A 57,671-nucleotide genomic window follows, 5' to 3' on the forward strand; every position below is an offset into this window, starting at 1 on the left:
GCAGAGGCGGTGGGTTCAGGCTGCGCTTCAGTCGCCGCGGCGGGCGCCTCTCCGGTTTCCGCCGGCTGGGTCACCTCAACGTCCGGCTCTGCCGTGGGGGAAGTTTCCGTGCCTTCTGCCGCAGGAGTTTCAGCGGCCTCTGCCTCAGGTTCCTGCTGCCCGGCATCCGGCGCGGGCTCTGCATCCTCCGTCGCAGGGGCCTGTACGTCCTCGTCCGGCGTGGCGTCGGCGGCTGCATCCTGCTCTGCCGCTTCACCGGTTTCATCCGCTGTCATGTCATCCGGGGTGACGGGACCATCGCCGGCCGGCGCGGCTTGCTCTTCCGCGGCCACCGACCCCTGGATCTCGGCCAGCTGACTGTCTTTCAGCTCGATCAGGCGCTGGAGGGTCTCGACCTGATCCTGCAGATCCTCAAGCCGGCTGTTCAGCTCTTCGTTCTCACGCTGGACGCGATCCAGCTCCTCCAGTGCCACGGCTCGCCCGGCATCAGCGGTTCCGCCCTGGCGACCATCACCGCCGGCGGAGCCTTCGGTCCGGGTGGCTTCGCCGTCCTGGGGAACCACCAGACGAAGTTCATCGGAGGCGCCCGCAGGCGCTGTACCTGTATCACCGGTGTCGGCCACGGCCTGATCGGTGGCATCCACTTCACGGGCGGGCTGGGCAAAGGCCCTGTTCTGTGCCGCGACCTCTCGGGTTGCCTGAGCCTGGGATCTGGCGCGGATGTCTTCCATGTCCGGGACCCGCAGTACCTCGCCCCGCTTCAGGCGGTTGATGTTGCCGTCAATGAATGCGTCCGGGTTGAGGTCCTGCAGTGCCAGCATGACCTGATTCATGGAAACGCTGCTGTCCGGGCGCACCCGCTGGGCAATGGTCCAGAGGGTGTCCGACGATGTGGTCGGTCCCAGGGTGCGGCCCTGGCCAGCATCCCTGGACACGGTTTCCGGGGGCTGCTGCTGACGGCCCTGGGGCTGGGCAGTGCGGCGCTCGGTACGGGCGGCCTGCACAGGCTCCTCGACGCCGGAATCCTCGGCGTAAACCGGGGGATCGATCAACAGCGAATATTCCCGCATCACCCGACCGCTGGGCCAGGTCACTTCCACCAGGAAATTCAGGTAGGGCTCGCGCACCGGCTCGCTGCTGGTCACCGAAATCACCAGTTCGCCGTTGGCGTCAGTGGTGACATTGAAATTAAGACGGGAAAGGAAAAAATCACGATTGAGGCCGACACGCTCGTAGGCGCGCTCGGAGGCCAGGTTGACGATGATCTCGTCCGGGCTGATGCCCTGGGCCCTGCGTACATCGATTTCTGCATTCAGTGGTTGGTTGAGATAGGACTGCAGCTCTATCTCTCCAAGGCCCAATGCCTGTGCGACACCGGAACCAAGCCCTCCCGCCAGAGCCAGGGCAACCGCAAGCTTGCGTACCTTCATGCTTTTTCCTTACCAGTCTCCGTTATTCGTTACCGCTATTGAATACAGAATCGGACGAGGTTGGATGACTTTCGCTTTATTAATGTTGGATTGCGGCAAGTATTATTGATAAAGCCTTTTTTATCAATCAATCAGCCTTAACCGTTGCACCACTTCCTGATGTGTGTCACGGAAACAGTTGTGACAGCGATGTAACCCGCCTTGTATTGAGTGCTAAAAATAACAGGGGCGACGACTGAAATCAGCCGTCGCCCCTGGTGTCTTACCGGAAACTGTACACAGTTGGCATTGCCGGCCTCCGGTAGCGACAGTTTTTTAACGTTCCTGCAGAATACGCAGCATGCGGCGCAGAGGCTCCGCCGCGCCCCACAGCAACTGGTCGCCCACGGTGAACGCGGAGATATACTCCGGACCCATGGCCAGCTTGCGGATACGGCCGACGGGGATGCTCAGTGTTCCGGTCACTTTGGCCGGAGTGAGCTCACGGATAGTAGCTTCCCTCTCGTTGGGTATCACCTTCACCCAGTCATTGGCGCCGGCAAGAATGGATTCGATCTCCCCAACGGAAAGGTCCTTCTTGAGCTTGATGGTCAATGCCTGGCTGTGGGAGCGCATGGCACCAATCCGTACACAGATGCCATCAATGGGAATGGGATTGTCGCTGCGACCCAGAATCTTGTTGGTCTCGACACCCGCTTTCCATTCCTCCTTGCTCATGCCGTTATCGAGCTGCTTGTCGATAAACGGAATCAGGCTGCCCGCCAGCGGTACCTGGAAGTGCTCCACCGGGAAGGTTCCGGAACGCATGCCTTCGGTAACCTTGCGGTCAATCTCAAGGATTGCGGAGGCAGGGTTGTCCAGCTCCGCCTTGACAATGCCGCTGAGCTCGCCCATCTGACTGAGCAGCTCACGCATGTTCTGTGCGCCAGAACCTGACGCCGCCTGATAGGTCATGGGCGAAACCCACTCGATCAGATCCTGCTCCAGCAGGCCGCCGAGCGCCAGCATCATCAGGCTGACAGTGCAGTTGCCGCCGATATAGTCCTTGACGCCATCGTCCAGCGCCGCATCGATTACGTTACGGTTGACCGGGTCCAGTACGATTACCGAGTGGTCGGCCATCCGCAGAGTCGAGGCAGCGTCAATCCAGTAGCCGTCCCAGCCCGCATCCCGAAGTTTCTGGTAGACAGCACCGGTGTAATCGCCGCCCTGGCAGGTCAGCACCACATCCAGGGTCTTCAGGGTGTCGATGTCAAAAGCATCCTGAAGTGCCGGAACGCCGTCCTTGCCCACGTCCGGTGCCGGCTTGCCGGTCTGTGAAGTGGAAAAAAACACCGGCTCGATGTCGGCAAAATCATTTTCGTCCAGCATGCGCTGCATGAGGACCGAGCCCACCATGCCACGCCAGCCTACTAGTCCAACTCGCTTCATGTTGACGGAATACCCATTTAATGCCCGCCCGCTACCGTTATCGCTGCTAGGGACAGGATGGATGATCCCGCGGCAGCCGCATCCTGCTGCCGTCGGGTCGAATGTACTGGCCGCAGGGTTCGCGGCTACAGGGCGGCAAGCACCGCTTCACCCATTTCACGGGTGGATACCTGCCTGGCCCCCTCGGACATGATGTCCGCCGTGCGCAGGCCCTGGTCCAGCACCTTGCTGACCGCTGCTTCAATGGCCTTGGCTGCTTCTTCCTCACCAAGACTATACCGTAGCATCATTGCGCCACTGAGGATGGTGGCCAGCGGATTGGCGATGCCCTGACCGGCGATGTCCGGCGCCGAACCATGACAGGGCTCATACATGCCCTGTTTTTCGGAGTTAAGCGACGCGGACGGAAGCATGCCAATAGAGCCGGTGAGCATCGCCGCTTCGTCCGAAAGGATATCACCAAACATGTTGCCGGTCACAATCACGTCGAATTGCTTGGGGGCACGGACCAGCTGCATGGCAGCGTTGTCCACGTACATGTGGGACAGCTCCACGTCCGGATACTCTCCCGCCAGCTCGTCCATGATTTCCCGCCACAGGACCGTCACCTCCAGTACGTTGGCCTTGTCCACGGAACACAGCCTGCCCTTGCGCTGCCGGGCCGCCTCGAAGGCGACACGACCGATGCGGCGGATCTCTGATTCACTGTACACGTAGGTATTGAAACCCTGCCGCTCTCCCCCTTCCAGTTCCCGGATGCCCCGGGGCTGGCCGAAATAGATACCGCCGGTCAGTTCCCTCACGATCATGATGTCGAGACCGGACACCACCTCCGGCTTGAGTGAGGAAGCCGAGGCCAGCTGGGGGTACAGGATGGCCGGACGCAGGTTGGCGAACAGTTCCAGGTTCGACCGTAACCCCAGCAGGCCTTTCTCCGGTCGCTTCGCCATTTCCAGCTTGTCCCATTTGGGACCACCGACGGCGCCCAGCAGGATGGCATCCACCTTCCTGGCACGCTCCAGGGTCTCATTCGGCAGCGGCTCCCCCGTCTCATCGATGGCGGCGCCACCCACCAGGCCAGACTCGAACGAGAGGCCCAACTCGAAACTGTCGTTGATCCTGTGCAGGACTTTTTCCGCTTCCGCGACGATTTCCGGACCAATACCATCACCGGGCAACATCAATACCGTTCTGGACATAGACTTTTCCTGTTTCGCTTAAAGGGTTTGTTGGTTACCGGCCCGCATTGAAGAGCCAGGGAGCGGTTTCCCGTCGCTGCTCTTCGTAGGCCCGGATCTGTTCGGCATCCTCAAGCGTGACGCCGATATCATCCAGGCCATTGAGAAGGCAGTGACGGCGGAAATCATCCACTTCAAAGTCGAAGGACTCACCGGACGGGGTGGTGACTCTCTTAGCCTCCAGATCCACATCCAGTTGATAACCTTCGTTGGCGTAGGTTTCCTGGAACAGCTTCTCAACCACTTCTTCAGAAAGAACAATGGGTAACAAACCATTCTTGAAGCAGTTATTGTAAAAAATGTCGGCGAAGCTCGGAGCGATAATCACCCGGAAACCGAAATCGTCCAGGGCCCACGGGGCGTGCTCACGGCTGGAGCCGCAGCCGAAGTTGCGACGGGCCAGCAACACGCTGGCGTTTCGGTACCGGGGCTGATTCAGCAGGAAGTCGGGATTCAGGGGTCGGTTGGCGCAGTCCTGGTCCGGCTTGCCCTCGTCGAGGTAACGCAGTTCGTCGAACAGGTTGGGACCGAACCCGGTCCGCTTGATGGACTTGAGAAACTGTTTGGGAATGATCATGTCCGTATCCACATTGGACCGGTCCATGGGGGCAACGATGCCCTTGTGCTGTTGCAATGCTCTCATGGTCTGTCTCCTGTGGATCAGTTCATCATGTCACGGACATCGACGAAATGTCCGTTGATGGCCGCCGCGGCGGCCATGGCCGGGCTCACGAGGTGGGTACGTCCGCCGAAGCCCTGGCGGCCCTCGAAGTTCCGGTTGGAGGTGGAGGCACAGTGCTCGCCCTGGCCCAGTTTATCGGCATTCATGGCCAGGCACATGGAACAGCCCGGGTCGCGCCACTCCAGACCGGCCTCGATGAAGATTTTGTCCAGACCCTCCTGTTCGGCCTGTGCCTTGACGAGGCCGGAACCGGGAACGACCATGGCCTGCTTCAGGGTGGGAGAAACCTTACGGCCCTTGACCACCTTGGCCGCCTCTCTCAGGTCCTCGATCCGGCTGTTGGTGCAGGAACCGATGAATACGCGATCGAGTTTGATGTCCGAGATTTTCATGTTGGGCTGCAGGCCCATGTATTTCAGGGCGCGAACGATCCCCTCCCGCTTGATGGGATCCTCTTCCCGATCCGGGTCCGGTACATTGCCCTCGACACCCACAACCATTTCCGGAGACGTTCCCCAGCTGACCTGCGGCTGGATTTCGCTACCGTCCAGCTCCACCACTTTGTCAAAGACGGCGTCGGCATCACTGTGGAGGGTGCGCCAGTATTCAACGGCGGCATCCCACTGTTCTTCCGAGGGCGCGAACGGGCGGCCCCTGACGTAGTCGATGGTGGTGTCGTCGACACTGACCATGCCCACCCGGGCGCCGGCCTCGATCGCCATGTTGCAGATGGTCATGCGGGCTTCCATGCTCAGGTCATGGATGGCCTCGCCGCCGAACTCGATGGCATAGCCGGTACCGCCCGCGGTGCCGATCTTTCCGATGATGGCCAGGACCACGTCCTTGCCGGTGACGCCGGCGCCGAGTTTGCCGTCGACCTTGACCAGCATGTTTTTCATTTTCTGCTGGACGAGGCACTGTGTGGCCAGCACATGTTCCACTTCAGAGGTGCCGATGCCGTGGGCTAGGCAGCCGAAGGCGCCGTGGGTGGAGGTATGGGAGTCGCCGCAGACGATGCTCATGCCCGGCAGGGTCGCGCCCTGCTCCGGCCCGATGACATGGACGATGCCCTGGCGCTGGTCCTTGATCTTGAATTCGAGGATGCCAAACTCGTCGCAGTTCCTGTCGAGGGTTTCCACCTGGATCCGGGACACTGGATCAACGATGCCCTCCACGCCCCGCTCCCGGTCGGTTGTGGGCACGTTGTGGTCCGGGGTGGCAATGTTGGCGTCGATGCGCCACGGTTTGCGGCCGGCCAGGCGCAGGCCCTCGAAGGCCTGTGGCGAGGTGACTTCGTGGAGCAGGTGCCGGTCGATGTAGATCAGTGCGGAGCCGTCGTCCCGCTGTTTGACCAGGTGGTCGTCCCACAGTTTGTCGTATAAGGTCTTGCCCGCCATGATGGTGCCTCTCTCTCGATTTATTCGGGTCTTCGATGTTGGCTGCTATGGGGTGGATTCTACTCCTCGGCGTCCCATAACCTCAATTCATGTTTTTTATTCAACACATTCCCATAAGGAATGATAGAGTCAGCATGAAAGAGTGATGCCGGGACCGGGATGCGGTATTTTTTTCCCACACCCTGGCCTCCGTACTGTTTGCCGGCCTCGGATGGACTGTCTCGAAAATGGATTCCAACGCTCTAAAAGCTTTCGTTACCATCATTGACCAGGGCTCATTCTCGGAAGCGGCCGAGACGCTTCACCTGACCCAACCTGCCATCAGTAAGCGACTGGCTGCCCTGGAAAATCAGCTGGGCACTCCCCTGCTGGAACGCAGCCATCGCCAGATCCGCCTGACAGACGCCGGCGCCCGGCTGTTGCCCCATGCCCGCCGGATTCTGGATGAGGTCCACAATGCCCGTCTCTCCCTGCAGGATCGGGACGGCGTAGTGTCCGGGCAGCTGTCGCTGATTGCCAGCCACCACATCGGGCTGCACCACCTGCCCGGCTGGCTGCAGCGGCTGAGCCAGGGATACCCGGAGGTTTCGCTGACGTTGCAGTTCATGGACTCCGAAGGGGCATACGATCAGATGCGCAAGCGGACGGCGGAGCTGGCATTCGTGACCCTCAGCGAGAGCATGGATCAGTCTTTCGAGGTGCACGCACGGTGGCGGGACGAGATGGCCTTCGTGGTATCACCGGATCATCCACTTGCTTCCATGGAGAGCCCGGATCTGAGGGCGCTGTCGGGGTACGACGCGCTGTTGCCAGAGGCGGGAACGGCCACCTACCGGTCCATCAGCCGTCTGTTTCTGGACGCGGATCTGCCCCTGAACCTGCCCATGCCCACCAATTACCTGGAGACCCTGAAGGTGATGACCGGCGTTGGTCTGGGCTGGAGTGTGTTGCCGGTGAGTATGGTGGATGACACGCTCAGGGTGCTGCCTTTGTCCCATCGGGTCAGCCGGTACCTGGGGGCTATTGGCTTGCGGGGCCGGACTCTGAGTCCCCAGGCCCGGGCGTTGCTGGGCATCGCCGGGGAAATCAGGTAGCGTTCTCCTCCGGGGGTGGCCGCAGCCATCGCCAGGTGATGAAGATGGCGAATACCATGGCCGCGGCGCCGCCCCAGAAGGCAGCCGAGGTATCGAAACCGTCCACCAGGAACCCCGACAGCCATGCGCCGACCGCGCCGCCGGCGCCGAATGTGAGACCGCTGTACAGTGCCTGGCCCTGGCCATGATGGTGCTCGCCAAAGAAACCCTGGACGTACTGCACCGAGATGACATGCAGCGCCCCATAGGAAGCCGCGTGAAGCAGTTGGGCGAAGATCAGCACCGGTACCACGTCAGTTACTTCGGCAATCAGGACCCAGCGCAACATGGTCAGCGTGAGCGCGCCGATCGCGATCTGTCGCACGGAGAAGTACCGGGTCAGGTGGTGCATCACGAGGAACAGTCCGATTTCCGCCACGACCCCCAGGGACCACAGCAGTCCGATAGGTAACTTGCCATAGCCGTGCTGCTCCAGGTGGATACTGAAGAAGGTGTAGTAGGCGCCGTGGGAGACCTGGAGCAGGAAGTTCATGAAGAAGAAGGCGATCACCGCCGGATGGCTGATGATGGCCTTCAGGCTACCCTTGGGCGCCGGCTCCTTGCGCTCGCCCCTTTCGGAGGGGACCAGGAACGCGGAAACCGCGATACCGGCGAACACTGGCAGCAGCAGCCAGGGCAGCAGCAGGATCGGTACCAGTTCCAGCACACCGCCGATGATGGCCACGCCACCGATAAAGCCCACCGAGCCCCACATCCGGACCCGGCCATATTTTTCTTTCTTTGAGCCCAGAACCCGAAGGGTGATCACTTCATAGAGAGGAAGAATCGCATTCCAGAAGAAGGTGAATGTCAGCATCACCAGGAGCAGGCCGTAAAAGCCGGGTTCCAGGAACACGCCGGCGAAGCAGATGGATCCGGCCACGGCGCCGAAGCGCACCAGGCGAACCCGCAAGCCACTGCGGTCGCCCAACCAGCCCCAGACGCTGGGAGCGATGATCTTGGTCAGCTGGATGGTCGCCATCAGCGTGGCAATCTGCAGGTAGCTGAACCCGCGCTCCACCAGGTACAGCGACCAGTAGGGCAGCAATGCCCCCAGGAGCGCGAAAAACCAAAAGTAGAGGTTGGAGAGTCGCCAGTAAATGGTTACACCTGCCCGATATCCGGCGTGGAAACCGCCACATCTCCGTTCTGGCCCCGATGGCGCAGGTAATGATCCATCAGCACGATGGCCATCATCGCCTCAGCGATCGGTGTTGCGCGGATGCCCACACAGGGGTCGTGGCGGCCCGTGGTGATCACTTCGACAGGGTTGCCGTCCACGTCGATGCTCCGGCCCGGCAGACGAAGGCTGGAGGTGGGCTTCAGGGCAATGCTCGCCACAATCGGCTGGCCCGAGGAAATGCCCCCCAGCACGCCCCCTGCATGATTCGACAGGAAGCCCTCCGGGGTCATTTCGTCCCGGTGTTCGGTGCCTTTCTGGGTGATGGCGTCAAACCCCGCCCCGATCTCCACCCCTTTGACGGCGTTGATGCTCATCAGGGCGTGGGCCAGGTCCGCGTCGAGCCGGTCGAAAATCGGCTCGCCCAACCCTGGGGGAACCCCTTCGGCCACCACGTTGATGCGGGCACCGATGGAGTTTCCCTCCTTGCGGAGGGCGTCCATGTAGGCTTCCATCTCAGGCACCTTGTCGGCGTCCGGGCAGAAGAACGGATTCTGGTCCACCTGGCTCCAGTCCAGTTTCTCGGCCCTTATAGGCCCCAGTTGCGACAGGTAACCGCGAACGCGAATGCCCAGACGCTGCTCCAGGTATTTTCTGGCCACCGATCCCGCAGCCACCCGCATGGCGGTTTCCCGGGCGGAGGACCGACCACCGCCGCGATAATCACGAACGCCGTATTTATGCTGGTAGGTGTAGTCGGCATGAGCCGGGCGGAACTGTTGCGAGATCTTGGAGTAGTCCTTGGAGCGCTGGTCGGTGTTCTCAATGACCAGGCCGATCGGCGTGCCCGTGGTTTTGCCTTCGAAAACCCCGGAGAGGATGCGCACCTCGTCCGCCTCCCTCCGCTGGGTGGTGTGCCGGGATGTACCTGGCTTGCGTCGGTCCAGATCCTTCTGCAGGTCTGCCTCACTCAGCTCCAGGCCCGGAGGACAACCATCAATGATGCAACCCAGTGCAGGACCGTGGCTTTCTCCGAAGGAAGTTACAGTAAACAGCTTTCCAAAAGTATTTCCCGACATGATTCAGTATCTTGTGTTTGATTTTTAATGTTGGTTCAGCGCTGAGGAAAGGCGGAAACCAGGTCCTCTCGGGTCAGCAGGAAAACGCCCTCACCGCCGTTCTCGAACTCCAGCCAGGTGAACGGCAGCTCCGGATAGGCCTCGTCGAGGGTCTCCCAGCTGTTACCCACCTCAACCACCAGCAAGCCACCGGGGGTCAGATGGCGGGCGGCGCCGGCAAGGATGCGGTGGGCGATATCCAGGCCGTCGTCCCCGGCTTCCAGTCCCAGGCGTGGCTCCCGGTGAAACTCCTCCGGCATGGCCGCCAGATCCTCCGCATCCACGTATGGCGGGTTGCTGAGGATGACATCATAACTGTCACTGATTCCCGCAAATACATCGGACTCCAGGGTACGCACACGTTCACGCAGGTCGTGGAAGTCGATGTTGGACTCAGCCACGGCAAGCGCGTGGGGGGAGATATCCGACAGATCCACTTCCGCCTCGGGGAAGACGGTGGCCGCGGCGATTCCGATGCAGCCGCTGCCGGTGCACAGGTCGAGCACGCGCTCCGCAGGATGATCCCCGAGCCAGGGCTGCAGCTGTTTCTGGATCAGCTCCGCCATGGGTGACCGCGGCACCAGCACCCGCTCGTCCACCTTGAACGGCATTCCCATGAACCAGGCCTCGTTGAGAAGGTATGCTACCGGAACCCGCTCATTGATACGGCGATCGACCCGCTCCAGTATTCGCTGGCGTTCCTCACGGGTCAGCCGGGCGTCCAGGAACAGGGTATTGTTTTCCAGGGGCAGGAATACACTGCGCATCACCAGCAGAACGGCCTCGTCCCAGGCATTGTCGGTCCCATGACCGTAGTACAGCCCTGCCTCGCTGAAACGGGAGGCCGCAAAACGCAGATAGTCACGCACGGTTATCAGGTCGTCGATGGGACGGGTCACTTGCCAGGATTCCTTATTGCCGGTCCTGCCCGGCCCGGGAGGCCCGGCGGACGGTGAATGTTATCAGGGGATTATACGCAGATTGCCGTGCAACAGGCAGCCCTGCCGATGGCAATATGGTTCAGGTGGACAGTGGACCGGAGCTACTGCGATCCGACTCGAACCGGTCCAGCGCGACCTGCATGCGGTCACGGCCAATCTGTATCATTTCCGGCGCCTTGTGGTAATCGTAGGTACGGCAGGCGTTCTTGGGCACATTGACCAGAAGGTCCGGGGGATAACCTGCCAGTTTGTACTGCACCAGTGCGCTCTGCATGGTTTCGATGGTCAGGTTCATGATGTCGAACTTGCCGATGCCGAGTTTTTCCCAGTTTATGGTGCTGGCCTCCCCAGGGCCTTGTCTTTCTGAAGACGACTCGGGTTTCCGATGTTCGGTCTGGCGGGCAGCTGCTTCCCGCTCCAGGCGCTCTTCCGGCGTTATCTCATCATCTTCGCCCTGCTCCCGGCGACCGCCGAAGGATTTGAGGGCGTCCCAGTCCAGCCAGCGTGAGGCCTTGTCCCGAATCCTGTCGATCCACTCGTCAGGCTCGCCGCCCTCATCCGGTGGTGTTCCGAAGGCCGCATCGGGAATACGGGGACGGCTATCGTCCTCCCCGGCCAGGTTCACGGCAAACACGAGGTCGGCGTGGGCCGATATCGTGGGCACGATCGGCAAGGGATTGAGCAGCGCCCCGTCAACCAGCACCCGGCCGTTCATCACCACCGGCGTTACCAGGCCGGGGATGGCGATGGAGGCGCGGATGGCCTGCTCAAGAGGGCCTTCCTGGAACCAGATTTCCTTATGGCCCAGCAGGTCCGTTGCCACTGCGGTGTAGGCAATGGGCAGGTCCTCGATGCGAATGTCGCCGAGCATCTCCCGGACTACGGAGAACACCTTGTCACCCCGGATTGCACCAACCGAATTGAGGGTGATATCAAGCAGTTTCAATACGTCGAACTGACCAAGACCCGTAACCCAGTCCTTGTAGTCCTGCATCTTGCCGGCAGCGTAGACGCCGCCGATCAGCGCTCCCATGGAACAGCCGGAAATGGCGACAATGTTGTAACCCCGCTCCTGCAGAACCTCGAGGGCACCGATGTGGGCATAACCTCTGGCACCCCCCGAACCCAGTGCCAGTGCAACGGTTTTTTTACGGGACTGTCCGCCACTGGCGGAACGGGAGGATTCCGCGGGTGCGCCAGCAGGCTTGTCGGAGGTCACCGCAGGCCTTTTCGCCGGCTTCTTCGGAGGCTGTGGAGTTCCACCCATTACTCCTGCCCCCCCTGCGGCGGCGCGACCACCAGGATCTCCACCCGATTGGCGGGCTGACCCACCACCCGGCTCTGAACCATGGGACCGATGGCGCGGATAATCTGCCGGGAGCTGGAAATACCGGAGCGGTCCAGCAGCGCACCCATGGTGTTGGCCGCGTTTTCCGCATTCTCGACCGCCTGCTCCAGGGTCTCGCCGGGCCCCAGTTCTGAAAAACCGGCGACGACAACCCGGCTGCCCGGCACCTCGGCAAGGTTGCTGATGCGCCGCCGCAGGTCGGCGTCCCACTCGAACCGGACTGAAACGCTGCCTGACCAGGGCACCACTACTGGCCCCTGAATACGGTTGCCGGCCGCGGCAACTCCCGGCACGACAGCACCGTCCTGAAGCGCCAATTGCTCGATCCAGGCGTATTTGCGCTGGTTGCCACGGGTAACGGTATACACCAGGACCAGCCAGCGCTGGCCGCTGCTATCCACCAACGAGGCCGCCAGATAATCCTGGTCGGCATCACGTCCGTAAAGTGTCGACTGGCTGAATATCTGGTTCGCCCACACATTGCTGCGGCCACAGTCCCGGCCCGAACACTCGAACAGGATGGTGGCATCGGCTTCACTCAGCCGGTTACGGTACCAGCGGCGGGCATCCTCGCGACTGACATCCGAATCGAGCTGAAGAAGCTGGCCCGTGCCTTCCACGGGCACACGAATAACAGACTCGGAGCGGATTTCGTTCCGCACTTCCCGTATCGGGCTCAGCATGACCCTATGCAGGTCAGAACGGATCTCGACCCGACTCTCCAGTGTCGCCTGGGGGAAGGCGGGTATTACCTGCGCCGCGGCGGACAACGACATCATCAGAATCGAGAGTGTTGCGACTGTGCGGACGAATCCGCCGCAAAGCAGGGCGGCAAAACGAATTCCATCGCGTCGTAACATCGGTTCAGGCCTCTGCCAGGAAAGATCGGATACCACTGGCCACAGGTGATATATCCCCGTCCAGGTGGCAGTGATGGCCGCCATCAATGTCCAGTGACCGGACATCCGGCAGCGCATTGTAACGGTCCTGCCAGCGGTCAAAATTCGCCAGCAGACCGTGCTCGGCTCGGATAAGCAGAGTCCTGGCGGTAACCGACTCCACAAACGCCATGACCTGTTCTTCGGTGAACATCATCACGGATGGATGGCGAAGCCTCGGATCGGTCCTCCACCGCAGGCCGCCGGAACCCTGCTCAAGATTCCGCGACAGCATCACTTTCGCAACCTCGGGGGACAGCGGATTCCGGCCCCGGCCCCGCAGCCTCGCGGCCTCGTCCACACTGGCGTAGCCGGCACTCTGTCCCGAGCCGGTAAGGCGTTTGTGAATGCCCCGACGCAATTGGCCAACGGCTTCTTCCGGGGCCTTGGAAAGCGGGCCCAGGCTGTCGATCATTACCAGGCGCCGCACCTTCTCAGGAAATGCTCCAGCAAACATGAGAGCGACAATTCCTCCCAGGGAGTGACCCACCAGGTCCACCGACTCATGTTCAGGGAAATGGGTTTCCAGCAGTTCCGCAAGATCCGAAACATAGTCCGCGAGCAGATAGCTGTGCCCGGGTGGCCGGTGACCGGACAGGCCATGACCGGCATGATCGATTGCCCAGAGATCGCCGGTATCCCGGAGCCGGGGCGCAAGGCGGTAGAAACTCAGACAGTTGTCCAGCCAGCCGTGGAGCATCAGGACCGGTGTGGTTTTGCCCTCAGGCCTTGAGCAGGGCCAGTGCAGACCCGCCAGCGTCAGGCTCTTGAGGGGCCATTGAATGTCCCGGCAATCGGCGTCAGGACCAGAGAGCCCGGTCGGCAGAAAAGACTGGTTCATAACCGGTGGAATTCCTCCTTCAGAGACAAGGTGGCGACGCACCCCGGTGGTTACATGGTGTGGGTGGGACGATCGGAATTCAGCGAACCGGCGAGATAGGCTTCAATTTTGGTCCGGGCGGTCTCGTCCTCGCCATTGAACTGGACGCCGATGCCTGCGGCCCGGTTACCCTGGGCGCCCCGGGGGGGTAATCCATACCACCTTGCCCGCCACGGGTATTTTTTCCGGCTCGTCCATCAGGTTGAGCAGCAGAAACACTTCGTCCCCCAGCTGGTATTGTTTCTGGGTGGGAATGAACAAGCCACCCTGACGGATGTAGGGCATATATGCCGCATACAGAACCGCCTTATCCTTGATGGTCAGGGTCAGAATACCGCTACGCGCACCAAAACCGGGACCCATGGTCACCCTCCAACTAACGTTCTCTGTGGTGGCGCCAGCCGGGCGACACCTTGATTATCCGTACCGTATTTTTCTTGCTGTCGCCAGATTCTAGCAGACGTCTCGATCAGCCTGCGCGCTTCCTGCCGGGCATCAGCTGCTGCCACTGGATCAGCAGCCGGTCGGTCTCAAGCTCAGGGTTCACATTATTCACCATTGCCCGACGCGAATCACGGATTGCGTCCACAAGTTGGTGAGCACGCCATGGCGGATTTGCCGACCCGAGATAACGAACCACCTCGGCGATCCCCGGATCCCGGGCCTCGCCCCCGGCCATTACCCGCGCCAGATCGCTGGCCCAGTTTTCCATCAGGTTCAGGGTCGCCTCGTGGCCCAGTTCACGGAAAGCACGGGACGCCGCCGCCACCGTGGTGGCGCCCTTCATGAACTGGCGAAAAGCCTCGAGGGCTGACTCCCGCTGATCCAGGAATTCCCCGGTCAGGTAATCCAGTGCCAGTCGAGGGGCGCCGCCGGCAAGATTCAGGGCCAGGGCCTGGCGATCTTCTGACGCCACGGTCTCCGCAGCCGCCAGCTCCGCGGAGAGCCAGGGCATCGCCTGCCCGACGGTCGGGGTTGCAACCGTGGTCACCCGGCAGCGGGAGCGGATCGTGGGCAGTACGGGCCGTCCGGTTTCCTGAAGCAGGATCAGCACCACATCCGCCGCGGGTTCCTCCAGGGTCTTCAGAAGTGCATTCGCTGCGTTGATGTTGAGCTGGTCAGCGCGATCCAGGATGGCCACCTTGTAGCGGGCTACCTGGGGTGACGCCACCGCGAACTGGGACAGGGCCCTGACCTGATCTATGCGGACCATCCGGGACTTCTCCGGCTGGTATACCCGGATATCGGGATGGGACTGACCCTCGATCAGCTGACACTGCCGACACGTGCCGCAGGGCCGGGTGTCCCCGGCGTTGCGCTGCTCACAGACGAGCAACGCCGCCATCGCATCGGCCAGCGCCCGCTTGCCGACGCCCCGCTCACCGGTTACCAGGGTGGCGTGGGGCAGCCGCTCCTGTGTCAGGGCTTCTGCGAATCGTACCAGTACCGGCTCAAGCCAGAGCATGCTGTTCAACATTGTCACCCTTGATCGTGCCCGGAAGGGCTGGTGGACTGAAGACGGCCGGAAACCGCTGCCGGGCTGAGGGTTCGCCCCTGTCGCCGCAGTTCCCGCTTGACACCATTGAGTCGTCGTTTCATGGTCTGCCGCCGGCCTGCATCACGGCTTCGCCCCTTTGGCCGGTGTGCGGCCTCGGGGCCATAGTAATAATTGTTCAGGTCACGGGCAAAGCCCCGGACCAACCTGGTGGCTCCCGGGGCGTGACGGGAGGTTAGCTCCGCCAGATGATCGGGAGTTGCGCCGGCGGGTACTTCCACCCCGACCCGTCGCAGCAGCCGCGCCCATCTGTCCATCAATCGGGCCACCGGGTCATGGCCGCGCTGCCCCCGATGCTTCAAAGTGGCGATCACACCCGCGACAAGCAGCGCGAACCCCACCATACCGGCGGTAAGATAACCCAGTTCCCTGAAACCCAGGTTGCCGGGCAAACGACCCATCAGATCCAGTTGGGACTGTCCCTGATAGCCCACCACCCAGCGCTGCCAGTTGTAATTGACACGATCCAGCTGAAGGCTGGCCCATTGCAGCATCGCCAGATCGCCATACCGCTCTGGCGAGGCCCACTCATTCTCCAGGAACGATCCCTCTTCCGCCATCGCATCCCTCAGCCCGGACTCAATCCGTTCCGGTGCGATCATCGCCGTGGGGTCGAGGCGGACCCACCCCTGCCCTTTAATCCAGGCCTCCACCCAGGCATGAGCATCGAACTGTCGCACAATCAGGTAAGCATTGTCGGCGCCGGCGGAGCCACCCTGGTACCCCACCACCACCCTCGCGGGAATCCCGGCGGACCTCAACAGGAAGGCGGTGGCACTGGCATAATGGGCGCAGAAACCCCGGCGGGCGTCGAACAGCAGCGCATCCACCGGATCATCCGGCATTGCCGGAGGACGCAGGGTGTAATAGTAAGGCTGCTCCCGGAACCGGTTCATGATGGCCAGGGCAACCCTCCCGTCACTCTGGTATTCCCGGCTGAGGCTGGCGACCAGCTCTCTCGCCCGGGGGTTACCGCGATCGGGAAGCTGCAGGTAACGTCGCCGCATATCCGGGGCCAGGGGCTCTTCCGCGCGCCGCCCTGAATCCGGGTCCAGCGCCAGTCGGTAGCCAACATCGGTATCCGCCGGACGCCGCAGGCGGAACAGGCCACCGGCCACTTCCTCCACGTTGGCGGAAACCGGCCGGGAGTCATCCAGGGCGTAGACCCAGGGCTGACCGGACGCTTCCATCAACACATCGTACTCATTGACCGCGAGGCCGCCGCTGCCGGGGTCCCGGTTCACCCGACCCGGGCGGGTCGGTAATTCCTCCTGCCACTGGGTCCAGGTGGTACCGTCGAACCGGTCCAGGATCAGACCCCGCCAGTAACGGTCCCGATGCTCAGGCAGATTGCCGCCGAAGCTCACCCGGAAGGCCCGCTCGCTGCTCTGGGCCAGACTGGAGATATCCCCCGGGGTCATGGTGTCGGAAATACCGGTACGGGCCTCCCCGGAAACCAGGGGCACACTCCACAGGGGAGCCATGCGGGGGAAGAAAATGAACAGCGCGATGACCACCGGCAGTGTCTTTGCCATCATCCAGCCCAACCGTTTGAGCCCCCCAGCGGGCTCCGGACGATCGCCGGCGTATGAAGCGACTGCAGCGCCATGAGCAGGAGCACGACACCGGACAGGGTGAGCAGGGCCCAGACGATACCCTGCCGGAACAGGAAGTTCACCGCGGCCAGGTAAACCAGGATAAAAAACAGCACGAAAAAGTCCCTGCTGGTGCGGGTTTCCAGCCACTTCAGGCCCACCGCCAGAACAAAAAACGAAGACGCGGTATCAACCGTGAAATGGGCCCGTACCGTGGCGATGTAGATGGCGATCAGGGTGCCCATCACTGCCATTCTGAGCCAGCGCCCCGGCAAACGAAGCCTGCCCTGCTGAACCAGCCAGCGCCAGGTCGCCAGCAGCACGCAGGCCGCCAGCAACCACAGCGGCAGGCGGTCCCACTGGGGCACCAGCAGCACCAGGAAACCGATCAGCAGCCACAGGAGGGCGGCGGAGGGCAGCAGCGACTGTCTAGCAGCCATGTGGGGGCTCCTCATCCGGCGGAGTCCTTCCCCAGGTACCCAGGGCCCTGAGACATTGTTGGCGATGGCCTGCTCCCTGATCCGGCGCGATCACCGCCCCCGGCAGCCGCAGGCCGAAGATGTCGCCGGCCCGATCACGTTCCAGCACCAGCGCCGTCAGATAGCTGAGCCGGAGTTCCTGGTCGATTCCAGGAAAACCGTCGTAATCCAGCCAGCGCGGACTGCCCTGCTCTCCCTGCCAGTCGGCAACCACCATGTCGCCATTGCGGGAAAACCGCTTCCAGTCAACCCGGGCACTTATATCACCTTCCCGCCAGGGTCGCAGTTCCACCTGGTCCTGGCCCTGTCCTGGCCGAGTGCCCTCGGAGGCGTCTGCGGCGCTGACGCCCTCGGCGGGATGCGGGGGGGTCAGGGGCCGCGGGAACACGACCGCCGGGGTCGCGGGCCGAAGCCACGACCAGGCCTTGAGCAGACCGAACGGAAACCGGGTCTCGACACGGACCCGCTCCGGCAACAGGTAGCCCCGCTCGCGACTTGTCACCAGCAGGGTGCCGTCCGTTAATTCCTCACGGGGTACTGAAAGCGTGAGTCCGGGCGTCTGGCCCGAGAACAGGACAATGGCTGGAGCCTCATGATCCGCCTGAAGCCGCACACGGAAAGGAATCGGATCGCCGGCGAAACCGTCACCGGGCTTCAGGAATGCCAGCTCGAGGCCGCTGAGATTATTGTGGGTCTGGTGCATGGCCGCCACGAACAGGGCCCCCAGCAAAAACGTCAGCAGGTAGATCAGACTGTTCTGGTAATTGATGCCGGTAATCAGCATCACCAGCAGTAACAGCGCAAACACGGCGCCTGCGCCTGTGGGCAGAATGAATATGGTCTTCCGGTCCAGCCGCCGACTGTCGGTGCGGGCAATGCGACGGTTGAGCCACCGTCGCCAGTGCTGCCTGGCCTTGTGTTTTATCGGGTGCAAAGGGACTTCCCGGGCCCGTCGGGCCATTACATGATTGATGCGGTTATAGGGTATCATGGGCCGCTGTTTTTCCCGCCACAGCAAACCAGGTTTTCGGATGTTAACGAGTCAGACCGTGCCCCGTTCCCAGATTGATTCACTGCTGGATTCCCTCTCCACGGAACCGGGATTCGCGTGCCTGGATACCCACCGGGGCGGATATCGCACGGTCAGCGCCCTGCCCGTACGACAGTGGTGGCTACCGAACCAGGCCGAGCGGTTTCGGGACACGGTGGCGGACATTCTCGAAGCCCATGGCAACCTGGGACCCGAGACCCGGGGCGCCGGCATCGGCGGCAGTATTCTCTACGAAGCGGGTCAGCAAACGGTTCCGGGCTTTCGGAGCCGGCATCATCCCACAGAGCATCTGGGCTGGGCCGGTCTTTACCTGTGGACACTGACAATTCCGGCAACTGGCAACGGTCATGACGATGCCAGCCTGGACTTTCACCAGGACTGTCCCCGAAGTCTGCGGGACCGCATCCTGGCAAAACTGACCGATAGCGCCCGAGTATCCCGCGAAGCCCCAGAAAGCTTTCGCATTACGGGACGGTTCCAGCCGACACAGGCACCCCGGGCCTATCGTGAGGGTGTTGCCCGCATTCTCGACTACATTCAGGCGGGCGACTGCTACCAGGCCAATCTCTCCCAGCAATTCACCGCCCGCTTCCAGGGCTCTCCCTGGCTTGCCTGGCGTTCACTGATGGCGGCTGTGCCTGTGCCCCATGGCGGCTACCTGGATACCGGCGACTGGCAACTGCTGAGTATCTCTCCGGAAATGTTCCTGGAAATCGAACAGGGCCAGGTCACCAGCAAGCCCATCAAGGGCACCCGGCCACGGTCCCTCGACTCCGACAGCGACAGGGCGCTCGCCCTGGAGCTTCAGAGCGACCCCAAGGACCGTGCCGAGAACCTGATGATCGTGGATCTGATCCGCAACGACCTGTCCCGCTTCTGCACCCCGTTTTCAGTCAGGGTACCGCAACTGTTCGAGCTGGAGAGCTTCCGCAATGTCCATCAGCTGGTCAGCACCGTGACCGGCCAGCTGCGTCCGGGCCTAACCCCCTTCGAAGCCCTGATATCGGCCTTCCCCGGTGGCTCCATCACCGGGGCGCCGAAGCGGCGCGCCATGGAAATCATTGACGAGCTGGAGCCCCACGGGCGGGGACCCTATTGCGGAAGCCTGTTCTGGTGGAGCGCCGACGACCGGCTGGACAGCAATATCGCCATTCGCAGCCTGCAGGCCGGACCCGGCGGGGAAATTCGTGCCTGGGCCGGGTGCGGAATCGTGGCGGACTCGGATCCTGAATCCGAATACCAGGAGTCCATCACCAAGATCCAGCGGTTGCTGGCGACCCTGGAGAACCTGGGTCGCCAGTAGACCGCCGCCACTTCTCAGAAGCGGTTGCTGAGCCTGAGAAAGGTTTCCTTCAGTGCCTCGAAGTCCTGCACCGCCGGGAACTGGGGGAATTCCTCGATGACGTTCCTGGGGGCATGGAACAGGATCCCCTCCTCCGCCTGGGTCAGCATGGTGGTGTCGTTGTAGGAATCGCCCGCCGCGATGACCCGGTAATTCAGCAGCTGGAAAGCCCGCACAGACTGCCGCTTGGGATCACGCTGACGCAACAGGTAGTTAGTGATCCGGCCGTTTTCATCCACCTCCAGCTTGTGGCACAGCAGAGTCGGATAGCCAAGTTTCTTCATCAGCGGCATCGCGAACTCATAGAAGGTATCCGACAGGATGACCACCTGGAATCGCTCCCGCAGCCAGTCAAGGAACTCCGCAGCGCCTGGCAGCGGATCAAGCTCACCAATGACTTCCTGGATCGCAGGCAGACCATAGCCATGCTCGTCCAGCAGTCGCAGGCGCTGTTTCATCAGCACATCGTAGTCGGGGATGTCGCGGGTGGTGGCCTTGAGCTCCTCAATACCGGTTTTTTCCGCAAACGCGATCCAGATTTCCGGGATCAGCACTCCCTCAAGGTCAAGGCACGCAAGTTCCACATTGATCTCCTGTCATCGGCCCGGGGCCGGGTATGTATGTAAAGAGGCCGCTATGATAGAAAAATACGCCGACAAATGCATCGCCCCGATGCCCTCGCATTGCGGACCCGCTATAACCTTATGATTGCAGATTACTTCATGGTCCTGGGATCTGGTGATAAATTGGCGATTCATTTTCCAGGAAAACCGCGACTCAATGACCGATATCGAGAAGCTTCAGCAGGAACTTTCCGACCAGAGCCCGAGAGCCATTCTCAAGGCCGCCCTGGCTCGCTACGACGAAATCGCCATTTCCTTCAGCGGCGCGGAAGACGTTGCCCTCATCGAACTGGCCCATAAGCTTACCGACCGGCTCAGGGTGTTCTCCCTGGACACCGGTCGTCTGCATCCGGAAACCTATCGCTTCTTCGAGCGTGTCAGAGAGCACTACAACATCGACATTGAGTTCCAGTTTCCGGATGCCGGTGCCATCGAGGCGCTGGTCACCGAAAAAGGCATGTTCAGTTTCTACCAGGACGGCCACGGGGAATGTTGCGGAATCCGCAAGGTGGAGCCGCTTCGCCGCAAGCTCTCCACCCTCGATGCCTGGATCACCGGCCAGCGCCGGGACCAGAGCCCGGGCACACGCAATGAGGTGCCGGTGGTTCAGCTTGATGAAGCCTTCGGCGGACGACACGGCCCCCTGGTGAAGTTCAACCCGTTGGCCAACTGGAGCTCGAAGGACGTGTGGGACTACATCCGCATGACCGAGGCCCCCTACAACACCCTGCACGAACGGGGCTTTGTCAGCATCGGATGCGAACCCTGCACCCGCCCGGTATTGCCCGGCCAGCACGAGCGCGAGGGCCGCTGGTGGTGGGAGGAAGCAACCAGGAAGGAATGCGGCCTCCACGCCGGCAACCTGATCGCCAGCCAGGCCTGAAACCGGTCAGGGCGCCAATGGCGCCCTGCTTCAAACCCGGGTTACCGTCTGCCGGAGTCAGTAGACCGGCAATTCCACGTTACGGAAAAGCTCTTCGATTTCGTGCCGGCTGCCCTGATGGGCCACCGCCTCATTGACGGTCTCCCGGGTCAGGTGCGGAGCAAATCTCTCGATGAAATCGTACATATAGCCCCTCAGGAAGGTTCCCTTGCGGAAACCGAGGCGGGTCACACTGGGCCGGAACAGCTTGCTGGCGTCCAGGGTAACGAGATCTGAATCCACCTCCGGGTTGTAGGCCATGGAGGCAATGATACCGACTCCCAGTCCAAGCCGGACATACGTCTTGATCACATCCGCATCCGCCGCGGTAAAGACCACCTTCGGCTCCAGGCCCTCCGCCTGGAAAGCCTCGTCCAGTTTCGAGCGACCGGTGAAGCCGAACACGTAAGTGACCAGCGGGTGCCTGGCGAGCTCAGGCAGGGTCAGTTCCGACAATTGAGTCAGAGGATGGCCCCTTGGCACGATGACGCACCGGTTCCAGCGGTAGCAGGGCATCATGATCAGGTCGTTGAACAGCTCCATGGCCTCGGTGGCGATGGCGAAGTCCACGGCGCCATTGGCCGCCATTTCCGAGATCTGCATGGGCGTACCCTGGTGCATGTGCAGGGACACATCGGGGTATGCCTCGATGAAACCCTGGATCACCGGTGGCAGGGCGTAGCGCGCCTGGGTATGGGTGGTGGCAATACTCAGGTCGCCCTTGCGCTGGTTGCTGAATTCCTGGGCGATTTTCTTGATGCCCTCCACCCGTCGCAGGATTTCGCCCGCTTCCCGGATGATCGTTTCGCCACCGGGGGTGATCCGGGTCAGGTGTTTGCCGCTGCGGGCGAATACCTCGATACCCAGTTCATCCTCCAGCAGCCGGATCTGTTTGGAGATGCCGGGCTGCGAGGTGAAAAGGCTCTGGGCGGTGGCGGAAACATTGAGATCGTGGTGGGCGACTTCCCAGATGTAACGCAGCTGCTGTAGTTTCATTGCTTCTTTCGCTCCCTAAGCGCACGGGGTACTGGCGCCCCGGTTATGCCTATTCCGTTGACAGAATACGCATAAAAGTAGTTGTTTTCATTCTTTTTCAATCTAGAGAGTATGCCCTTGTAGTGTAGTTCAATTCCCGCCTTTACAAGCAGGCGGAATAAGCGGGATGAGAATTTCTTCCGACAGGACACTAGCCGATTACCCGCCTGAACGGCGGCAGGGCATCAAGCAACAGCTGGCCGTAACGCCGGCTGACGATCCGACGGTCCAGAATCGACACCCGGCCGGTATCAGATTCCGTTCGCAACAGACGGCCTACCGCCTGCACCAGTTTTATCGAGGCGTCGGGAACGGTGATCTCCATGAAGGGATTGCCCCCGCGGCTGGTCACCCATTCCGCCAGACTGGCCTCAATGGGATCGTCCGGCACGGAGAAAGGCAGGCGGGTGATGATCACATGGTCCAGGTAGCGGCCAGGCAGGTCGATGCCTTCGGCAAAGCTGGCAACACCGAACAGCACTGAGGGCTTGCCGGCATCCACCCGCTCGCAGTGGTGACGCAGGACCTCACCCTTGGACATGTCGTCCTGGGTGGTGATCAGCCCCGGATGGTCCGGCGCCAGCCTGTCCCGTACCGCTATCATCTGACGCCGGGCGGTGAACAGCACCAGAGTGGCCTTTTCCGCTGCCCAGAGTTCGGGAAGCCGCTTGACCAGGGACGCGGTGAAAGCCTCGGTATCCGTCGGCAGCGCATCCATTGGCGGAACTTCCACCGTGGCCATCTCGCCATAGCGAAAGGAGCTGGGCACCACCAGGTACCGGCTTTCTTCCGGCAGCCCTGCCCGGGAGCGCAGGCGGTCAAACCGGCCCAGGGCAGTCAGGGTGGCGCTGGTGAGTACGGCACCAAAGGCGCGGGACCAGAGCCGGGAATACAGCAGGTTATCCGCCAGCACCGGACTGCTGTACAGCGTTATGTCCTCGGCGTGCTCCCAGCGCTGACGTACCGCCCAGCGGGCCGGCGGTGGATTCTTCGGGCGCTCTCCCTCCCTGGGCGGGGGCGCGTTGTCGCACCAGGCGGCCCACAACCGGCTCTGGTCTTCGGCGCGGGCGTGAAAACTGCCCATCACCGGAAACCAGGCCTCGGCGGTTTCCCGGTCAAGTTCGTGGTCCTTGCGCTCGTCAAAAGCCTTCTGCAGTTCATCACTGATGGTGCCCAGGTGACGCACCAGCGCGGCGGTCGCGGCCCGGGTTTCTTCCGCCAGAGCCAGCATCGGTTCCGGCAGCTCCCCCTCCGGATAGCGCCACTGGGCAGGACGCCGCTCATCGGTGAACTCCCACTCCACACTGGTCAGAGCCAGCTCGTGGACCCTGGCCAGGCAGTGGTCCAGCGCCCGTGATGCCTCACTGACCTTATCCACCGTCTTGCCCGCCATCGTGGTGGGCGCCAGCCAGGGCTGAATCTTGCCCAGGGCCTGGGACAGTTGCTTTAGCCACTGGCGGGTACTGTTCAGGGGAACCGACGCGGCAAAGTGATTGAGCGCCTTGTCCGGCAGGTGGTGAGCCTCGTCGAACACATAAAGGGCATTTTCCGGCTCCGGCAGGATCGCCCCGCCACCCAGGGCCAGGTCCGCCAGTACCAGATCATGATTGGCCACGACTACATCGGCGGTTTCCAGCCCCTTGCGGGCATCAAAGAACGCACAGTTATCGAAATAGCTGCAATGCCGGTTGGTGCATTGCCGGTGATCGGTGGTGACCTGTCGCCAGATGTCGTCGGGGATGGTGGTGGGCCAGTGGTCCCGGTCGCCATCCCAGGTGCGGGACCCGTACTGACCCAGCATTTCCTCGAAGAATTCACGGGTACCCGGCTCCTGCTCCCTCTTCTCATCCAGCAGAAACAGGGGCATGGTGTCACTGTCGCCATTACCCTCGTCGTGAAGCCGGCTTTCCAGTCGCGACATGCACAGGTAACGGCCGCGTCCCTTCGCCAGGGTCCAGGTGAACTCCAGGCTGGTGTGCTTTTTCAGGTCGGGGAGGTCCTTGCGGATAATCTGGTCCTGGAGCGCTACCGTGGCGGTGGAGATGACCAGGGTCTTGCCCAAGGCCCGGGCCACCGGGATGGCGGCAATCAGGTATCCCAGGGTTTTGCCCGTACCGGTCCCCGCCTCCACAACGCAGGTTGCGGGCGCCGAAGTACGCTGACCGTCATTCTCCGTGATGTCGCCCATGTACCGGGCGATCTCGGCAATCATCAGGCGCTGGCCGTAGCGGGCCCGGATGCCCTTGCCGGCGAGAACGTCACGATACCCCTGCTGGATCTGGGATTTGACCTCGTCTGTAAGTGCCATTACCGGGGGCTGCTCCAGTCACGAACGACACCCACGCGGAAGCGCTGGCCGTCCATGCTGAGCTCCACTCCCTGTTCGGTGATGAGTTCCACCCGCAACGGGCCGAAGGACTCCCCCATACGCAGTAACCGGTTATTGATCATGACGCTGCGAGCCCATGGGTCATCGGAATAGACGTGGCTGTTGAACACCAGGTCCGGCACCTGTCGCTGGAATGCCATGGGCAGCTCCACAAGATGAGGCACCCTTCCTTCCCACGCTTCGTCGGTCGTGGCGCCATCTGCCTGGTAGGGTGCGCCCCGGACCGTGGGCACAATAACCGTGGGTGCCTCGCTGCGCACGACTTCAGCGGAAACGCCTTCAACTCCGCGGTCACCACTGGCGGCTGTCATGTCTGTCGGCCCGGCCGGATCTTCAGCATCGTCAGCCTTTGCGGGTTCGTCTGCCGCCACCGGTGTCGAAGGCGACACGGCCCTGGCCGGTTCCACGGTTACCGGGACCTCGCCCGCTCCATCGGGGTCCGCTGACCAGAAGCCGTAACCAGGCCAGAACAGAGCCGCCATAACAAACGCATTCACCAGCAGAGCCAGAGCCAGCCAGGCGGCAGCGGGAATACCGCGCTTGCGGTTCCGGTGAATCATACGCATCTGCTGACCCAGATCGGGAACCCGGCCCTGATTGCGCTCCGATTCAGACTTTTTCAATGCTTCGAGGATATAGGACATCGTTGCGCTATCCGGAGCGGGGCTGAAGGGTCTGGGCAGGACCGATGGGCGATACCACCGAATGGGATCCCGGAACGAGGCGGGGAACGCCGGCATCCAGGTCATTGCTCATCTGTATCAGTGTCATGGCACCAATCACACCGTCCTGCTCAAGGCGCTTGACCTTTTGATACCAACGCACCTGTTCGTCCCGAACAAGGCGACTTATCCGCTCGATTTCCCGATCGTCACTGGCGTGCAACCCGACCAGCTGCATCATCCGCGCGCTGAGCCAGACCCCCTTCTGGTACTGCCGTGACAACTCACCGGGATCACCATCCCACGCCATATAGGGTGGCACTTGCCACAATACGGAGTAGTTGCCGAACCAGTAATTCTGAAGTTCACTGAACGAGACCTTTACCGCGCCCTCTGGGGTTTTCAGGGTGGCCTCATCACCATCCAGTCCGACCAGGGTCACATAGGCCGCTCCTCCATCCGGGCCACGCAATTCGAGGACCGCGGGCCGGTTGATTTCTTCCATGCTACGGCGACTGCCCTGCTTGTGCAGGCAGCCCAGGCCTGCCGCGTCCGCGTACTCGCAGGCAAGGGGATAGTCCGTACGATCCCAGGCATGGCCCCAGACCTGGAAAAGTTCCTCATAAGCCTCGGCTGTATTCATCCCGTGCTCAGCAAGGTCGAAATCCTCCAGGTCCGGTACCTGGCTCTCGACCTCACGGATTTCGGCCCGCTCAACAGTACCGGCGGCGGCTGCGCTCTCCACGATCGGACTCCCGGCCCCGATGTCGGCAGTTGGCGCTTCTGGTCCCGCATGCTCCGGACCGTCCACCTGCGGAACGTTTCCCTGATCGTCCGCGGGATCCGCCGTGGCTTCCACGGGAGGCTGGGCTTCGGCCCTCTCGGCACCGGCGTCCCTGCGGGAATCCGTGTAGGCGAACGCCGCCACGGCCACCGCAAGGACCGCCGAAGCCAGGGTCAGATAACGCAATGCCGGTGAAATCCCCGACTCCGACTGGGACCGTGGCCGGCTTCCCACTTCCCTGGCGGCCTCACGGACATGATGTGCCTCGATCTGGTGGAGGCTCTCGCTGTAGGCACCCAGCAGGGCCCGGTCGCTGATCAGGTTGATCAGCCGGGGTACACCCTGGCTCTTGCGAAAGAGCAGCCGGATGGCGGCCGGTGAGAACAGATCCACCTTCACACCGGCAACACCCAGGCGATAATGGAGATATGCGGGAAGCTCATCCCGCTCAAGAGCATCCAGGTGATACCGGGCGGTGACCCGCTGGTTCAGCTGTCTCAGCTCAGGGCGCTCAAGCATTTCCTTCAGTTCGGGCTGACCCAGCAGCACGATCTGCAACAGCTTCTTTTCGGAGGTCTCCAGGTTGGTCAGCAACCGAAGCTGCTCAAGCACTTCGGCCGACAGGTTCTGGGCCTCATCAATCATCAGTACCTGGTGGCGACCGCGGGCATGGGCATCAATCAGGTGCAGGTTAATGCGGTCAACCAGGAGCTTGATGGTGGCATTGTCCGGATATGCGACACCGAATTCATCACACACCGACGCCAGCAGTTCACGTGCGGAAAGCCGGGGATTGAGGATCAGGGCAATGTCGACGTGAGCGGGAACATTTTCAATAAAGCACCGGCTGACCGTGGTCTTGCCGGTGCCAACCTCACCGGTAATGACAATGAACCCGCCCTGCCCCTGGACACCATACATCAAGTGCGCCAGCGCTTCCTTGTGGCGTTCACTGAGATACAGATAGCGGGGGTCCGGCGCGATCGAGAAAGGCGGCTCCCGAAATCCGAAGAAGTCGTAGTACATGGGTATCCAGTCAGCTGACGGCCGGGGTTTCCGGGCCCGTCCTTTTCAGTCGAAGGCCCGCATTCACTCCCGTATCATAACGCCCGGGCCGCGCCACTGTCATCATCGCCACGCCGGCGCGCGACCTGTGTCAGAAATTATCCAGCATGACGTCTTCGTTCCCCTGCTGAAGGAACGGATCCTTGCCGGTGCGACCATCGTTAACCAGGAACTCCCTGCGTTGCAGGTAGGCATTGCGGACAAACACGTAACTGTCGCCGGACAGCATGCCCTCGGCCGAGATCAGGTCCGCACGCTTGTCCACCACCTCGAGAACTAGCGCGTAATAGCGGTCCGGACTCTCGGCGTAGTCGTAGGGCGACGGGAACACAAGACCATCCGTGGCACGACCGGTCAGGTGCCGTGGAGTCGATGGACCCAGGAAGGGCAACATCAGATAAGGTCCCGAGCCCAGGCCCCAGTAGCCCAGGGTCTGACCGAAATCCTCAGGCCGTTTCGGCAAATCAAAGGCCGTGGCCACGTCGATCAGGCCACCAAGGCCGAAGACCGTGTTGTAGGTGAAGCGTCCAGCTGCCACCACAGCGTGCTCCCCCTTCAGCTGCAGCACGCTGTTGATGAAATTGCGCACCTCCTCGAGGTTCTCGAAGAAGTTGGTAACGGCGACGTCCGCGAAGCCCGGAACGACCGTCTGGTAACCCACTGCAGCGGGACGCAGGACATAGTCATCGAAGCCCTGGTTGAAGGCAAATACCTTCCGGTTCCAGTTCTCATAGGGATCGGTGATGGAACTGGCCGTCGAGCCGCTCTCCACCGCCGTGTCCTGGTTTGAGGCTTCCTCACTGTCAGGAGAAGTGGCACAACCTGAAATAAAAATAAGGCTGGTGAGCACCGCCAGCGCAAATCCTGAAGTCCGATCCATGAGCTTTCCTGTTTGGCTCTGTTTAAACAAGGGGTTCGTGGTCTGGTCCGTTTCGGATCAGCGTTTCTTGACCACAACGCTGCCGATGGAATAGCCGGCCCCGAACGAACAGATGACCCCGAGATCCCCACTGCTGAAGTCGTCCTTGTTCAGGTGATAGGCAATGATGGAACCGGCGGAGCTGGTGTTCGCGTATTCGTCGAGAATCACCGGCGCTTCTTCGCGGGTGGCTTCGCGACCCAGGACACGCCTGGAAATCAGCTGGTTCATGTTGAGGTTGGCCTGGTGCAGCCACATGCGCTTGAGGTCATCAGCGCTCATGGACAGGCTTTCCAGGTGAGCCAAAATCAGGTCCGCAACCATGGGCGACACTTCCTTGAACACCTTGCGGCCCTGCTGGACAAACAGCTTGTCCGGTTTGCCGATACCGGACTCATCACCCCGGTTCAGGAACCCGAAATTGTTGCGGATGTTGTTCGAGAACTTGGTTTTCAGGCGGGTTCCGAGTATCTCGAATCCCTGATCCGGTGCCACCTCATCGCTGCGCTCCACCAGCACCGCGGTACAGGCATCGCCAAAAATGAAGTGACTGTCACGGTCACGGAAGTTGAGATGGCCGGAACAGATTTCCGGGTTCACCACCAGAACCGAGCGTGCTGTGCCGTTCTCGATCGCATTCGCTGCGGCCTGGATGCCAAAAGTGGCGGAACTGCAGGCCACGTTCATGTCATAGGCGAAACCGTCGATTCCCAGAGCCTCCTGGACCTCGATGGCAATCGCCGGATAGGCACGCTGGAGGTTGGAGCAGGCAACGATCACCGCATCAACATCCTCCGCCTTGCGACCCGCCTGCTCAAGGGCTTCACGGCAGGCGGCCACCGACATTTCGCACTGGATGGAAGGCTCGTCGTTACTGCGGTCCGGCAGGTTCGGGCACATCCGGTCAGGGTCGAGAATGCCCTCCTTGTCCATGACGTGACGGCTCTTTATACCGGACGCCTTCTCGATGAACTCAACCGAGGACGGCTGCAGAGGCTCCAGCTCCCCCCGGGCGATCTCGGCCTCGTGGCGCTGGTTAAAACGCTCGACATAGGTATTGAAGGCGTCCACCAGCTCCTCGTTGGAGATGCTGGCAGGAGGTGTATACAGTCCGGTACCGGTGATAATGGCGGTAATGCTCACAAATGACCCCGACTTTTCTGATAATTTTGGTGGACAGCGATCCAGCCTGACCCGTGACAAGCGCCGGAAAGTGCGCTTGCGGGAACCGATCCTTTGGCGTGAATGTTATCACAAACCTGCCATTGTGGCCGCCCGTCAGGGACGATGGTCACAATTTCACGGAGTAGCCTGGCACGACCCGCGCGAATCCCTCAATGGACCAGCTCCCACTGGCGATCGAGGCGTTTGACGGAGACCGGCATGGCAGTGCCGAGCTGCTGGGCGAAGAAGGAGACCCTGAACTCCTCGAGCATCCAGCGGTACATGGTCAGCTCCGGGTCCAGCACTCCCTGCCGGCGATGCTGCTCCTGCTTCTGCTGGTAGCGACTCCAGAGCGGCTCCATGGTGTGCAGAAACTCCCGCTCCCGTCCCATTTCACGGGGCATCTTGTCCAGCCGGATATCCGCCGCTTCGAAATAGCGCGGAAAGCAGGCCAGCCAGTCCGGCGGCGTGGCGGCAAGAAAACCCGGATAAACCAGATGTTCCATCTGGAACTTGAGGTCCGCCATGCTGTTGGCGACGGCGAGGCTGATCTTGCCCTTGAGCTGCTTCATCACCCGGTGGTAGCCCTGCATCACTTCGTAAAGCTGTTCGTCAGCCTGCTCCAGCGCTGGCAGGAAATCACCACGAGCCTGCTCGCAGGCACGATCAAAATCGGCCTGGCTGCGAGGCAGTTTCTCGGCGGGTTGGGAGGGACCGCCAAGAAAATGATTGGCGGCGGAGGCAATCAGGAAGTCATCCAGCAACACCTTTGCCTGGCCAACCGGTGCGAACATCAGTGCCGACTGCCTGAAATGACGAAGACGACCGTCGATCCGCTCCAGAGTGTTGCCCAGGCGATTAAGGATCAGCCGGGCGACGGCCCTGCGATGGGCCTCCGCCGACGTCAACGGGTCCAGGAAACGAGTTTCCCGGACCTTATCACCAAGATCTTCCAGCGCCGGGTACACCGTTACCTGCATGCCACCACGATCCGTGTGCAGCGTCGCTGGCAACGCCCCGAACCGCCAGTCCCGGCCCTGTTCCGCAACGCTTTTGCCCTCTTCGGCATCGACCCGGGCCAGGGCCTCTTCCGCCTGTCGTTCCAGCTTCTTCTGGAGTTCGTCAGGATCCCTGCCCTGGGCCATGACCCTGCCACCCTCGCCCACCACCTTCAGATTCATTCGCAGGTGCCTGGGCAGGGAATCCGTGGGCCATTCCTCCGGCGCAATCCGGACGCCGGTCATTCGCCTCAGCTGGTCGGCAAGAGCCGCGGTCAGGGGCTCATTGGAGGGAGTCATGTTCTCGAGGGCCGCATCGACGAAATCGGGCACGGGTACAAAATTACGACGCACCGCCTTTGGCAGGCCTTTTACCAGGGCGATGCATTTCTCACGAACCAGGCCCGGCACCACCCACTCCAGACGGTGACCCGGAAGCTGTTTCAGGGCCATCAGGGGCACCTGGATGGTCACCCCGTCGTCCTCCCCCGTGGGCTCGAAGTTGTAGCTCAGCGGGTAGCTGGCGCCCTGCCATTCCAGTTCGTCCGGATAACGTTCGAGCTCCTGGTAGTCCAGGTCCCGCTGAAGAATGTCCTTTTCCGTGAGTTCCATGGCCTTCAGCTCGGTGGCCGACAGCGACTTCCACCAGCTCTCAAAATGACGGCCACTGACAATCTCCGCAGGCAGACGCTCGTCGTAGAACGCCACCAGCTGCTCGTCGTCCACCAGCAGGTCGCGGCGCCGGGTCTTGTTCTCCAGGCTCTCCACGGTCTCCAGAAGCTCGCGGTTACGCGCGATAAACGGCGCCCTGGTGCGGTAATCGCCTTCCACCAGGGCCCGGCGGATGAACAACCGCCGACACTCCTCCGGATCCACACTGGCGTAAGGCACCCGACGTCCGCTGACTACGTCCAGGCCGTACAGGCTGATCCGCTCGTACGCCATCACCTGGGCACGTTTCTGTTCCCAGTGCGGTTCTGAATAGTGGCGCTTGACCACATGACCAGCCAGGGGCTCGACCCAGTCCGGCTCAATCTTCGCCACCATCCGGGCGAAGACCCGGCTGGTTTCCACAATTTCGGCGGCCAGGATCCACTTGGGAGCCGTCTTGGCCACCTTCGACCCCGGAAAGATCAGCACCTTCCGGTTGCGGGTGGCCAGGTATTCCTTCTTTTCCTGCCTGGTGGCCACCTGCCCCAGCAGGCCGGCCAGAATGGCTTTATGAATGTCCTCATAGCTGGCTGGCTGAGCGTTGATGACGAACTTCTGTTCCCGGCTCAGCAGGGTCAGCTGGCGGTGAACATCCCGCCATTCCCGCATGCGCATCCAGGACAGGAACTGCTTCTTGCAGTACTTGCCAAGCTGATTGGAAGACAGTTCCTGGCGCTGCTCCTCGAAATGGTTCCAAAGGTTCAGCAGCGTGACAAAATCAGACTCCTTGTCGTTCCACTGGCTATGGGCCTGATCCGCGGCCTGCTGCTTGTCCTGGGGCCTTTCCCGGGGGTCCTGAACGCTGAGACCGGCAATCACCACCAGCAATTCCGAGAGACTGCCCGACTCGCTGGCGGTGACCAGCATGCGGGCCAGCCGGGGATCCAGCGGCAGGCGGGCCATGGTTCGGCCAAGGCCGGTAACCTTGCGCCGGTCACTCACCGCCCCCAGTTCTTCCAGCAGTTTGTAACCGTCGTTGATCTGGCGGTTATCCGGCGCCTCCAGGAAGGGAAAGTGGCGGATGTCGCCCAGGCCCAGCGTCACCATCTGAAGGATGACGGAGGCAAGATTGGTGCGCAGTATTTCGGGGTCGGTATACTCGTCCCGACTGAGGAAGTCCGCCTCGTCGTATAACCGGAAGCAGATACCCGGAGCTACCCGGCCGCATCGGCCGGCCCTCTGGTTGGCGCTGGCCTGGGAAATCGCCTCAACGGGCAGGCGCTGGATTTTCGAGCGCACCGAGTAACGGCTGATCCGGGCCTGCCCCGTGTCGATCACGTAACGGATCCCCGGCACTGTCAATGAGGTTTCCGCGACGTTGGTGGCCAGCACGATGCGTCGGCCCCGATGGGCCTGGAACACCCGGTTCTGTTCCTTGGCGCTCAGCCTGGAATACAGTGGCAGCACCTCGGTATGCCTGAGATCAGCGTGGCGCAGCTGCTTGCTCAGTGAACGGATTTCCCCTTCCCCCGGCAGGAAGACCAGAACGTCACCAGGGGGTTTCTTTTCACTACGCTCATGGTCCTCGATTTCCTCCACCGCCGCCACGACGGCCTCGCCCCACCCCAGGTCCCGTTCCTCGGCGTCGCCGGCCAGGGGGCGATAACGCATTTCCACCGGAAAGGTACGGCCCGAGACCTCGATCACCGGCGCCCTGTCGAAGTATTCGCTGAAGCGCTCCACTTCAATGGTGGCCGATGTAATGATGACCTTCAGGTCCGGGCGACGGGGAAGCAGCTGTTTCAGGTAACCCAGAAGAAAATCGATGTTGAGGCTGCGCTCGTGGGCTTCATCGATAATGAGAGTGTCGTAGGCATCCAGGAACCGGTCATGCTGGACTTCCGCCAGCAGGATGCCGTCCGTCATGACTTTCAGCCGGGTCTGTTCGGAAGTGGTGTCCGTGAACCGGATCTGGTAGCCCACCTGGTTGCCCTGCTCCGGCCCCAGCTCCTCAGCGATCCGGGTCGAGACGCTGCGGGCGGCGATCCGTCGGGGCTGGGTATGGCCGATCAGGCCGCGGGTCCCGCGCCCGGCGTTCATGCAGATCTTGGGCAGCTGGGTGGTTTTCCCGGATCCGGTCTCCCCCGCTACAATGATGACCTGATGCTTTTCCAGGGCCTCCCGGATATCGTCCACGCGCTCGGCAACAGGCAACCCCGCCGGAAAACTTGCAGGCCGGTGGGAAGCCCGCCTCGCTTCGACTTTCTGCTCACCATCGTTCAGCCAGCGGCTGATCCGGGCAAGATCGGCCGCCGTGGGCCTGTTCCGGGTTTTTGCCAGCAGGCGCAGAATGCGGGCGGCTTCGCGCTGATTGCAGTCACCAAGACGCTGACGGATGGCGTCCGGGTCCGCGGGGATGGCAGGGCTGGTGGAATCGGGGCCGGAAGGGCTTGTGCTCATGAATTACCCAGTTGCTGAATTTTGCGCCGCCATTGTACCGGATGCGGGGCCGTGAAACGAAAAAAGCCCTGCCGGAGCAGGGCTTTCAGAAACCACCGCGAGGCGGTTTACTGGTGCTTTTTCAGCTCTTCATCGCGGAGCTCGCGGCGCAGGATCTTGCCCACGTTGGTCTTGGGCAGCTCCTCCCGGACCTCAAAGGTCTTGGGCACCTTATAGGCGGTCAGCCGCTCGCGACAGAACTCCTTCAGTTCGTCATCCTTCAGGCTGGGATCGGAAGGTACCAGGAACACCTTGACCGCTTCGCCGCTCTTCTCATCCGGAATACCCACTGCGGCACATTCAAGAACCTTCGGATGGCTGCTTACCACGTCTTCCACTTCATTGGGATACACGTTGAAGCCGGACACAATGATCATGTCCTTCTTGCGGTCCACAATGCGGATGTAGCCATCTTCCTGAATCAGCGCCACATCGCCGGTTTTCAGATAGCCGTCCTCAGTAAAGGACTTCTGGGTTTCCTCGGGCCGCTGCCAGTACCCGCGCATGACCTGGGGACCCTTTACGCACAGCTCGCCGGCTTCGCCAAGAGGCAGGTCCTTGCCATCCTCATCGATCGTCTTACAGATGGTGTTGCAGATGGGCAGGCCGATGGTACCCAGCTGGATGGCACTGGGCGGATTGAACGTCACCACTGGTGAGGTTTCCGTCAGGCCGTAACCTTCACTGATCTCGACACCGGTGATTTCCTGCCAGCGCTTGGCGGTAGCACTGGTCAGTGCCATGCCGCCCGAGGAGGTCATTTTCAGGTGGCTGAAATCCAGCTTGCGGAAATCCTCGTTGGCCATCAGGCCGTTGAACAGGGTATTGAGTCCCACGAAGGACGTGAACTTGTGGTTCTTCAGTTCCTTCACGAAGGCCGGAATATCCCGCGGATTCGGAATCAGGATGTTGTGGCCGCCGGCCTCCAGCATGATCCCGCAATTCAGGGTAAAGGAATAGATGTGGTACAGGGGCAGCGGCGCGATCATCACCTCCTCCCCTTCCACGACCTTGTCTTCCAGCAGCGGCCGGGTCTGCAGCAGGTTGGCCACAAGGTTGCCATGAGTCAGCATGGCGCCCTTGGCGACGCCGGTGGTGCCACCCGTGTACTGCAATACTGCCAGGTCATCCTGGGTGGGCTGGGCCGGATTGAGCTTTTCCTTGGCACCGGCGGCCAGAACTGCCGGCAGCTTGTGGGCCTGAGGCAGATTGTAGGCAGGCACCATCTTTTTCAGGTGCTTCACGGCGGCGTTCATCAGGGTGCGCTTGAGCGGAGAGTGCATATCCGCCAGCTCGGTCACGATCACATGTTCGATGCCGGTATGGGGAAGCACTTTCTCCGCGTTGGCAGCCATATTGGCAAGAATCACCAGGGCCTTGGCACCGGAATCGTTGAACTGGTGCTCCATCTCGCGGGTGGTGTACAGGGGGTTGGTGTTAACCACCACGAGGCCCGCCCGCATGGCGCCATAGACCACCACGGGGTACTGGGTGAGGTTCGGCATCTGGACCGCAATGCGATCGCCGGGCTTGAGGTTGGTCTTGTTCTGCAGCCAGGCCGCAAAGTCACGGGCAAGTTCGTCAAGCTGCTTGTAGGTCAGGGTCACACCGACCGCTGAAAAGGCCGGCTTGTCCGCGAATTTCTTGACCGACTTGTCAAACACATCAACCATGCTCTTGTACTGGTTGAGATCAACATTGCGGGGCACGCCGGGTGGGTACTTGTCCTGGTAAAACTGTTCAAGGTCCATCGCACCTTCTCCTGTAACATTATGATTATAGTTAACAGCCCTGTGGCGGTTGCCGCCTCTGTGTAGCGCCAGCACCCAGGACCGCTGCAGCATGTCGGGATACCATCCAGCCTGAGCCCCACCGGAACGAACGCCGGCGAAAAAACAAGCAGACCAAAGTATCAGCCTTGGAAGAAGTGCGAGAATACCAGTTTTGATTGTTTTCAGGTAGTTCCAGACATTGCCTGGGAGAAAAGCCTGACCCGATTGTGACGGTTTTCGCGTAAAGCTGTCGGCTATTTTTACAGTTCGTTGGGCGGGACCGGACGGGGAGCCGGGAAGAAGATCAAAAGACACTGATTTAAAGGGCGATTCCCGTTATCGGCAAAGTCTTTGCTGACAGTATGGTGACGCAGGTGCTTACTGGAGGTGCCTCGCGTTAAATGCCGAGCTTGGCCGATACACCCTCAACCGTGTATCGGCTTTTTTTTGGATGCCGAAACGGGAGCACTGATGACAGACATCCGCCGGCAAACCGCCAGGGTCGACCGAAAGGGCCAGCCCCCGTATACCGCGCGAGGTTCCTTCTCGCAAACCGGGACCTGACATAAGAGCCTCGAAAGGCTCACGGCGGATTGAAGCACAGGGACAGATTAACTGAAAATTTCATATAGTTTAGCAGATACAAAAAAGCCCGGGGATGATCCCGGGCTGTCTCTGGGGTGATTACGTCAGGAGTGGTCTGTGACTGTGGTCACGGCGGGCTTACTTGCTGAGATACCGCATGGCGGATTCCAGCCCCTCAATGGTCAGGGGATACATGTGGTCTCCCACCAGCTGGCGGGTTATCCCCAGGGAACCACCCCTTCCCCAGTAACTTTCCGGCAAGGGGTTGAGCCACACGACCTTGCGGAAATGTTCATTCACCCGCTGGAACCAGGTTGCTCCCGCTTCCTCGTTCCAGTGCTCGATGGAGCCTCCGGGATGCGTGATCTCGTAAGGGGCCATGGTGGCGTCCCCGATGAAAATCACCTTGTAGTCGGAACTGTACTTGTGAAGGATGTCCCAGACCGGTGTGGTCTCGTTCAGACGACGCACATTCTTGGTCCAGACCGCTTCGTAGATGAAGTTATGGAAGTAGAAATACTCCATGTGCTTGAACTCCATCCTGGCGGCTGAGAACAGCTCCTCGCAGACCCGCACGTGGGGATCCATGGAACCGCCCACATCGAAAAACAGGAGTACCTTCACCGCATTGTGGCGCTCAGGAACCATTTTCAGGTCGAGATAACCAGCGTTGCGGGCGGTGGACCGAATGGTGTCGTCAAGGTCAAGCTGGTCCGCGGCCCCCTGGCGGGCAAACTTGCGCAACCGGCGCAGGGCCACCTTGATGTTACGGATACCCAGGGTGATGCTGTCGTCGAGATCGCGGAACTGGCGCTTTTCCCAGACCTTCACCGCCCGGCCGTGGCGACCCTCGTTCTGACCGATGCGAAAGCCCTCCGGGTTGTAACCATTGGCGCCAAACGGAGAGGTACCGCCGGTGCCGATCCACTTGTTACCGCCCTGGTGCCGCTCCTTCTGCTCTTCCATCCGTTTTTTGAAGGTGTCGATAAGCTCTTCGAGGCCCCCCAGGGATTCGATCTGGGCCTTCTCCTCCTCGGTGAGCTGCTTCTCGAACTCGGCCCGCAACCAGTCATCCGGGATCAGCGCTTCCATTAGCTCATCCAGGTTCTCGATACCCTTGAAATAGGCCTCGAAGGCGCGGTCGAACTTGTCGAAATGGCGCTCGTCCTTCACCAGGCATAACCGCGCCAGGTAATAGAACTCCTCCATATCGGCGAAAGCGATGCGCTTTTGCAGCGCCTCCAGCAGGTCCAGGTATTCGCGCAGACTGGCGGGTACCTTCGCCGCGCGAACTTCCATGAAAAAATCTATCAGCATGGCGTCCTCCCAAAAGAGGCCGTTGAATCAATGGTCCGCCGGGACAGCCCCCTGCCCCGGACGCCCTGCATCACTTCCTGCGACGTGCCATGAAGGCGAGCTTCTGGAGCAGGTGCACGTCCTGCTCGTTCTTGACAAGAGCGCCGTACAGGGGAGGCAGCGCGCTGCTGGTATCCTTCTCCTGGAGCATCTTGCGGGACAGGTCGTCCGCCATGAGCAGCTTCAGCCAGTCAATCAGCTCGGATGTGGAGGGCTTCTTCTTCAGGCCCGGAACCTTGCGGACATCGAAGAACACCTCCAGGGCATCACGGACAACTTCCTGCTGGATGTTGGGAAAGTGGACATCCACGATGGTCTGCATGGTGTCGTGCTCCGGGAACGAGATGTAGTGGAAGAAGCAGCGGCGCAGGAAGGCGTCCGGTAATTCCTTCTCGTTGTTACTGGTAATCACCACGATCGGACGATGCTTAGCCTTGACGAACTCCTGAGTCTCGTAAACGTAAAACTCCATTCGGTCCAGTTCAAGCAGCAGGTCGTTGGGGAATTCGATGTCGGCCTTGTCGATCTCGTCGATGAGCAGCACCACCGGTTCATCCGTTTCGAAGGCTTCCCAGAGCTTGCCCTTGACGATGTAGTTACGGATATCCTTGACCTTCTCGTCCCCCAGCTGGGAGTCCCGCAGGCGGGAAACCGCATCGTACTCGTACAGGCCCTGCTGGGCTTTGGTGGTGGACTTGATGTGCCATGGAATCAGCCTGAGGCCAAGACCGGCAGCCATCTCCTCGGCCAGGAGGGTTTTACCGGTACCCGGCTCACCCTTGATCAGCAGCGGGCGCTGCAAGGCAACCGCCGCGTTCACCGCCATCTGCAAGTCTTCAGTGGCTACGTATTTTTCGGTACCGGTAAACTTCATGATCTGTTCCTATCAGTTAAAAGTGGGAGCTACACATCGGGGCCTCGCGATAACGCCCTGTCGTCAGGTGCCCGGTGCTATTCGGTGATGATCGACGAGTATAGATTTTTTACCCCTGTTTGATAAGCATGCAAAGGTTATCACTTCCTGTCGCTGTCGATGCGCCTGTCCTTCTGACCCGTATCCTCCTCATCGTCGGCTTCCAGGTCGGGCAGGTCATCGATGTCGGAGAGATCGAAATCTTCGAGACCGAACTCGTCGTCATCGTCCTGATTTTCGTCCAGAAGGCTGTCGTCGAAGTCCTCCAGGCCCGGGTCTTCGTCGCGGCTAGCTTCAGGCTCATCCCCGCCTGCGCCCTTCAAAGGCTCCTCAAGAACATCGGAGGTCTCGTCCAGCTGCGGGACATCCGATTCATCGACCTCAGCGGTTTGCTCTGCAGGGGTCCCGGTCGCTTCCGCCGGCGGTTCCATCTCTGACGTCGACTCATCCTCCTGTTCCGGTAACTGGCTGGCTGCCAGAGGATCAGCGGCATCATCGGCCCTGGGTTCGGGACTCTCCGCGAGTCCATCGGTTTCGCTCAGTTCCTCCTCCATGGCAACCGGAGGTTCCGGCTCCGGTTCTGGTTCCGGCTCCGGTTCTGGCTCTGGTTCCGCACCGGCAGCGGCCCGAGCCGTTGCGTTTTCCTCGTCGGCGGGCTCTGTTGACCTGCGCCTGCGCCTCCACCAGAGCATGAGTGCCAGGACTGCGATCAGCGCCGTTGCGCCCCCCGCCAACCAGGGCCACCAGGCGGCAAGACGGTCTGACAATGACGGCGACGTGTCAGGCGTGGACTCTTTCCCGGCCTCGGGTGAGGCCACGGTGTCGGGAGTGGACACGGCTTCGGGCTCGCTCGCCGGCTCTTCCACCAGGCTCAGGTCGACCGGGCCGGACCCTGACTCCGGCGCGACCGGCTCCTCCTCCGGAGTCACTGACGGTGCCGGTTCCTCCCCCGCTGGGGAAAGTGGGGCTTCCGCCGGCGGCGCGGGCACCTGATCGCCCTCGGGCGCCGCCAGCGTCAGGGTCTGTCGGTACTTCCGGGAAAAGGTCTCTCCGTCAGCCTCCAGCTCCAACAGGTACTGACCCGGTTCCGGCAAGCGGGCAATGGTATCGCGATAGATGCCCGACTCGGGAGGACGCTCGCCGCTCAGGACACGGGTGCCCCGGCGACCATCCTCCGTGGTCATGCTCAGGCTGACTGTAATAACGCCGAGAAAGTCCGGGTCGGTAATACGCTGACCCTCCTCGGTGAACCAGGCCTCAACCTCGACGTCCTGCCCCATGTCGAACCGTGCCGGTATCGGTGCCACCTGCAAGCGCAGATTGCTGACGACCGTCACGCGGCTGCCCTCCCCCAGGGTACCTTCCACCTGCCACTCCCCCGGCATGGGCCCGGAGACGGTGATCAGGTCATAACCGGGCTCACGGGCCCAACGGATGTTTTCCGGCAGCTGGGCGGCGCCGTGGCGCCCGCCGGAGGGATCGATCAGTTCAAGCTGGCGCCTCTCCGGCCCGGTCTCACTGAAGATCAGGGCAGTGAATTCCTCGACTCCGCCGTCCACCTGGAAACGGTTGTTCTCCAGCGGTACCTCGTTGGCGGGAACCGCCTGGCCCAGGGTATCGGCAAAGATCCGGCTCAGTTCATCCGCGGAATCCGCCACCCTGGCAACGCCGCCGGTCACATCTGCGATGGCGCCCAGCAAGTCCAGGTCAGCCTCGGAAGAGAGCGCGATGGTGTGGATGGTCAGCCCGGCATCGGCGAGCCTGGGAACCAGTTCATTGAGGATGCGATTCCGCTCCTGGTCGTTGGCGGAGGCACTGGGGGAAATGTCCACCTTGCCATCGGTCAGCAGAATCATATGAGTGCCGGACAGGTCCCTCTCCGGGGCAAGCCAGGAATCGCTGGCGGTCTCGATGGCGGCGCCGAGGTTGGTCCGCTGGGCTATGGAGTTGATATCGTCCGAGCGTTCCACCAGGGTGTCGCGGAGTTCCGGTGACAGGGTATCGTGGGGGACCAGCATGTTCACGAGACGACCGAACGTCCACAGGCCGACGTGGGTGTTTTCAGGTAGCAGCCGGGCAATCAGCCTGACCGCGGGTCGACGCAGATTGTCGGGATCGTTAAGCTTCATGCTGCCGGAAATATCCACTACCAACCGCACGTCCCGTGCCGGCTGGTAGTGGCCCTCCCGGGCACCCTCCTGAGCGGATAACGGCGAAAATACAAACGCCAGAAACAGGTATAGCGCCAGGGTCAGTTTCTTCGACAGCATGAAAAGATCCTCGCGAAAGGTCCGCCTTTACCGGCGGGTGAAGCGATACCGCACCAGATCCAGAATCCAGACCAGCGCCATGATCAGGGCGGCGACCCCCATGTTGAAGTAAGCCCGGGCAGCCTCGGAGGGATCTCCCATGAGGGTTTCGTAGCCGCCGAAGAGCCAGGCGGGAACCCACCAGCCATCCACCACAGTCGACTGGACCGGCGTGGCAATAACAACAATCAGAAGAGCCTTGACCAGGGTCCGCAGTCCATAAAGAGGGATCCACCGGATCAGCCTCGACATGGCCCAGTAGAACAGAACGAAACCCACCACATAAATGCCCCAGAACAGGGCGTAGGCGGTTTGCGTTTCGGCGTCGAGGCCGGCAATTACCATTGATTCAACCATAGGAGTCGATGCTTCCCTCACAGTACCCAATGAATAATATGTTCTTCCCAGTCATCTTCCGGAACCTGATCGGCCGGAATGACCCGGTGACCCATGGAGACACCGGCTTCATGAACGGAATCCGGCGAACCCGACAGCAGCGGATGCCAGTGCGGCAGGGGGCGTCCCTCCGCCAGGGTCCGATAGGCACAGGTCTGCGGCAGCCAGTGGAACTCATCGATGTTTTCCGGCGTCAGCACCACGCACTCCGGGACCACCTGCTGCCGGTTCCGGTAGCTGGTGCAGCGGCAGGTCTGGGTGTTCATCTGGCTGCAGGCCAGGTCGGTGTAGTAGACCTCACCGGTGTCCGCGTCTTCCAGCTTGGTCAGGCAGCACTTCCCGCAGCCGTCGCAAAGCGACTCCCATTCACTGGCGGACATTTCGTCCAGGCGCTTGCGCTGCCAGAAGGGGATCTGTGCGCTCACGCGCCGAAATCCTTGAGTTTTTCCTTGAAGGCAACGAGGTAACTATCGGCTTTTTCAGGAAGCTGGAGATAGTAATCCTTCTCGGCGATCGCCTCCAGCACTTCCCGACCGGTGGTCCGGGCCAGCTTGCGGTCCGGGGTCAGCACCAGGTCCAGCGAATGCACCGGATTGCCGAAAATTTCCCGCAGTGACTCCGGCAACTCGTTCCATTGCTGGCCCCTCCGGGTGTAGAGGTAGGTGTCCTGCCGCCGACTGCTGCGGAATACGGATACGAAGGTTTTCTCACTCATTGTTGTCGGCTCGTTCGTCAAGCAGGGTTCTGATGTCATCGAGTACCGGCGCGAGCACCTTGCCCCGCCACCCCGAAGCAAACGCTTCCAGGGCCTCGGGAGCGCGGGCACCGGCTCTCAGCAAGGCTTCCAGTTTCTTCCTCGGCGCCAGCAGTTCCACCGGTACGTCCCATTGGTCGGCGGCGCCGGCCATTTGCTTTTTCACCTTGCGGTAAAGCTCCTGCTGGGGACGGGTCAGGGGGCGGTCGATCAGCGGATCCGGCTCGCCACCCGACTCCAGCGCCTCCCGTATCACCGCAAGAAGGGTATCTCCGAAACGACGGACCACCACCGGGGGAACCCCCTCGACGGCTGCCAGGGCCCCGGTGTTTTCCGGCAGCCGGTCGGCGATGTTGATAAGGGCGGCGTCCGCGAGCACCCGGTTACGGGGCCGGTCACGACGGCGGCACTCCTCTTCACGCCAGGCCACGAGGGCCTTCAGGACCTGTTGACTGGATCCGGCCAGGTGCCAGCCACCACGGAGCTTGAGGTAGGCATCCCCGGGCTCCGAAAAGGCCAGAAGATCCATGGCGAACCGATCCGACTCCTCAGACAGGGCACCGGACAGGCCACGCTCCCGTAGCCTGTCGGCAATCCATTGGTACAGCGGCGCCAGAAAGCGGACATCGTCCAGGGCGTAACGTTGCTGGGCGTCACTCAGGGGTCTGGCGAGCCAGTCTGAACGTGTCGCGGACTTGTCCAGGGTTTCCCCGAAAATCTGTTCCACGATCCGGGCATAACCCACGGAAAACCCGGCGCCCGCCAGGGCTGCGCCCAGCTGCAGGTCCAGCAGCCCCCGCGGCTCCAGAGCCAGCCAGTGGCGGAACAGTTCGAGATCCTCTCCCATGGCGTAGAGCAGTTTGGGCCGCCCGGGATCGGCCAGCGTCTCCCGGAACCGGGCTGACTCGACGGCAACGGAGGGTTCTGCCAGTCGCAGCGAATCCCCGGCACCCAGCTGGACCAGCCCGGGAATCGGATAGAACGTGGACACCCGTTCAAACTCGGTATCCAGCGCCAGCGGCTCATGCTGATATTCCGCCAGCCAGGCGTCCAGTGCATCAACGCTCTCAAGCCATTTTGGTTCGGCGGGAACGGGGTAAGGTGGCGCCAGGGGTGTAGCGAGAGTCATGTAGGGTCTCAGTCTGCCAGCGGTTTGCGGCCCCGGAAGGCGTGGGTCAGGGTAAAGCCGTCGACGTAACCCAGCTCGCCACCGACAGGAATCCCGTGGGCAAGCCGGGTTGTCAGCACGCCGGCACCATCCAGCCGGTCGGCAATGTAATGGGCCGTGGCCTCGCCTTCAACGGTGGGGTTGGTGGCCAGGATGAGTTCGGTTACGCCCTCCTCGCTCACCCGCCGCAACAACAGCTCAATACCGATGTCTTCCGGTCCGATGCCGTCAATCGGCGAAAGGTGCCCCATCAGTACGAAGTAGCCACCACGGTAGTCACCCGCCTGCTCGATGGCCAGCAGATCCGAGGGGCTCTCCACCACGCACAGCGTACCGGTCTGGCGATCGGACTGTTCGCAGATGGGACACACGGGAGTATCGGAAAAATTCTGGCAGCGCTCACAGCGACGCACTCCCGTCATGGCTGCCGACAACGACCCCGCAAGCCGCTCTCCGCCCGCCCTGCCTTTTTCCAGGAGGTGGAACGCCATACGCTGGGCGGTTTTCTGACCGACACCGGGCAGGCATCTGAGGGACTCAACCAGTTCATCTACCAGAGGGCTGAAAGCCATCCATACTCCTGCACATCAAGCTCAAGGAAATGACGTATTACTTACCCATCGGCAGTCAGAACGGCATCTTGAATCCGGGCGGCAGCCCCAGGCCGGACATCATACCCGACATGCGCTCTTTCTGGTCCTCTTCCACCCGACGCACCGCGTCATTGATGGCCGCCGCCAGAAGGTCCTCGAGAACCTCCTTCTCCTCGGTCAGCAGGGAATCATCGATATCCACCTTGCGGACGTCATGGCGCCCGTTCATGGTGACCTTGATCAGGCCGGCACCGGACTCACCCGTGACCTCGGCCTTTGCGGATTCCTCCTGGGCCTTCTGCATCTGCTCCTGCATCTGCTGGGCCTTTTTCATCATATCGCCCATACCGTTCATCATGCTTTCCCCTCAATGGTGCAATTCAATCAATCAGCCGGCTTCGTTCTGAACCGGCCGGATGCTTTCTTTGACGACCCGACCCTCGAAACGTTCAACGATGGCGCTAACCAGCGGATCCTGCTCTATGGCCTGCTCGGCTTCCTGCTGGCGCCGCGCCCTGGCCCGGGCCTCCCAGGCAATCGGTGTCTGGTCGCCAGCCTCGCCCACCCGCACTTCGATCCGGACCTCGTCTCCGAAGGTCCGGCGCAGTCCTTCCAGGATGCGCTCCTGGTGGCGGTCATTCAGCAACCGGTAATGGCCCTCGTCGAGGGTCAGTACAAAGCGGTTGCCGTCACGCTCACAGGCTGCCTGGCTGGCCAGATTACCGGCCATGCCAACAATACCCAGTTTGCGAAAATCCCGGGCCCAGACAAATCCTTCCTCCAGAGCGAGGGGCTCGGGCACGACTGGCACCGCCCCATCCCCTGACTGCAATTGCGGCGCCAGGGACTGCTCAGGAGCTCTTCCGGCAGACAGGGTCTCCTGGACCGGAGGAGGCTCGACTGCAGGGGATGACTCCCGGCCTGGGGCCGGCCCGGGCTGCCCGGATTTCCGGGGCTCTCCGGCCGACCGGGGCTCATCAACTGGCTGGGACTCCCCCACAGACTGAGGCTTTTCAATTGGACGATGCTCTTCAAGTTGCCGGGGCTGGCGAACTTTCTCAGGCTCCACGACTGACGGCGCCTCATCCCACGGCGGTGCATCGTCCACGTCAGCCGCCCCGGCCATCTGGTCTGCCATGGCCATGAGACCGTCATCCTCGGCACGGTAATCGGGATGAAACCCCGACGCCACAAGCGGAGCCGACTCATCAACGATTGCCGCCGCAGGCGGGGCTGAGGGTGCCGGCTCTTCGGCGGACGGGACTTCCGCTTTCCGCCCGGGTTGCGGTGCCGCCTTTTCGGATACGGCGGGAGCGGGTTCCTCGCCTGCATCGCCGCTGGCCGAGTCAACGCTGCCACGGTCCGACGATTCCCTCTGGCCAACACGGGCGGGCACGCCCGTTGACGTCGCCGGAGGCTCCCGGTGCTCGACCCCGGGACGAAACGCGAGCATGCGCAGGAGCGTCATCTCGAACCCCATGCGGGCGTCGGGCGTGATATCAAGATCCTTGCGGCCGATCAGAGCGGCCTGGTAGAACAGCTGGGCATCCTCGCCACTGAGTTCCCTGGCCAGGGCCTGGACCCGGTGGGCGTCGCCCATGGCGTTGTCGACACTGCCGGGCACCACCTGCTCCATGGTGACCCGGTGGAACAGCGACAGCAGGTCCGCAAGGATCGCATTGAAGTCCGGAGCGAAGTCCGAGATGCGGCCGATTTCCGCCAGCAGCTCCGGACCATTGTTCGCCACCAGGGCGTCCACCAGCTTTTCGATGTCCCGCTGGTCGATGGTGCCAAGCATACTGCTGACATCGCTGGCGGCCAGTTTCTGGTTGCCGAAGGCAATCGCCTGATCGGTCAGACTGAGAGCGTCCCGCATGCTGCCATCGGCGGCCCGGGCGAGCTGCCAGAGGGCCGGATCCTCAAAAGGAATGGACTCTTCGCCCAGGATGAAACGCAGGTGCCCGACGATATGCTCGGGGGTCATCCGTTTCAGGTTGAACTGAAGGCAGCGGGACAGCACGGTGACCGGCAACTTCTGTGGGTCGGTGGTGGCCAGCAGGAATTTCACGTGCTCCGGGGGCTCTTCCAGGGTTTTGAGGAAGGCGTTGAAAGACTGGTTGGTGAGCATGTGGACCTCATCGATGAGGTACACCTTGTAGCGGCCACGGGTTGGCGCGTACTGGACGTTATCGGTCAGTTCCCGCATGTCATCGACGCCGGTGCGGGAGGCCGCGTCGATCTCGATCAGGTCAACGAAGCGGCCGTCCAGGATTTCGCGGCAGCTGGAGCATTCGCCGCAGGGCTTTGCGGTAACTCCGGTTTCGCAGTTCAGGCACCTCGCCAGCAGTCGGCCGATGGTGGTCTTGCCCACCCCGCGAGTGCCGGTGAACAGGTAGGCATGGTGCAGGCGGTTGTGCTCAAGGGCATGGACAAGCGCCTGGAGCACGTGCTCCTGGCCGACCATATCCTCGAAAGTTCTTGGCCGCCACTTACGGGCGAGTACCTGATAGCTCATAGGGCCGTCACTGCGTTGCTCGGTCGGTAAAGGGCCAAGCTTATCATGGACAGGCATAGTGCAGAAGCAAACCGACCACCAGGAAGCCAATGACCAGGAGGGAAATGACGTGGAGAAAACAGGAGATCAGGGGGGAAATCTGGGGGTGACCCCACCAGCGACACCCCGGCACACGAATCCACCGCTGCGGCTGCTCCCTTCCGGGCCTGACCGGGTTCACGGTTTATCGTTGCGGGGGCACCGGCAGGGCCACCATAACGGCGATCCGGATTGCCCGAATGCGGCGCGCATAGTAGCAGCAGGCGGGGGTGGTATCAATCCCCCAGGAGATGAAAGGGCCCGAAAACCCTGCCACCCTCCCCCGGGCCGGTCAGACACCGGTCAGCGGAACCGGCACCACGTCCTGGCGGAACCAGCAGGCGATGCTGTGGCGGCTGCGGGCGGCCGGCAACACCTCATGGGGTACTTCCTCGCTCATGAACACCGCCATCCGGCCGCGCTCGGGGAAGACCCTGCCACAGACCGTACCCGGGGCGTTCCGGCCGAATACCTGCAGTTCACCGCCGTCGGCCGGCCCCCAGTCCTCGTTGAGATACATCACCAGGCTCACGACCCGGGAGGCTCGACCCTGGAAGCTGTCCACATGCCGGCGATAGAAGTCCCCTGGCTGATAGCTGGCGTAGTGAGCCTCGAAGCGCTGCAATCCCAGGAAAAGGCGGCGATTGAGGCCCACGCGAACCTGTTCGAAAAAGTCGAACAGTGCCCCCTGGCAAGCGGTTTCACCATTGAGCCAGGCGATGCGGTCGCGGCGCACCGACCGGTCACGGGTGAAGTCACCACCGCGCCCCACGCCGGCGCGCTCCATGGCAGCGGTTTTCTCGAGGATCTCCACCTCACGATGCAGCTCCGCCAGCAATTCCGGACCCAGCAGAGGGGTGGCATCCAGGGTCAGCCAGCCGTGTTGACAGAGATCATCGGCGATCGTGTCGAGCCACGTTTCACCGGCCTGACATTGCGCGACCGCCGGGTCACCGGTCCGCGGGAAGGATGCATTCAACAGTGGCATTGTCATGGATGGTTTTCCCGGTCGGTAAAAACAGGCATTCTAGAAGTTTTCGGGAGCGACGTAAGTATCCACCTGAACTTTCAGGATAGGCAGATACCACAACCGCAAACCGCCATTAATATCAGGACCGCAACATGCAACAGGACGTCGCCGGCAGCCGCTTCACATCACTGATCACCGAGGGAGAGCTGGACGCCCTCGACATACGCCACCCGGACTTTCATGCCACGGTGTTCCTGCAGGGCGCCCACCTTACCCGGTTCTGCCCCACGGGAGAGGAAAACTGGCTGTGGATGAGTGACGAGGTGCGCCTCGAGAAAGGCCGGGCCATTCGCGGAGGCATTCCGGTGTGCTGGCCCTGGTTCGGCGATCCTGTTCGTAACGAATCCCCGGTGCGGGACCGGGTGGCCACAGACCTGCCCCACGGTTTTGCCCGCACCAGTCCCTGGGCTCTGCAGGCCATCGAAGAAACGGACCGCACCGTAACCCTTAACCTGAAACTGGACACCTCGCCGGAGCCCGCAACCCTGCCCTGGCGGGGTCAGGCGGAAGCAACCATTGGCTTCCGGTTCAGTCGCTCGACGCTTTCCATCGATCTGGCGACCAGGAATACCGGAGCCGATCCGCTGGCCATCAGCCAGGCCCTGCACACCTACCTGCCGACCACGGAGATCCAACGCAGCCGTATCCTCGGCCTGGAGCATTGCGACTACCTGGACACCCTCGATGACTGGCGGAAAATCATGCAGCGCGGCGACGTGACCTTTGCTGGCGAAACCGACCGCATTTACCTGGCGGCTCCGGATCTGGACATCCTGACCCCGACTCACCGTTATCACTTGACCGCCAGGGGCAGTGGCTCCACCGTGGTATGGAACCCGGGTCCGGAAAAGGCGGCCCGGCTGTCGGCGTTTCCCGACAACGCATGGCGAACCATGCTCTGTGTGGAAACCGCCAACGCAGCCACCGATTACCGCTCCCTTGACTCGGGGCAGACACGCTCGCTCGGCCTGACCCTGACCAGAACCGACGGCGGTCAGTAAAACCCGAAAAAGCCTGAACCGGGGGCTGACGTGGATCGCGAATCGCCTATACTCCGGAAAGATACAGGAAAGGAAGACCCATGAGTCTGGCAGAATTTCTCAAGCGGCGTCTGGTAAGCAAAGAGCTGGATGAAGAGATCGACCAAATCGGCAAACCCATCGGCAGCCTCGGGTACGATCCCTGGGGGTACAACAATGAGACTCTCAAGATCGGGTACGCCGTCACTCGCGAGATCTATGAGAAATATTTCCGGGTTGAGGTGGACGGCATTGACAAGATACCCGCCGAAGGTCCGGTTCTCATTATCGCGAATCACAGCGGACAACTGCCCATTGACGGCCTGCTGATAGGATTTGCCCTCGCCTCCCGCGAGAACAGACCCCGCATACCCCGGGCCATGATCGAGCGCTTCTTCCCCACGGTTCCCTACCTGGGAAACCTGCTGAACCAGTTCGGCGGCGTGCTGGGCGACCCGGTGAACTGCGCCAAGATGCTCGCCAACGGGGAGGCCATCATCGTTTTCCCGGAAGGCGTCCGCGGCTCCGGCAAACTCTACCGTGATCGCTACCAGCTCAAGCGTTTCGGTAACGGCTTCATGCACCTGGCCATGGAACACAACGCCACCGTGGTGCCGGTGGGGGTTGTTGGCTGTGAGGAGACCATTCCCGCCATCGCCAATATCAAGCCTCTGGCCAGGATGCTGGGACTCCCCTACTTTCCTCTGGCGGCACCGGTGATCCTGCCCGCCAAGGTGCACATCTGCGTGGGGGATCCGATGGTATTCGACAACGATGACATACCGGAGGAGCAGGTAACCACGAGGGTAGAGCTGGTCAAGGCCGCCGTGGGCGAAATGATCAAAAAGGGACTGAACCAAAGGAAAAGGCTGTTCTGATGACTACCGAGAAAAGACCACAGATTCTGGTGACGGGGGCAGCGGGCACCCTGGCCCAGCAAGTCATCAACCAGCTTCGGGACACCTGCGACCTGGTCGCGGTGGACTTCCGTGAGCAGGTATGGCTGGGAGATGACATCCCCAGTTACTGCATTGATTTCAACAAGCGGGTGTTCGAGGATCTGTTCCGGCGGTTTCATTTCGACGGGGTCATTCACCTGGGCCGCATCATGTCCAGCCAGGAGACCCGGCTCAGCCGATACAACGCCAATGTGCTCGGCACCCAGAAGCTGCTGGACCTGAGCCACAAGTACAATGTGCAACGGGTCATCATTCTTTCCACCTTCCACGTCTATGGCGCCGTTCCCTATAACCCCGCCATGATCGACGAGGCTGCCCCCCTCAAGGCCGCCGGCCTGACCATGGACCTTGTGGACTCGGTGGAACTGGAGAACCTCGCCAATATCTACCTGTGGCGCTACCCCCATCTGAATATCACCATCCTGCGCCCCTGCAACATCGTAGGACCCGGGGTCCGCAATGCCATGAGCACCCTGCTATCCAGCGAGCGGGCACCGGTACTGGCGGGGTTTTCCCCGATGATGCAGTTCATCCATATCGACGACATGGCCGATGCCCTCGTGCTGGCCTACCGCAGGAATCACAAGGGCATCTATAACGTCGCGCCCAGTGACTGGGTCGCCTACCAGAAAGCCCTCGACCTTTGTGGCTGTAAACGGGTTCCGATCCTCTCGATTCCGCCCATTGTGCCCAGGACCCTATTACGATTGCTGAACCTGCGACGTTTTCCACCTTACCTGATGGACTTTTTCAAGTACCCTGTCATCATCGACGGAAGGGCGTTCGCGCGGGAATTCGGCTTCCAGCCGAAGCGTTCGCTGGATGAGATTTTCCATTACTACCTGGAGAACAAGCACCCGGTCTAGTGTCCCGTGCGGGAAACCGGAAGCGTCACAGGATGTGCAGTAAATGCTTAATGAATTCGGACTGATCAGCCATGCCGCCGCTGCCCTGGCCTTCCTGCTGCTGGGCGGGTTGATTGTCACCCGTTACCTGCGCCGCGCCTCGGACCGTATCCTGCTGCTGTCCGTCACCCTGTCATTTCTCTGGGCAGGTTCCCTGGTCACCCAGGAAATCTGGTCTGAGCCTCCATTCCTTGTCCGCTACCTCCTCGAACTGCTCCGGGACGGCGGCTGGGTACTGGTCCTGCTGATCCTGCTCCGGCCCATCGACCGCCAGCTGAGAACGGTCAACGTCATGCGGCGGTTCCTCGGGTTCTCCACCTTTGCCGTGATCTTCATACTGTTCACCCTCGCGGCCCTGGAATACCTTCTGAACATTCCCCTGATCAGCGGCAAGTTCAAGCTGGTGGGACAGATTGCCCTGTCGCTTCTCGGTATCTGCCTGGTGGAGCAGATCTGGCGTAACTCCATACAGTCGAGCCGCTCCAGCATCCGCTACCTCTGCATCAGCGTGCTAACGGTGTTTGCCTACGACTTCTTCATGTACACCGACGCCCTGCTGTTCGGGCAGATCTCCAGTGGCTTCTGGGACGCCCGGGGTTTTGTCAACGCCCTCGTGGTGCCCCTGCTGGGCGTTGCCATGATGAATACCCGCAAGCAACCGGTGGAGTTCCAGCTTTCGCGCAACGCCATGTTCCACGTGAGTGCCCTCGTGTTCGCCGGTGTGTACCTGCTGTTCGCCGCGGCCGGCGGCTATTACGTCCGGGTGCTCGGTGGCCAGTGGGGGGACGCCCTGCAGGTTCTGTTTGTCACTGCTGCCATGGCTTTCCTGGCCCTGCTGCTGACCTCACGCCGTTTCAGGGCGCGGCTGATGATCTTTATCAGTCAGAATTTCTTCGACTACAAATACGATTACCGGGAAGAATGGCTGAAAATGACCCGGGAGCTGGCCAACCTGAGCGACCATCCCCCCCTGCCCGAACGCATCATCCGTATCCTCGCCGGGCTTGTGGAGAGTAGCTCTGGCGCACTCTGGGAACGGGACGAGGACGGTAACTTCATGCTGCAGAGCACCGTCAACATGCACCAGCCCCGGTTCACCAGCATCGACGGCAATTGCGAACTCGTGCGATTTTTCGCCGAGCGGGAATGGATCATTGACCTGGAGGATTACCGGGCCGACCCGGTGCGTTACAACCTTCTGGAGATTCCCGACCCCATCCTCAAGTTCGAGGGGGGCTGGCTGCTGATCCCCATGTACCTGGGCAATCAGCTCTATGGCATAACCTTGGTGGGACGGGCCAACGCCCGGGTGGTCCTGAACTGGGAAAACTTCGACCTGGTCCGGGTGGTGGCCCGCCAGACCTGTAACCTGCTGGCCCAGGCGGATGCCCAGAACCGGCTTTCCCGCGCAATGCAGTTCGAGGCGGTCAGCAAGGCCTCCGCGTTCATGGTTCACGATCTCAAAACACTCATTGCCCAGCTGTCGCTGCTGGTCCGCAATGCCGGCCGTCACCGGGACAACCCCGCGTTCATCGACGACATGATCAGCACCACCGAGCACGCAGTGCAGAAGATGTCCAACCTGGTGGACCACATCCGCAAGCCCGACTCGGGTCCGGGGGACCGGGAGCCGGTGAACCTGCAGGCACTGGTCAGCGAGCTTGCCGCTCACTATGCCCGTAACCAGCCCCAGCCAAAGCTGATGGGTCCCATGGATCCGGTCATGATCCGTGCGGACCGGGTCCAGTTGTGGAGCGTGCTCGGCCATCTGATTCAGAATGCCCAGGACGCCACTCCTCCGGCTGGCGAAGTCACCCTTACCCTGAAGGCCTCCACTGGTCATGTGGTCCTGTTCATCCAGGATTCGGGTACCGGCATGACGGAAGATTTTATCCGCATGCAGCTTTTCAAGCCGTTTGAAAGTACCAAGGGACTTACCGGCATGGGCATTGGCGCCTACCAGGCACGGGAGTATATTCGCGAACTCGGCGGCAATATCGACGTCACCAGCGAACCCGGTATGGGCTCCTGCTTTTCAGTACTGCTGCCCACGGTCAAAACCTCCCTCCAGAGTTCAGGGGAATCCGGGACAGTAGCTTCGAAGGAGACTGAGCTCAATCACGAGCAGTTAGCTGACCGTGCCGGCGGTTTGCAATAGAATCGTTTTCGGCCGACACTGAACAAAAAGTGATCTTGCGATAAATTGATTTACGCCACCCAATAAAAGGATTTAGTCCGTTGTGAAAAAACGACTGCTTATTGTAGAAGACGACCCTGGCCTCCAGAGCCAGATGCGCTGGTGCTTCAGTAGTGATCTTGATGTGGACGTTGCCGCGGACCGGGCAGCCGCCCTGGCTCTTCTACGCCGCAACGAGCCCCAGGTGGTCACCCTTGACCTGGGCCTGCCGCCTGACCCCGGTGGCGCGTCCGAAGGCTTTGCCCTGCTCGACGACATTCTCAGGCTGTCGCCCATGGTGAAAGTCATTGTCGTCACTGGCCGTGAAGACAAGGAAAATGCGGTCAAGGCCATCGGTATGGGAGCGAGCGATTTTTACCAGAAGCCCCTGGACCCGGACATTCTCTCCTTCGTGGTGAACCGGGCCTTCCGACTGGCCGAGCTTGAGCGGGATAACCGTGAACTCACCAATCGCCAGAACGGCACCAACATCAAGGGCGTTGTAGCAGCCAGCCCGCAGATGCTATCGGTGTGCAGAACCCTCGAGAAAGTCGCCCCTACGGACGTGACCACTCTGATCGTCGGTGAGACCGGTACCGGTAAGGAACTCCTTGCCCGCGCCCTGCACGACCTGAGCCATCGGGCCGACAAGCCGTTTGCGGCCATCAACTGCGCGGCCATTCCGGAGAACCTGTTGGAAAGTGAACTCTTTGGCTACGAAAAAGGCGCCTTTACCGGGGCAACCCAGAGCAAGAAAGGCAAGATCGAAAGCGCCAATGGCGGCACCCTTTTCCTGGATGAAATCGGCGATATGCCCATGGCCCTTCAGGCCAAGCTGCTTCGTTTCCTTCAGGAACGGTCGGTCGACCGGGTTGGCAGCGTCAAGCCGGTACCGGTGGATGTCCGGGTGGTCTGCGCCACTCACCGCAATGTGGCCCACCTGATCAGCGCCGGCGACTTCCGCGAAGACCTGTACTACCGGATCAGTGAAATCACGCTAGAAGTGCCCGCCCTGCGGGAGCGCCAGGGCGACTCCATTGTGATCGCCCGATCCCTGCTGCAGAGCCTGTCCCGGCAGATGGACCGGCCCAGCCTCTCCTTCAGCGAGGACGCGGTTCAGGCGATCAGCGGATACAGCTGGCCCGGCAATGTCCGGGAGATGATCAACAAGGTCAAGCGGGCCACCATAATGGCCGAAGGCAAGCGCGTGACAGCCGCTGACCTTGAGCTGACCTGCGAGGGAGTGCCGACGGAAAACCAGCTCAACCTGCGCCAGGTGAGGGAAACCGCCGAGCGGGATGCCATCATCCAGGCGCTTCAGACCACCGGATACAACATGGCCCAGGCCTCGCGCCTGTTGGGTGTGACCCGCCCGACCCTGTACAACCTCACTGACAAGTATCGCATCGACACCTCTGCCGAGTCGGTCCAGGCCTGAGCCGGGACCGATCAGATCACGAACAGCTCCATGAATTCGTGGACCGGCGTCTGCTCCAGGCGCTGCGGGTCGGCACACAGCCGGAAGATCCGGTCGCAGGTCTGGCCCGGAAAGCGGGTGGCGAGGTTGTTCCGGAACTTGTCTTCCAGCAGCGGGATGCCCTCTTCCCGGCGCCGGCGATGGCCGATGGGGTATTCCACAGCCACCTTGTCGGTACTGCTTCCATCCTTGAAGAATACCTGCACGGCATTGGCGATGGATCGCTTTTCCGGCTCAAGGTATTCGCGGCTGTAGCGCTCGTCCTCAACCACTTCCATTTTTCCGCGAAGCTCATCAATGATGGGATGGGCCTCGTGGAAGCTGTCCTCGTAGTGATCCGCGGTCAGGTTACCGAAGATCAGCGGGACCGCTGTCATGTATTGCAGACAATGATCCCGGTCCGCGGCGTTCGCCAGCGTGCCCTCCTTGGAAATGATGCGAATGGCGGATTCGTGGGTGGTGATCACGATACGGTCGATCTCATCGATCCTGTTCTTCACTTCGGGGTGCAGGGTAACGGCTGCCTCCGCCGCGGTCTGGGCATGGAACTCGGCGGGGAAGGAAATCTTGAACAGGATATTCTCCATCACGTAACTACCAAAAGCCTGGGGCAGTGAGAACCGGCGCTGGTCCTCCGGTTTCAGGGCCTGGTTCCGGTTGGTCTTGCTGAACAGAACGTCATAGAAACCCCATTGCGGAGCTGTCAGCACCCCGGGGATCCCCATCTCCCCCCGTAGGGCGATATCCGCGAGCCGCACCGCCCGGGAGGTCGCATCGCCCGCCGCCCAGGATTTGCGGGAACCGGCATTGGGGGCGTGGCGGTAGGTACGCAAGGCCTGGCCGTCGACCCAGGCATGGGAAAGCGCGGAAAGCAATTGCTCCCGGTTAGCCCCCATGAGCCTGGCGGTAACTGCGGTGGACGCGACCTTGACCAGCACGACGTGGTCCAGCCCGACCCGGTTGAAGGAATTCTCCAGAGCGAGAATACCCTGGATCTCATGGGCCATGATCATGGCGACGAGTACATCGCTCATGACAAGAGGCGACTGGCCCGCGGATACCCGTTTCTGGGACAGATGATCCGCCACCGCGAGGATGCCCCCGAGATTGTCCGACGGGTGGCCCCACTCCGCTGCCAGCCAGGTGTCGTTATAATCCAGCCAGCGAATGGTACAGCCAATGTCCCAGGCCGCCTTCACCGGATCCAGCCGGAACTGGGTACCCGGAACCCTTGCCCCATGGGGGACCACGGTACCCTCCACCAGGGGACCCAGATGCTTGGTGCACTCGGGATATCGCAACGCCAGCAGACCGCAACCCAGCGTATCCATCAGGCAGTTACGGGCGGTGTTCCAGGCTTCCTCACTGTCGACCTTGTAGGACAGGACGTAATCAGCGATTTCCTGCAACACATCGTCGTAATCAGGGCGAACGTTTTCATCCACGTTGGCTTTCATCGGTTGTCCTCCGGTTGCTGAAGCCCCAGAAGCCGGCTTCACGGGTTCTTTGGTGACAGATCATGGAGTCAGTCTAGACCAGCCGGAACAACATGGGACAAACCCGTATTCCCGTAATTTGACCATGGCCCACTCCAGGATCCATCCTTTGCATCCCGAATGACGATTACGGACAACTCACCACAGGACGAGCCATGCGACGCACTGCCATCAGTCTGTCATCCCTGATTCTCAGCATTATCCTCCTCATAACGGGCAACGCTTTTCTGATGACGCTGCTCGGCCTCCGGCTGAGTCTGGAGGAATTCAGCGAGAGTACGATTGGCTGGATCCTGGTGTTCTACTCGGTTGGCTTCGTCTTCGGCACGCTCTATGCTGGCAGGATCATTGAGCGGGTGGGCCATATCCGCGCCTTTGCGGTATTCGCGGCCATCCTTGCCGCCGCCACCCTGATCTATCCCATGGCGGTTGAAGCCGGGTTGTGGGCCGGTCTGCGGGCTCTCGGCGGTTTCGTGATGGCAGGCCTGATGATCGTCATGGAGAGCTGGTTCAGCAGCAAGGCGGATAACCGAAACCGGGCAACCCTGTTCGCGCTTTACCAGATCGTCTTCTTTCTCTCCACCGCCGGCGGCCAGGTACTGATCCGTGTTGCCGACCCCTCCGGTTTCATTCCTTTCTCTCTGGCGGCAATTCTGGTTGCCCTGGCGGTTACACCCCTTTCCATGACCCGTCGTGAGTCCCCCGTCATCGTGAAGGGGCAGCGAATGTCATTGCCCACGCTCTACCGGGTTTCCCCCACCGGAGCGCTGGGTGCCGTGATCGCCGGCCTGCTTATCAGCGCCTTCTATGCCATGGGGCCGGTTTACGCCAACCGCATCGGCCTTGACCTGAACCAGTTGTCGAACTTCATGGCCTCGGCCATCGTGGCAGCGATGCTGCTGGCATTCCCGGTGGGGTGGCTGTGTGATTCCTTCGACCGCTATCGTATCCTCGTGGTGACAACGGTCGTAGCCGCGGTCTGCAGCCTTGTGGTGGCGTTCGCCGGCTCCTACAGCCTTGTCGTGCTGATCCTGTTTACCGGTCTGTACATGGGCCTCAGCGCCGCCCTGTATCCCATCGCGGTTGCCATCACCAACGACCTGATGGACAGCAGTGAAATCACCGCAGCGAGCACCGCCCTGTTACTGAGCTATGGCGTCGGCAGCTGCGCCGGGCCGATCATAAGCGCGCTGTTCATGGACCTCCTCGGGCCCGGGGGACTCTTTGTCAGCAATGCCTTTTTCCTGGGCCTGATGGCCCTGTTCATGGTCTTCGGCCCGGGCCGAGTCCGCCCCGCCGTTCAGCACCAGGAGCATTACTACCCCACCACTCCGGAAGCCGGGCTCGGGTTGGCGGAACTGGACCCGCGAAATACCGAGTTCGAGGAGCCGCCACAAGAGGACGAGGAGGAAGCGAAAATGCGGAGAAGATCCCCTGGCACCGATGCCCCGCCGGAAGCGCCAGGAGGGGATGGCGATCAGAACCGGTGATGAAGCCGCGGACTCAGTGGCTGTCGCTCTGCTGGTACCGCTGGTGGAGAATGCCAACCCGCTCCACATAGGCCCGGGTTTCGGCGTAGGGGGGAATGCCGCCGTGACGACGAACCGCGCCAGGCCCGGCATTGTAGGCAGCGGTCGCGAGCCGGGTGTCGCCACCATGGATGTGCAGCATCTGTGACAGATAGGTGACACCACCGCGGATGTTTTCGGAGGCGTCGAGGGCATTGCTGACCCCCACTTCCCGCGCAGTTCCGGGCATCAACTGCATCAGTCCCTGGGCACCCTTGGAAGACACCGCCTGGGGGTTGAACGCCGACTCCGCATGGATGACGGCACGGACCAGAGCCGGGTCCACCTCGAATTCCCGCGCCGTGGCCTCGATCTCGTCCACGTAGCGGGTCAGGAACAGAGGCGTGCGGTGCCAGTCGACGCGGGAATCCGGCCTGCAGGCGTAGCACTCGAAACGGATCACATCGTAATCCGCCCCGTCAGGCCTGGCCTCGCTGAATGTCACGACACCGTGCTGGTCACGGTATTTGTAGACGGTTTCCCTTTGCGTGCTGGGACGGGCGCGGTTCTGAGCGGGAGCATTGGTGTATTCCACCCGACCGTCCGGGTGAACAATTCTGCGTACTGAATCCGCAAAGGCGGAGCTGCCGCAGCCAAGCAGCAAAACAACGCCGACCAGTGACGAAATCAGGGTCATGCCAGCGAACTTCATTCATACCTCGTGGAAACGACGGAATCCGGTTTCTGATGACTGGACACTGAATGGCAGTATAAATCAAACAGGTCCGGCAAACCGGAACCGATGGGCATTTCAGGCAGGTGCGCTATCCTGCCAATACGTCCATCGGCACAGGAGTGGGAAATGACCTTCGACCAGCAGATAGATACCATTGTCGCGGACCGTGAGCATGGCTCCTCCACCCTTGTGAAGCACATCCTGCAGGCGCTGCATTCCCTCGAACCCGGGCCACCGGATGAGAGCCGGTTGCGCGAGGCCTTCAGACGATTGCGCCACATCGACCCTTCCATGGTGGTGGTTCACCATTTGCTGAATGCACTGGAGCCCGCCATCGGGCCGGATTTCTTTGACGCCCTCGATGCTTACGAAAAACGGTGGCAGGACGTTCCCGAGCAGATTTCACGGAACCTGGCGGGCATCTGTGACTGGCATGGCAAGCGCCTGCTGGTTCACAGCCGCAGCGGCACCCTGTTTGAAGCCATTTGCTGGCTGGATCGCACGTTCGGAGATATCCAGGTCTTGCAGACGCGGTCG

The 57,671-nt window shown here is 61.4% G+C and carries 47 protein-coding genes, 1 other RNA gene and 1 pseudogene (2 of these 49 running past the window's edge); 10 read left to right on the forward strand and 39 right to left on the reverse strand.

Going from position 1 to position 57,671, the window contains the following annotated elements; all coding sequences use genetic code 11:
• The 5 genes from BM346_RS02660 to leuC all read right to left on the reverse strand — a co-directional run.
• Nucleotides 1-1,430 carry the beginning of a FimV/HubP family polar landmark protein gene (locus BM346_RS02660; RefSeq protein ID WP_092008745.1) on the reverse strand. The gene continues 1,618 nt to the left of window position 1, outside the view, so the window shows 1,430 of its 3,048 coding nt (coding positions 1-1,430); the start codon lies at nucleotides 1,428-1,430; the stop codon falls past the left edge of the window.
• Between the two features lie 315 nt (nucleotides 1,431-1,745).
• Nucleotides 1,746-2,861: an aspartate-semialdehyde dehydrogenase gene (gene asd / locus BM346_RS02665; protein WP_092008746.1), complete on the reverse strand. Its 1,116-nt coding sequence runs from the start codon at nucleotides 2,859-2,861 to the stop codon at nucleotides 1,746-1,748.
• Between the two features lie 125 nt (nucleotides 2,862-2,986).
• Nucleotides 2,987-4,060 (reverse strand): 3-isopropylmalate dehydrogenase, encoded by a 1,074-nt coding sequence (leuB, locus tag BM346_RS02670; protein WP_092008747.1) that lies wholly within the window; start codon nucleotides 4,058-4,060, stop codon nucleotides 2,987-2,989.
• 34 nt (nucleotides 4,061-4,094) lie between these two features.
• Nucleotides 4,095-4,742, reverse strand: a complete 648-nt coding sequence (gene leuD / locus BM346_RS02675; protein WP_092008748.1) for a 3-isopropylmalate dehydratase small subunit — start codon at nucleotides 4,740-4,742, stop codon at nucleotides 4,095-4,097.
• Nucleotides 4,743-4,759: 17 nt separating this feature from the next.
• Nucleotides 4,760-6,178, reverse strand: a complete 1,419-nt coding sequence (gene leuC, locus BM346_RS02680) for a 3-isopropylmalate dehydratase large subunit (RefSeq protein ID WP_092008749.1) — start codon at nucleotides 6,176-6,178, stop codon at nucleotides 4,760-4,762.
• Between the two features lie 227 nt (nucleotides 6,179-6,405).
• On the opposite strand from leuC, the gene BM346_RS02685 reads away from it, so the two are divergent.
• Nucleotides 6,406-7,272, forward strand: a complete 867-nt coding sequence (locus tag BM346_RS02685; RefSeq protein WP_092008750.1) for a LysR family transcriptional regulator — start codon at nucleotides 6,406-6,408, stop codon at nucleotides 7,270-7,272.
• On the opposite strand, the gene BM346_RS02690 is transcribed toward BM346_RS02685, so the two are convergent.
• The 11 genes and pseudogenes from BM346_RS02690 to BM346_RS02735 form a co-directional block, all read right to left on the reverse strand.
• Nucleotides 7,265-8,413: an MFS transporter gene (locus BM346_RS02690; protein WP_092008751.1), complete on the reverse strand. Its 1,149-nt coding sequence runs from the start codon at nucleotides 8,411-8,413 to the stop codon at nucleotides 7,265-7,267. The two genes, BM346_RS02685 and BM346_RS02690, sit on opposite strands and share 8 nt — an antisense overlap.
• 2 nt (nucleotides 8,414-8,415) lie before the next feature.
• A complete protein-coding gene (gene aroC / locus BM346_RS02695) occupies nucleotides 8,416-9,510 on the reverse strand; it encodes a chorismate synthase (RefSeq protein WP_092008752.1) in 1,095 nt (364 codons plus the stop codon).
• 35 nt (nucleotides 9,511-9,545) lie between these two features.
• Entirely contained in the window at nucleotides 9,546-10,448 is a 903-nt protein-coding gene (gene prmB / locus BM346_RS02700) for a 50S ribosomal protein L3 N(5)-glutamine methyltransferase (protein ID WP_092008753.1), read from the reverse strand.
• A 121-nt stretch (nucleotides 10,449-10,569) separates the two neighbouring features.
• Nucleotides 10,570-11,757: a patatin-like phospholipase family protein gene (locus tag BM346_RS02705; protein ID WP_092008754.1), complete on the reverse strand. Its 1,188-nt coding sequence runs from the start codon at nucleotides 11,755-11,757 to the stop codon at nucleotides 10,570-10,572.
• Nucleotides 11,757-12,698, reverse strand: coding sequence for a DUF4892 domain-containing protein (locus tag BM346_RS02710; protein WP_092008755.1), 942 nt, complete (start codon nucleotides 12,696-12,698; stop codon nucleotides 11,757-11,759). The genes BM346_RS02705 and BM346_RS02710 overlap by 1 nt, the downstream gene beginning before the upstream one ends.
• 4 nt (nucleotides 12,699-12,702) lie before the next feature.
• Nucleotides 12,703-13,617, reverse strand: coding sequence for an alpha/beta fold hydrolase (locus BM346_RS02715; RefSeq protein WP_092008756.1), 915 nt, complete (start codon nucleotides 13,615-13,617; stop codon nucleotides 12,703-12,705).
• Nucleotides 13,618-13,667: 50 nt separating this feature from the next.
• Nucleotides 13,668-14,019: pseudogene (locus BM346_RS02720) on the reverse strand (PilZ domain-containing protein).
• A 106-nt stretch (nucleotides 14,020-14,125) separates the two neighbouring features.
• Nucleotides 14,126-15,133, reverse strand: coding sequence for a DNA polymerase III subunit delta' (gene holB / locus BM346_RS02725; RefSeq protein WP_092008757.1), 1,008 nt, complete (start codon nucleotides 15,131-15,133; stop codon nucleotides 14,126-14,128).
• 2 nt (nucleotides 15,134-15,135) lie between these two features.
• Nucleotides 15,136-16,746, reverse strand: coding sequence for a transglutaminase family protein (locus tag BM346_RS18185; protein WP_265013566.1), 1,611 nt, complete (start codon nucleotides 16,744-16,746; stop codon nucleotides 15,136-15,138).
• Entirely contained in the window at nucleotides 16,746-17,246 is a 501-nt protein-coding gene (locus tag BM346_RS18330) for a DUF3488 domain-containing protein (protein ID WP_265013565.1), read from the reverse strand. Before BM346_RS18330 ends, BM346_RS18185 begins: the two co-directional genes overlap by 1 nt.
• Nucleotides 17,236-18,276 carry a DUF58 domain-containing protein gene (locus BM346_RS02735; RefSeq protein ID WP_227662945.1) on the reverse strand — a complete coding sequence of 347 codons (1,041 nt, stop codon included), beginning with the start codon at nucleotides 18,274-18,276 and terminating at the stop codon, nucleotides 17,236-17,238. The genes BM346_RS18330 and BM346_RS02735 overlap by 11 nt, the downstream gene beginning before the upstream one ends.
• A 58-nt stretch (nucleotides 18,277-18,334) precedes the next feature.
• On the opposite strand from BM346_RS02735, the gene BM346_RS02740 reads away from it, so the two are divergent.
• Nucleotides 18,335-19,639 (forward strand): anthranilate synthase component I family protein, encoded by a 1,305-nt coding sequence (locus BM346_RS02740; protein ID WP_227662944.1) that lies wholly within the window; start codon nucleotides 18,335-18,337, stop codon nucleotides 19,637-19,639.
• Between the two features lie 14 nt (nucleotides 19,640-19,653).
• Here the strand turns inward: BM346_RS02740 and thrH are convergent, their stop codons facing one another.
• Nucleotides 19,654-20,262 (reverse strand): bifunctional phosphoserine phosphatase/homoserine phosphotransferase ThrH, encoded by a 609-nt coding sequence (gene thrH / locus BM346_RS02745; protein WP_092008759.1) that lies wholly within the window; start codon nucleotides 20,260-20,262, stop codon nucleotides 19,654-19,656.
• A gap of 196 nt (nucleotides 20,263-20,458) precedes the next feature.
• Here thrH and BM346_RS02750 point away from each other — a divergent pair, with 196 nt between their 5' ends.
• Nucleotides 20,459-21,184, forward strand: a complete 726-nt coding sequence (locus BM346_RS02750; protein WP_092008760.1) for a phosphoadenylyl-sulfate reductase — start codon at nucleotides 20,459-20,461, stop codon at nucleotides 21,182-21,184.
• 57 nt (nucleotides 21,185-21,241) lie between these two features.
• Here BM346_RS02750 and cysB read toward each other — a convergent pair whose 3' ends face one another.
• The 20 genes from cysB to BM346_RS02850 form a co-directional block, all read right to left on the reverse strand.
• Nucleotides 21,242-22,219: an HTH-type transcriptional regulator CysB gene (gene cysB, locus BM346_RS02755; RefSeq protein WP_092008761.1), complete on the reverse strand. Its 978-nt coding sequence runs from the start codon at nucleotides 22,217-22,219 to the stop codon at nucleotides 21,242-21,244.
• Between the two features lie 190 nt (nucleotides 22,220-22,409).
• Nucleotides 22,410-24,566, reverse strand: a complete 2,157-nt coding sequence (gene dinG / locus BM346_RS02760; protein ID WP_092008762.1) for an ATP-dependent DNA helicase DinG — start codon at nucleotides 24,564-24,566, stop codon at nucleotides 22,410-22,412.
• The gene (locus BM346_RS02765; protein ID WP_092008763.1) at nucleotides 24,566-25,291 is read right to left on the reverse strand and encodes a general secretion pathway protein GspB; all 726 of its coding nucleotides are present in this window, start codon (nucleotides 25,289-25,291) and stop codon (nucleotides 24,566-24,568) included. Before BM346_RS02765 ends, dinG begins: the two co-directional genes overlap by 1 nt.
• 7 nt (nucleotides 25,292-25,298) lie before the next feature.
• Nucleotides 25,299-27,119, reverse strand: coding sequence for an ExeA family protein (locus BM346_RS02770; RefSeq protein WP_092008764.1), 1,821 nt, complete (start codon nucleotides 27,117-27,119; stop codon nucleotides 25,299-25,301).
• 130 nt (nucleotides 27,120-27,249) lie between these two features.
• Nucleotides 27,250-28,038 carry an MlaA family lipoprotein gene (locus BM346_RS02775; RefSeq protein ID WP_092008765.1) on the reverse strand — a complete coding sequence of 263 codons (789 nt, stop codon included), beginning with the start codon at nucleotides 28,036-28,038 and terminating at the stop codon, nucleotides 27,250-27,252.
• A gap of 57 nt (nucleotides 28,039-28,095) precedes the next feature.
• Nucleotides 28,096-29,214, reverse strand: a complete 1,119-nt coding sequence (locus tag BM346_RS02780; RefSeq protein WP_092013233.1) for a beta-ketoacyl-ACP synthase III — start codon at nucleotides 29,212-29,214, stop codon at nucleotides 28,096-28,098.
• Between the two features lie 197 nt (nucleotides 29,215-29,411).
• Nucleotides 29,412-33,350 carry an ATP-dependent RNA helicase HrpA gene (gene hrpA / locus BM346_RS02785; RefSeq protein WP_174805169.1) on the reverse strand — a complete coding sequence of 1,313 codons (3,939 nt, stop codon included), beginning with the start codon at nucleotides 33,348-33,350 and terminating at the stop codon, nucleotides 29,412-29,414.
• Nucleotides 33,351-33,457: 107 nt separating this feature from the next.
• Complete coding sequence (locus BM346_RS02790) at nucleotides 33,458-35,140, reverse strand: AMP-binding protein (protein WP_092008766.1); 1,683 nt, start codon at nucleotides 35,138-35,140, stop codon at nucleotides 33,458-33,460.
• A 744-nt stretch (nucleotides 35,141-35,884) separates the two neighbouring features.
• The gene (locus BM346_RS02795; RefSeq protein WP_092008767.1) at nucleotides 35,885-37,063 is read right to left on the reverse strand and encodes a vWA domain-containing protein; all 1,179 of its coding nucleotides are present in this window, start codon (nucleotides 37,061-37,063) and stop codon (nucleotides 35,885-35,887) included.
• 70 nt (nucleotides 37,064-37,133) lie between these two features.
• Complete coding sequence (locus tag BM346_RS02800; RefSeq protein WP_092008768.1) at nucleotides 37,134-37,976, reverse strand: AAA family ATPase; 843 nt, start codon at nucleotides 37,974-37,976, stop codon at nucleotides 37,134-37,136.
• Nucleotides 37,977-38,116: 140 nt separating this feature from the next.
• Nucleotides 38,117-40,285, reverse strand: a complete 2,169-nt coding sequence (locus BM346_RS02805) for a VWA domain-containing protein (protein ID WP_092008769.1) — start codon at nucleotides 40,283-40,285, stop codon at nucleotides 38,117-38,119.
• A gap of 27 nt (nucleotides 40,286-40,312) precedes the next feature.
• The gene (locus tag BM346_RS02810; protein ID WP_174805168.1) at nucleotides 40,313-40,681 is read right to left on the reverse strand and encodes a hypothetical protein; all 369 of its coding nucleotides are present in this window, start codon (nucleotides 40,679-40,681) and stop codon (nucleotides 40,313-40,315) included.
• 17 nt (nucleotides 40,682-40,698) lie between these two features.
• A complete protein-coding gene (locus tag BM346_RS02815; protein WP_092008770.1) occupies nucleotides 40,699-41,145 on the reverse strand; it encodes a YcgN family cysteine cluster protein in 447 nt (148 codons plus the stop codon).
• Nucleotides 41,142-41,435, reverse strand: a complete 294-nt coding sequence (locus BM346_RS02820) for a YcgL domain-containing protein (protein ID WP_092008771.1) — start codon at nucleotides 41,433-41,435, stop codon at nucleotides 41,142-41,144. Before BM346_RS02820 ends, BM346_RS02815 begins: the two co-directional genes overlap by 4 nt.
• Nucleotides 41,428-42,603 carry a ribonuclease D gene (locus BM346_RS02825; protein ID WP_092008772.1) on the reverse strand — a complete coding sequence of 392 codons (1,176 nt, stop codon included), beginning with the start codon at nucleotides 42,601-42,603 and terminating at the stop codon, nucleotides 41,428-41,430. Before BM346_RS02825 ends, BM346_RS02820 begins: the two co-directional genes overlap by 8 nt.
• Nucleotides 42,604-42,611: 8 nt before the next feature.
• The gene (gene recR / locus BM346_RS02830) at nucleotides 42,612-43,214 is read right to left on the reverse strand and encodes a recombination mediator RecR (protein WP_092008773.1); all 603 of its coding nucleotides are present in this window, start codon (nucleotides 43,212-43,214) and stop codon (nucleotides 42,612-42,614) included.
• A gap of 55 nt (nucleotides 43,215-43,269) precedes the next feature.
• Nucleotides 43,270-43,593: a YbaB/EbfC family nucleoid-associated protein gene (locus BM346_RS02835; protein WP_092008774.1), complete on the reverse strand. Its 324-nt coding sequence runs from the start codon at nucleotides 43,591-43,593 to the stop codon at nucleotides 43,270-43,272.
• Between the two features lie 30 nt (nucleotides 43,594-43,623).
• On the reverse strand, nucleotides 43,624-45,750 hold the full coding sequence (dnaX, locus tag BM346_RS02840) for a DNA polymerase III subunit gamma/tau (protein WP_092008775.1): 2,127 nt from the start codon (nucleotides 45,748-45,750) through the stop codon (nucleotides 43,624-43,626).
• A gap of 149 nt (nucleotides 45,751-45,899) precedes the next feature.
• An RNA gene (ffs, locus tag BM346_RS02845) (signal recognition particle sRNA small type) lies at nucleotides 45,900-45,996 on the reverse strand.
• 124 nt (nucleotides 45,997-46,120) lie between these two features.
• On the reverse strand, nucleotides 46,121-46,822 hold the full coding sequence (locus tag BM346_RS02850) for a 2OG-Fe(II) oxygenase (RefSeq protein ID WP_092008776.1): 702 nt from the start codon (nucleotides 46,820-46,822) through the stop codon (nucleotides 46,121-46,123).
• Nucleotides 46,823-46,950: 128 nt separating this feature from the next.
• Here BM346_RS02850 and BM346_RS02855 point away from each other — a divergent pair, with 128 nt between their 5' ends.
• From BM346_RS02855 to prsR, 5 genes are all read left to right on the forward strand, one after another.
• Nucleotides 46,951-47,859: a D-hexose-6-phosphate mutarotase gene (locus tag BM346_RS02855; RefSeq protein ID WP_092008777.1), complete on the forward strand. Its 909-nt coding sequence runs from the start codon at nucleotides 46,951-46,953 to the stop codon at nucleotides 47,857-47,859.
• An 80-nt stretch (nucleotides 47,860-47,939) separates the two neighbouring features.
• Nucleotides 47,940-48,755 carry a lysophospholipid acyltransferase family protein gene (locus tag BM346_RS02860; protein WP_092008778.1) on the forward strand — a complete coding sequence of 272 codons (816 nt, stop codon included), beginning with the start codon at nucleotides 47,940-47,942 and terminating at the stop codon, nucleotides 48,753-48,755.
• Nucleotides 48,755-49,702, forward strand: coding sequence for an SDR family oxidoreductase (locus BM346_RS02865; protein WP_092008779.1), 948 nt, complete (start codon nucleotides 48,755-48,757; stop codon nucleotides 49,700-49,702). Before BM346_RS02860 ends, BM346_RS02865 begins: the two co-directional genes overlap by 1 nt.
• 43 nt (nucleotides 49,703-49,745) lie before the next feature.
• The gene (gene prsK / locus BM346_RS02870; protein ID WP_092008780.1) at nucleotides 49,746-51,899 is read left to right on the forward strand and encodes an XrtA/PEP-CTERM system histidine kinase PrsK; all 2,154 of its coding nucleotides are present in this window, start codon (nucleotides 49,746-49,748) and stop codon (nucleotides 51,897-51,899) included.
• 82 nt (nucleotides 51,900-51,981) lie between these two features.
• Entirely contained in the window at nucleotides 51,982-53,355 is a 1,374-nt protein-coding gene (gene prsR, locus BM346_RS02875; RefSeq protein ID WP_092008781.1) for a PEP-CTERM-box response regulator transcription factor, read from the forward strand.
• A gap of 11 nt (nucleotides 53,356-53,366) precedes the next feature.
• Here prsR and prpD read toward each other — a convergent pair whose 3' ends face one another.
• Entirely contained in the window at nucleotides 53,367-54,851 is a 1,485-nt protein-coding gene (gene prpD / locus BM346_RS02880) for a 2-methylcitrate dehydratase (protein WP_092008782.1), read from the reverse strand.
• 194 nt (nucleotides 54,852-55,045) lie between these two features.
• Between prpD and BM346_RS02885 the strand changes: the two genes are divergently transcribed.
• Nucleotides 55,046-56,380: an MFS transporter gene (locus BM346_RS02885; RefSeq protein WP_092008783.1), complete on the forward strand. Its 1,335-nt coding sequence runs from the start codon at nucleotides 55,046-55,048 to the stop codon at nucleotides 56,378-56,380.
• Between the two features lie 13 nt (nucleotides 56,381-56,393).
• On the opposite strand, the gene BM346_RS02890 is transcribed toward BM346_RS02885, so the two are convergent.
• A complete protein-coding gene (locus BM346_RS02890; RefSeq protein WP_092008784.1) occupies nucleotides 56,394-57,110 on the reverse strand; it encodes a lytic transglycosylase domain-containing protein in 717 nt (238 codons plus the stop codon).
• A 150-nt stretch (nucleotides 57,111-57,260) separates the two neighbouring features.
• Here BM346_RS02890 and BM346_RS02895 point away from each other — a divergent pair, with 150 nt between their 5' ends.
• Nucleotides 57,261-57,671, forward strand: partial view of an eIF2B alpha/beta/delta subunit family protein gene (locus BM346_RS02895; protein ID WP_167812652.1) — the 5' portion only. The gene runs 378 nt beyond the window's last position; 411 of the gene's 789 nt are visible here — the first part of the coding sequence; its start codon is at nucleotides 57,261-57,263; its stop codon lies off the right edge, out of view.

Origin of the sequence: Marinobacter daqiaonensis (genome assembly GCF_900115285.1) — a bacterium.
Lineage (GTDB): Bacteria > Pseudomonadota > Gammaproteobacteria > Pseudomonadales > Oleiphilaceae > Marinobacter > Marinobacter daqiaonensis.

Bases quoted from the DNA above. Each gene is read 5' to 3' on its own strand.
- hrpA (WP_174805169.1), bottom strand. From the start codon at position 33,350: ATGAGCACAAGCCCTTCCGGCCCCGATTCCACCAGCCCTGCCATCCCC.
- BM346_RS02775 (WP_092008765.1), bottom strand. From the start codon at position 28,038: ATGGATCGGACTTCAGGATTTGCGCTGGCGGTGCTCACCAGCCTTATT.
- BM346_RS02705 (WP_092008754.1), bottom strand. From the start codon at position 11,757: ATGGGTGGAACTCCACAGCCTCCGAAGAAGCCGGCGAAAAGGCCTGCG.
- BM346_RS02795 (WP_092008767.1), bottom strand. From the start codon at position 37,063: ATGCTGATAGATTTTTTCATGGAAGTTCGCGCGGCGAAGGTACCCGCC.
- BM346_RS02715 (WP_092008756.1), bottom strand. From the start codon at position 13,617: ATGAACCAGTCTTTTCTGCCGACCGGGCTCTCTGGTCCTGACGCCGAT.
- BM346_RS02885 (WP_092008783.1), top strand. From the start codon at position 55,046: ATGCGACGCACTGCCATCAGTCTGTCATCCCTGATTCTCAGCATTATC.
- prpD (WP_092008782.1), bottom strand. From the start codon at position 54,851: ATGAAAGCCAACGTGGATGAAAACGTTCGCCCTGATTACGACGATGTG.
- prsK (WP_092008780.1), top strand. From the start codon at position 49,746: ATGCTTAATGAATTCGGACTGATCAGCCATGCCGCCGCTGCCCTGGCC.
- recR (WP_092008773.1), bottom strand. From the start codon at position 43,214: ATGGCTTTCAGCCCTCTGGTAGATGAACTGGTTGAGTCCCTCAGATGC.
- BM346_RS02865 (WP_092008779.1), top strand. From the start codon at position 48,755: ATGACTACCGAGAAAAGACCACAGATTCTGGTGACGGGGGCAGCGGGC.
- BM346_RS18185 (WP_265013566.1), bottom strand. From the start codon at position 16,746: ATGGCAAAGACACTGCCGGTGGTCATCGCGCTGTTCATTTTCTTCCCC.
- asd (WP_092008746.1), bottom strand. From the start codon at position 2,861: ATGAAGCGAGTTGGACTAGTAGGCTGGCGTGGCATGGTGGGCTCGGTC.
- holB (WP_092008757.1), bottom strand. From the start codon at position 15,133: ATGTTGAACAGCATGCTCTGGCTTGAGCCGGTACTGGTACGATTCGCA.
- leuD (WP_092008748.1), bottom strand. From the start codon at position 4,742: ATGAGAGCATTGCAACAGCACAAGGGCATCGTTGCCCCCATGGACCGG.
- BM346_RS02825 (WP_092008772.1), bottom strand. From the start codon at position 42,603: ATGACTCTCGCTACACCCCTGGCGCCACCTTACCCCGTTCCCGCCGAA.
- BM346_RS02790 (WP_092008766.1), bottom strand. From the start codon at position 35,140: ATGGACCTTGAACAGTTTTACCAGGACAAGTACCCACCCGGCGTGCCC.
- cysB (WP_092008761.1), bottom strand. From the start codon at position 22,219: ATGAAACTACAGCAGCTGCGTTACATCTGGGAAGTCGCCCACCACGAT.
- BM346_RS02735 (WP_227662945.1), bottom strand. From the start codon at position 18,276: ATGATACCCTATAACCGCATCAATCATGTAATGGCCCGACGGGCCCGG.
- aroC (WP_092008752.1), bottom strand. From the start codon at position 9,510: ATGTCGGGAAATACTTTTGGAAAGCTGTTTACTGTAACTTCCTTCGGA.
- dinG (WP_092008762.1), bottom strand. From the start codon at position 24,566: ATGGCACTTACAGACGAGGTCAAATCCCAGATCCAGCAGGGGTATCGT.
- BM346_RS02820 (WP_092008771.1), bottom strand. From the start codon at position 41,435: ATGAGTGAGAAAACCTTCGTATCCGTATTCCGCAGCAGTCGGCGGCAG.
- BM346_RS02835 (WP_092008774.1), bottom strand. From the start codon at position 43,593: ATGATGAACGGTATGGGCGATATGATGAAAAAGGCCCAGCAGATGCAG.
- BM346_RS02860 (WP_092008778.1), top strand. From the start codon at position 47,940: ATGAGTCTGGCAGAATTTCTCAAGCGGCGTCTGGTAAGCAAAGAGCTG.
- leuB (WP_092008747.1), bottom strand. From the start codon at position 4,060: ATGTCCAGAACGGTATTGATGTTGCCCGGTGATGGTATTGGTCCGGAA.
- leuC (WP_092008749.1), bottom strand. From the start codon at position 6,178: ATGGCGGGCAAGACCTTATACGACAAACTGTGGGACGACCACCTGGTC.
- BM346_RS02850 (WP_092008776.1), bottom strand. From the start codon at position 46,822: ATGACAATGCCACTGTTGAATGCATCCTTCCCGCGGACCGGTGACCCG.
- BM346_RS02765 (WP_092008763.1), bottom strand. From the start codon at position 25,291: ATGTCCTATATCCTCGAAGCATTGAAAAAGTCTGAATCGGAGCGCAAT.
- BM346_RS18330 (WP_265013565.1), bottom strand. From the start codon at position 17,246: ATGGCTGCTAGACAGTCGCTGCTGCCCTCCGCCGCCCTCCTGTGGCTG.
- BM346_RS02805 (WP_092008769.1), bottom strand. From the start codon at position 40,285: ATGCTGTCGAAGAAACTGACCCTGGCGCTATACCTGTTTCTGGCGTTT.
- BM346_RS02750 (WP_092008760.1), top strand. From the start codon at position 20,459: ATGACCGATATCGAGAAGCTTCAGCAGGAACTTTCCGACCAGAGCCCG.
- BM346_RS02770 (WP_092008764.1), bottom strand. From the start codon at position 27,119: ATGTACTACGACTTCTTCGGATTTCGGGAGCCGCCTTTCTCGATCGCG.
- BM346_RS02890 (WP_092008784.1), bottom strand. From the start codon at position 57,110: ATGAAGTTCGCTGGCATGACCCTGATTTCGTCACTGGTCGGCGTTGTT.
- BM346_RS02800 (WP_092008768.1), bottom strand. From the start codon at position 37,976: ATGAAGTTTACCGGTACCGAAAAATACGTAGCCACTGAAGACTTGCAG.
- BM346_RS02710 (WP_092008755.1), bottom strand. From the start codon at position 12,698: ATGTTACGACGCGATGGAATTCGTTTTGCCGCCCTGCTTTGCGGCGGA.
- BM346_RS02855 (WP_092008777.1), top strand. From the start codon at position 46,951: ATGCAACAGGACGTCGCCGGCAGCCGCTTCACATCACTGATCACCGAG.
- BM346_RS02810 (WP_174805168.1), bottom strand. From the start codon at position 40,681: ATGGTTGAATCAATGGTAATTGCCGGCCTCGACGCCGAAACGCAAACC.
- dnaX (WP_092008775.1), bottom strand. From the start codon at position 45,750: ATGAGCTATCAGGTACTCGCCCGTAAGTGGCGGCCAAGAACTTTCGAG.
- BM346_RS02685 (WP_092008750.1), top strand. From the start codon at position 6,406: ATGGATTCCAACGCTCTAAAAGCTTTCGTTACCATCATTGACCAGGGC.